The organism is Aliikangiella maris, from assembly GCF_040719265.1.
GTDB lineage: Bacteria > Pseudomonadota > Gammaproteobacteria > Enterobacterales > Kangiellaceae > Aliikangiella > Aliikangiella maris.
Genome location: NZ_JBFDAH010000029.1, coordinates 1 through 57,671, shown reverse-complemented (window position 1 = coordinate 57,671; position 57,671 = coordinate 1). Strand labels below are relative to the sequence as shown.

Genomic DNA, 57,671 nt, shown 5'->3' with positions numbered 1-57,671 from the left:
CGCCAACGTGTCTGAGATCTACAATCAGGTGTTGATGATGCTCGGTCATGAAATATTCGACCCTGAAACAAGTAGGCGTGTTTTAGTTGACCATGCATTTATAGTTGCTGGAGGAGAAATTACCAAGCAGGCGAGAAATTGGCTTGGAGGGAAATTAGACGCGTCCAAGCGAAGCCAGATACTCTTCATGGATCGTGAAGATATACTAAACCTTTACATAGCTAACGGCCTGCCGTTGCCGCAAAAGGCCCTTCCCACAACAGAAACAGACTTTGATGATGATATTCCGTTCTGACTTGGCAATGGAACATAACAAAGCGCTGTTACCGGACAATTTTTCCACCGCTTCGCGGCTCCAAAATTGCCGCAAAGCTTCGCGTTAACTTACAAGGAGTCATGAAGTAATGAGTAGAAGAATGACTGCATTAGTCATAGGAAATGCAGACTACCCAGGTCAAAAGTTGAGAAATACTACAAATGACTCTGAAGACATGTCAGGAAAACTGTCTGAATTTGGCTTTTCAGTTATCCACTTGTCCAATGCGGAAAAAAGAGAGATTGATGATTCTGTTAAATCTTTTAGGGACAATTTGAACAGCAATGACATAGGGCTTTTTTATTTCGCTGGTCACGGCATGCAAATTGATGGCGAAAATTATATAACTGCTATTGATACAGACTTTGATACTGAAATGGATGCTAAATATTCATCATATCCATTGAATAAAGTTATTGAAATAATGGAGAGGAGCAAGAATAAAACAAATATAATCATACTAGATGCTTGTCGAAACAATCCTTATGAAAGAGCATGGCATAGAGCTCCTGGTCAGCGAGGTTTGGCGCCAGTATTTGCACCTAAAGGTACAATCGTAGCTTTTGCTACTTCCCCAGGTGAGGTGGCTGGTGATGGCGCGGGGCGGAATGGATGTTACACAGAAGCTCTTCTTAAGCATATTTCCTCTCCAGATATTCCAATTGAAGAAATGTTTAAAAGAGTTCGAAACTCTCTCTCTGTCATTACAAAAAACAAGCAAACTTCATGGGAGCATACATCTTTATCAGGTGATTTCTTTTTCAATATAAGTCTCGTAAACACAATAGGAAAATACAGAAAAGAATCAATTGCTGATGAGTTGTTCCATATTAAGACTGACGTTGAGTTGCATTCAGTTATATCAAATCTAAAGTCACATGATTGGTATACACAAAATCCTGCTGCAAGAAACCTAAAAATTGAAGATGTTAATTCTTCTGATGCTGACTCAGCTTTCGTATTGGGAAGAAATATATACCAGGCTGCATGTGGCAGCGCCAATGGAGCAAGTGAGTTCATATCAGGATTTAGAGATAGAACTCAAGATATGGATGTTGAATTGAGATCCTCAGTCTTTGAAGGAATGTTATTCGAGATATTCTTCAATTCTAAAGGAGAGTTGAGAGAGAACTTTAAAACTTCGAAGTTTAATAAAGTATTTGAATACCAGCAGTACTCCGAGTTTGATGAGTCATTCAAGTTCATATCTGACATACTGGCAACATACCAAAATAGATTCCATATCATCCCTGGAAAAGATAGGGATGTATCAGTTGATGTAGAAACCAGAGAGAACGATAGTGGTGAACGTAAAGTTATTGGTGTTTATTTAGGGGGTCTTAATCTTCTGAGAGAAGATGAGGACTTCGGCTTCTATGAAGACGATGGTGAAGTGCATTATGAGGCTTTAAGAAAGTCAGCATTTGAGCGCCGCCTTTCTGAAGATATGCTTATACCAAGTTCAAAGCTAACAATTAATTTTGATTTTGAAGCTGACAGAACTTCAAAAATTCTTTTCCCTTATGGATATACGGTAGCAAAGTAAGTTAACAAGGCCAGTCAGTAGGACGCAGCGAAGCTGCGCCTCTGCTGGCAGCGTTGGTATGACTCCCTTTGTCAATTAAAACGTACAAATCCCCACCCTGTTTTTTCAAAGTGCCGCTATCTAAATGTTGGATGAATTCAATCACAGATTAAGGCCAGTAACTTTCGACGGTTCTCATGCTGGTATCCGTGGATTTTATCGCCAAGCGATTAACCTACCTTACTTATTTCGTCGTGGTGCCTGTCTTCAGTCTATGCTCGTGGGTCTAATTAATTTTCATCATCAGCCATCCTAACGCCGTCGGAGATTACACCACCTACCGTGGTTTAATCTGCAATTGAATCCAAAATTATTAATCATGCTGGTACACGAGAGAGTCGTTGTTTGGGATTAACAGGAGAAATAACAACTTCTCGTGTAATGGCCCAAATGTACGCAATCATTTCTCGAGCAATGGCGGTAATCACCACGTTGTAATGTTTACCTCGTTTCATCAATCGTTGATAACGTTTACACAATCGAAGCTGTGCCTTCCAGGCAATATCGATAATGGTTTTGCTCAAGCCTCTTAAAAAAGTGTCTGGTTTTACTTGACCATTACACTTCATAGACAAAATGCAAAGTCGCTTTAGGGTATTTTGATTGCATCTGATTAACGAATTTTACAATCGCTGGTTTAGTCGTTTTGATACGTCCAAAGTGTTCGATAGCCGATTTTCTGGAATAACCCGAATAGGCAATTTCAGTGAACTCTTTATGAGTATCCATACCAATGAAAATTATGGTATCGTTGTTCATGCTAGCCTGTTTTTATGGTGTTTAACGATTCATATATTATGGCACTGGCTGAAAAGTTAACCCACGATAGGGGGCTAGCACTGAATTTTAAAAGATTCCTATGGAGTCATTATGTCTAAGCAATACAACAAAATAACAAGGTCAAATATGAGTTGGGTTACTGAAATACTAAGCATAAATTACATAACTGTAGCGGTAGCGACAATTACAAGTTATGTCTTTGGCTTCGCTTGGTATCATTGGGCAGTTTTTGGTGAAGCTTGGGCAAATTCGTTAGGTATCACAAAGGAACAGGCTGACAATACTGAAGGCCTTGGTGGTGCCTTTGTCATCTCTTTAATTTCGGGTTTATTAAAAACATTATGTCTTGCCATGCTAATGGCAGCATTAAATATATCTGGTTTTCTAAGCGGTTTATTTTTTGGCGCAGTGATTGCGGTTATATTTATAGTTACATCATTGGGTTACTACGATGGCTTTGCTAGAGTATCTCCAAAACTAACATTAATTAACGCGGCACACAGCATCATTGAACTTACTTTAATTGGTACAATTATCGGTGCTTTATCTTGACAAGAATGACCTAACAAATTTGTCAACGTGGACTCCATTTCTGTTGTTTCTAATATGTGTTTAAATAGCAAAACCATTAATTGCATACTGGTTCACAAAATTAAATTAGTGAGAGAAGTAATACTTTGGTAGGATATATTCATCACTAAGCAGGTAATGTGATAAATACTTAGTTACCTGTGATATTTCGAATGTAGAGAAAACATTTAAATATCGAAAAGATTTGAAAAGTGAGTCAATTCTTAAAAAGGACTTAGCATCATGTTATTCGACCCATTCTACGTCAGATCGCGCAGCCGCAGGCGCTTTTTATTTGCCCCTTATTTTTTTGAAGCTAACCCGCTCGAATTTGAAATTAATACCGAATGTAAAACGCGTGATGATATTTTTATCAAGCAATTTTTATGGCGACTGACCGATGAACAAAACTTCCCGCAGCACCTCTGGCGAATCGTCGAAAAAATTGGTCATTACCACGGTTTAACCATTCAGTCCTGGTATACCGAGGATGATGTCATCGATGACTTAGTCCACCTCATCAAAATTCAAACGATTATAGTGTATAACTGTTTAATTCGAGATGAATATGAATTAGAGGGCTTCCTTGGTGATTATGGCTGGGGTGATAATCAAATCGAATACTTAGAGCGGTATCGTGCTGAAAATGGTGAGTATGATCCCAATTATTTTTGGCCATTGGAAGAATATTACAAATTGCTCGACACTAATCCCACCGCGGCAGGTATAGCCAAAAAGTTTCGTGAAAAGCATACAAGGCGGGTTGAAGCTGAGCGGCGGTTAATTGTAAATAAAGCTAAGCCTAAGGAAAAAGCAGATTATGATGCGAGTGTTGAACAATCAGGGAATATTGTTGATAATGAGCGGACGCATCGTAGTGAGTTGGGGAGAGATGTTCCAAACAAGAAAGTAAACAAATATAGCGGAGATCCTCTGAAAGATGACTTTGTTGGTCCGCTAGATTTAAATACTTTAGCTTCTAAAAATGTTCACAAAGTAACTGCACCAATAGATTTCGATGGCCATATTCTAAGTGGAGAAATAAAGCCTAATGGAAATGTAGTTGGTGGACACTCAATTGCTAGCGGAAATGTTAGAGTGATTCCTGGAACGGAAAGTTCGCCGAATGCTTTTGGTGTTTACAAAGCAAAAATTGAAGTTCCAGACCCTTCAAATCCAGGACAGTTTTTACCAAAGTCTAATAATGGCGGTTACTCGACTATGTTCCCTGACTCATGGACAGCAGATAGGATAAAAGTCGAGGTGGATACCGCATTCCATAGTAGAACCGTAAATGGTGGTAAGTGGACCGGAGTAACTCCAAGTGGCGTTACTGTTGAAGGATGGATGACACCAAAAACGACTGTATACCCAAAACTCTAGGAGTAATATATGAAATTAGAATTATATTGGGAAGAGGATGATGGGCAACTGGTTCCTCGTTGCCATTCAGATGATGTTAACAGTGATGGAATAAATTTGGTTTCTTGCTTGCTGATGGATGACGGAGGAATTCCTTATCAAGAGACTGTTCAGTGGATTGAGGAAGGTGTTGAGAAAGTTGAAGCAATTAGTAATGATTCAAATTCGTCCTTAGACTGGAGTAGAGAAGCATGGGGAGCTTCTCTAACACCAGAAGTGACAAAAGTTTATTCTTTACACGATGAAGAATATTTTTCAGAAATCTCAACTTCTGAATTTAAAGAAATTTTAACAATGTGGCGAGATTTTATTAAGTCAACTCCTGATTTAAACGATAGGAGATGCAAAGAGAGTTAAATAGTTCCAGACAAAAATTTACCACTAGGAGCGCGTGGTCCGGCGACTGCATGGGACGGATTCGATGAGGCATTAGCTGGCGGTCCCGTAAGAGATTTCACTACGGATCGTATTAAAGTGACTACCAGAGGAATCGAGGTTGTCGAGAAACATACTAGTAGGTTCGGTTTTGATGATGCAAATCAGATAATGATTGATCGACTAAAACGAATTGAAGCTGGTGAAATTGATGTAACTCCACAAGATCTCAATTTCTACTCTCATGAATTGCGTGAATATGTGAGGTATCGGAAGCTCGGTTATGAAACTGGTGTTCCAGCGAATACCGATGCAGCTACTGATTTGTGGCGTCAGACACATAGTGCAACTTTGGATGATTACAATCTGCCGCTTCAAGCAGATGAATTGCTTTACCATCCCGACGCATTAAAGGTTTTATACGGTGATTGATATGCTTACTGAAAGTCAAAAAATGTTGTTGTCTTTGATTGCTGAAAAAGAAGGTAAGCTGAACTGGTACAAGATAGGTCGAATTTATATAAATAAATTTAATACACCATCTGAACTGAGTGAAAGCTTTAAGTATTTAGAAAATGAGGCTTTGATTGAATCACGAGAGATAGAGGGTGAACCTCTATCTCGATTGTATATAACTGCAAAGGGTAAGCAGGCTTTAGCTATGTGATGTTGTTCCAAACAGTACACGGTTAGCGGGGGCTGCTACAAAAGTTCACCAAACCGAAAAGCTCTGGATTAACAACGCTAACGGACCCAGAAGTTTAGAAGATGCAATCCTATTTGCAGATGAAAGAGGTTCCTTCTTCGAAGGAATCGTCGATTATAAAAAAATTAGCAATACAGAAGTAATTGTCGAAGTTGGTAGGGGACTAAATGTTAAGTTTGTTTCCGTACCCGACAAAATATAGGGGTCAAGCATATTTTACAATATATTAAGTCTAAACTAAAAACTGAACGGGGACAGTCATCAATTAAAATGCACCGAGTTGGTGCATTTTTTCTTTGTAAGTTACAATATTTTAAAAAAATTATGAAAAATGGCTGTCCCGACTCTGTCGCACTAAATCTACACATGTGGAAATAGCGCGAATAACACTTTTTGCGCTGTCCTTGGAGTAGCCTCCGCCGCCTAACATCACCGTAGGAATAGAGTGTTGACTGAGAGCTTTAAGTGTAAGCTTTTCCCGTTCCGCAACATCATCAATACTGAGACACAGCCCACCCAATTTATCGCTCATCAAGGTATCTGTTCCAGCCACGACAAATGCCAGGCGGTAGTCATTATCCAATTTTTCCAGTGCTTCACTGTATCTCTGCAAATAAGTTTGACCGTCTGTTCCAGGTGGAAGAGGAACAGGAATATCTACGCGATCGCGTGTGTAACCAGACGTTGGATAAATACCAGCATTGTAGACATCCAAGATCGTCACATGCCTGTTTTCCATAAAGGTATAAGCATTACCATTGCCATGGTGCGCATCCGTATCGATAATCAGTATTTTGTCATTCGCTGAAAGCAAGCCGTTTTTAATCAGCTGCTGATGACAGATGCCGACATCATTGTAAATACAAAACCCTTCCATATTCTGTTGCATCGCGTGATGATATCCGCCGGATACATTCCAATAAACGCCACCATTTTTTAATGCCTGAGTTGCACCGAAGATCGTTCCGGCAACCCCCCAGCGCATCGGAGTAAGGATTTTACGATCAAGAAAAGAGAAGCCAATCAATGGAATTCGTGGCACTTCTAATGCTTGGAAAATACCGTTTTTATTCCTTACTCGATGCTGCATGATGCTTGAAAGAAATTCATCGATGATATCCATGCTTACAGCATCTGAAGGCTCAACAAATTCAACCCCCGCGTTTTTCTTCAGTCCATCATAAATAGTCTGGAATTTGGTTCCATCAAAGGGATGCAAGTAGTTCAGCAGACCGAGGTCGATATTGTAGTGTTTGCTATAAATTACTTTCATGCGGGTGCCTTGCTATGTGCTGCGAGTTCTCGTGCGTATCGTAAAATCTCGTTGGGCGTCCAGATGCCACGCCCCAATGTTCTTCCCAATCGCCCATAATCTTGAGCGCAGGGGTGAAAGCTGGGCTCCTTTTCACAGGCAACTTTTAAACACTCAGCAACCACGTGTGAACAGTTATACTTTGCTAACTGATACCTTGGCGTGTTGGACATAAGGTCAGCAATATATCGAGACAATTTTGCTTGGTTTATGTGTGGAATAACGACAGTAGTAGGTTGGCGACCACCCTCCGCCTGAATATCCTCATGGAGGGCATTCATAAACGAACCGGGATGGCTTCTTTTGATTTTCAGGTCTTTCTTTCCGGCTGCATCTTCGGGCCAGAAACTGACATAGTTCGCTCCAAACGAGAGTGAGGCATGCCCTACCATATTGCCATGTGGTGTCCAAACATGAACTTTTAACAAGGTTTGTCTCCTTTGCGATTATTATGGTTTAATGAGAATCCAGAGGGCCTGGTCAATCATGCTCACCTTTTTCAAGGCTATCGAATAAAGACTCACCATCAACTGTATTGCCAGCTTCGATATCAGTTTTGGCTTGCGCAGCTCTCGATTGCAGCAATCTTACTTTGAGCGATTCAATACTCTCATACTCATCCATTGAGATAACCACGGTAACCGGCTTGCCGTTTCTGTTAATTTGGACGGGAGCACGCTGTATCTTGAGCAGCATGTTGCCAAATTGAGTTTTGGCTTCAATTGGCAGTTAGAACATCCATTAGTTGTTACCACGCTACCGTTCGATTCGTTTAGTTTATGCGAGTCATCCTAAAATCGTCAATAGTGCAGTCTATCAATATGTATACTTTATGATAGACATGAAAAAGCCCACCAAAACTACTATTATAAGTAATCAATCAAAACCTTTAAAGAGATATGATAGAAAATGCCGCGTGTGGGATATGCTAGAGTGAGTTCGACCGGTCAAAGCCTTGAAGTGCAACTGGAAAACTGAACGGGGACAGCCATCAATTAAAATACACCGAATTGGTGCACTTTTTCTTTGTAGTTTACAATATTTTAAAAGATTTATGAAAAATGGGTGTCCCGACTCTGTTGTTGAGCTAGTATCGCTTGGGATTCTTTTGGAGATATTTTGGACGATGCCTTAAAAGATCATCCAGAAATAATTGAAAGTATAAAAAGTGAGGAGTGGATATATTCAGGAACGTATTCATTTATTGATTTACAAGCTTCAGACTTTAATTTAGCTATTAAAAAGATACGAAGCTTTATTGAAAATATTAATGCGCCAACTGAATATCAGCTTTATGGTATTGCACTTTGGAGTGACGTTTTGGAGCCTCTTTTTCCTAAAGATTTTCGTTATAACGAAAACTAATTAATGTTGTTCCAAATAATGCAATCAGTCGAGGTGAAATGCTTCGAGAGAAGTATAGTCACCTTTCATTAACCGAAAGATTAGCAAGAATCGAAATGCTCGCATGAATGAGGGCAACCATAACTCGTTATTCTAATTATTTGGGTTTGATTAAATTAATATAAAATTAGGTAAAGAAAAAATGGCAGGGTTTTAAATTATTAGGTCGGTTTATTTTGAATTTTGAGTTGGCTTTTAATGAAAATTTAAATTTCAAGCGTAGGTGGTCCTCAGCAAAAGCTGATACGAACAATGATTTAACGTATTTCATTGTTTACAATATAAATATAAATACAAATATAAATATGAAGGACAAATAATGAAATATATCTATACATTGTTGACTCTAATGTTTTTAGCTTTTTGGAGTATGGGTGAAAGTCACGCTCAAGATAATTCCGCAATACTAACAGGCCCTTATTTGGGGCAAAAAGCTCCAGGTTTAACGCCAGAGGTTTTTGCGTCTGGTGTCGTTTCAACAAAAGGCTGGGAAGTTGGTGGTGTGTTTACACCTAAGCTCAATGAATTTTATTTCATTCGAAATAACAAGAAAAGTGAAGAGCAAGAAATAGTCGTTTTTAAAAATATTAATAATCAGTGGCATGAATCAATTTTTTCACCCAGACTCGGTACGCCATTTTTTTCACCTGATGGCAATACCATGCATTTGGGGCGGCGCTATAGAGAAAGAACAGAAACTGGTTGGACAGAACTGAAAATGTTAGCGGCTCCTTTTGCCGAATTGCCAATTATGCGGCTATCAGCTTCTGCTAAAAAGACTTACTATTTTGATGAATTTAAAAGTGATTTAACGGGAGATATTCGCTATTCGCGTTTGGTGAATGGAAAATATGAAGAACCCAAATTACTCGGAAAAACAATAAATTCAGGAAGAAGCTTTCATCCGTTTATTGCGGCAGATGAATCTTATTTGATTTTTGATAGCAAAAGAGAGGGGGGATATGGCGATTCCGATCTGTATATTTGTTTTAGAAAACAAGATGGTTCATGGGGTAAGGCCATTAATTTGGGAGATAAGATAAATACTGAAAGCTGGGAAGCGCTTGCTAGCGTTACACCTGATGGAAAATATTTATTTTTTAATCGTAATATGTCGCCAGGCAGCTATGAAAATGTTGATATATTTTGGGTTGATGCGCAATTTATTGACGCATTAAGACCAAAGGAATAGTGTTGGTAATAATTTCAACAAGAACTCAGTTTACTAAAATATGATGTTTTATCGGTATTGAGTAAAACTGAAATACAATAAAAAAAGCGTACTCAAATGAGTACGCTTTAATTTGCTTAAGCCATTTAGTTAAGCGAATTACTTAAGCAATCGACGGTAACAAAAGAAAGATAGTGACCGCCCATGGCTAATAACTTATTTAAACCTGCGTCGCAAGGCAACCAAAGGTAGTAATAAGACTGATAGCCAACCAAAGCTACCGCCACCACCATCAGGTTGTTTTACTTCAAACTCAATACTTTCACTATGCGTGTTATTGCTGTTTTGATGATCATTTGCGGTCACGGTAAACTTAGCAATACCTTCTTTATTGCCAATTTGCGCTACAGAAATTTCACCCGTGGTTGGATCGATATGAACAGTAGCAAAATCTAGCAGCTGTGGTGTAATGCTGTAAGAGACCGTTTGCTCTGTTTCATCTGCGGGCACTGGAGCTGGTGTAACTGTTGCTACGCTAATAATCCCCTCGTGACCAAATTCAACACTGGTTGTGCCAGGGTTTAAACTAAATACTGGCGCATCATTTACAGGCGTCACAATAACGGTTAAGTTGGCGTTGGTTGAAGTTGCTTCACCTGCGGCAAGACTATTCCAGCTAATCACTGTTTCACCGTTAAAATTATCATTTGGAATAAATTGAAGATTATTCATCTCAGTGATTGCAATTGGGGTTAACTCAGTAATTTCGGTATCGCCTAAAACCAAGCGACCATTTTCTGGTAGTGCATGTATATTGATGGCTTCAATAACAGGGTAGCCGCCAGAAAATAAATTGAACAGGTTAGCGGTTAAACTAACTGGTGTGTCTTCTGCGGTTGTCACGCTGGTAGAAATTGCTGAAGGCAATGTAGAGAGTTCTACTTTGTATGCACTCCGTCCGTGAGTAAATGCAAAGAGTTCGCCATTTTTTATTTCTAAATGAGCAACTGCAGTATTGGCAAATCCACTACCATCAACTGACCAGTTAAGGCCGCCATCAACGGATATAAAGATCCCCATATCTGTACCGACAATCACTCGTGCAGTGTTATTGGGATCGATTACCACCGTGTTCACCGGAATATCCGGCAAGCCATTTGCTTGTCCCATTTTATCGATAGGTTGCCAGGTTAACCCACCATCGTAAGTTCGCCAAATGTGTGGTACACCAAAGGTTGAGTAAGTGGCATAAGCAATCAGGTTGTTGGACGGACTGATTGCAATATCTGAAACATAACCATCAGTTGGCTTTACTGAATACCATTGTGTGGTCGATGTGGTTTCGGTTGCCGCAGTACTAATTAAGATTAAGCCAGAATCAGTACCAGCCATAACCCGATCAGAATTTCCTGGTGCAACCGCCCATTCTGACACGATAGAGTCATCAATTGTTGGTGCACTGGCTTGCGTCCAGTTATCACCTTGATCAAAAGTTCGCCATAGACGGTTGTTACCAATCCACAAAATGTCTGGATTATTATTATCCATCATAAATGGGGTAATAAATGGAAATAAATAACCATCTTCTATACCTGCAGTAATGTTTTCCCAAGCGCCGCCATCTCGCGATCGATTTAAGGAGAGCCCTGTGGTTTCTGCAAATATTGTATTTGGCGTGCGTGTATCGATTGCTACCCAGCCGCCATCACCACCTAACAGTTCGACCCAATTTTGAGGACCAGAGGCAATAGAACCCAAGTTTGTACCATTATCCTGTGTGCCTCCAAAAAAGAAATTGCCATCAGGGGTTACCGTGCCATGATAAAACTGAGTGACCGAATAGTTATTATTCAGGCCACTCCAGGTAACGGTATTTTCAACTGGGGCGCCACAGATACCAGCAATTCCAAGAGTCGCACCATCAGTATTATCTGTTTTTTGTATACCGCCGTCGTTGCCAACGAATAATGTTTTATTGGTTTCGCCATCATAATCAGGATGGAACACAATGATATGCTGATCGGCATGTGCATAATTGGGGTTAACCGGATTATCCCACCAGCGACTCACTGCATCCCAATTAGCACCTGCATTATCTGAGCGCCATAAGTCGATGCCACCAGCCCAGACAATATCAGGATTGACCGGATCAACTTCAATAATATTGTCATACCAGCCTTGGTTGAAGAAAGAACGCGATGGACCCCATCCGCACTCAGGAAACATTCCAAAGACAGTATTTGATAATAAAAGTGTGCTGACAATGTCTGGATTTTCATTTGAGTTTTTAACTTCCCAGGTCGCACCGCCATCTGCACTGCGGTAAAGTTTATAAAAGCCAAATCGATAAGCTGATTGGTCATATTGATTGCTTGATGCCAGTGCATACACAATATTTTGATCCGATGGCGCGTAAGCCAGTGTTGTTCTGCCGAGTAACTCATCTTGAATGACGGGAGTAAATGAGTCTCCACCATTGGTGCTACGATAAACGGTCGCACCTGAAAAAGAACCACAAGCAACAAGTAGTTCGTCTGTTTCTAGGTCGGAGCGAACTTTGATATCCAGACAACCCGCTCTGTCTGATGCTTGCATAATGTTATTCCAGCTGGTTCCACCATCATCTGAGCGAAATACTCCGGCACGGGTTGCTGCATAAACTCGGTTTTCGATTGTATGGCTGGCTTCAATTTTATTGACATAATGAAACTGTGAATTGTTACCGGTACTGGTTAACTGGTTCCAAGTACTCCCGCCATCGGTAGATTTAAAAATACCATCACCCCGCAGAGCATCACCATTGAAAAAGCCTTCACCGGTTCCTGCATATATTGTATTACTATCTGTTGGTGAGAAGGTTAATGTGGTTACTGCAAGATTTAACATCATGTCATCAAGTGGCAGCCAGTTTTGTCCTGCATCGGTGGTTTTCCAAATGCCGCCTGCGACACCTGCGGCATACATGGTTGTTGGTGTATCAGGATCGATAATTAAGGCGCGGGTTCGTCCTCCAATATTACCAGGGCCAATATTTTGCCACTCTCTAATGACTCCAGGATCGGACATTTTGGCTGCAACCTGGTTTGAATCAATCAAACTTGCACCACGTAACTGATTACGGCTAGGTTTTTGTTTATTTTGTTTAAAGGAATATTGTGGCATATCTGCCATATGTACCAATGCTTGTGCATATTTTTCTGTGGGTAGTTTTTTTTCGCCAATAGGTGCTCGTTGTTTAACATAAAAGTCGCGAGCTTCCTGTGGCTTGTCAAAACGCTTTGGATGAGCTTCTTTTTTGGTTTTTTTGGCCGTTAAAAAAGCCTGCTGTTGTTGTGAAATGGGGTATTTCGAGACTTTATCTTTGTCTTGATAATAGTAAGCGCTGCCGGCGATTAATGCACCCGAAACACATACTGCAACCGCTGATAAGGGAATTTTCTTTTGCATGTAAATATACCTATGATTTAATGTTGATTTTTTATTGTTGTAATTATTGTCGTTATAAAAGTTGTTATTTTCTTAGCTTTATTTTCCTGTCATTACTTAAACTTTTTTTCGTGATTAAATCTTTTTTATTTTATGATGACTGTGATTACATTAATGGACCCTTTTGTAATATCGATTGTAGATTTGCTGTCACCTTCTATATGGATGATGATTCGTTTTAAAATAGAATGTCGCGTAATCCATAATCCAGATGTCCGTGCCTTAAACTAAAAATTTTAAAATTAGAAGTGCTAAAATTAGAAGTTCTAAAATTAGAAGTTCTAAAATTAGAAACTCTAAAACTGGACTTATCGCAACATCGCACGAAAAGTAAAATCAAACGCTGTTTGGTTTTCAGAAACTACTACCGTCTGAGGCGTAACTGAAAATGGTCCACGATATTGCACGCGATATTGACCTTGAGGGAGTTCGCTTGAAAACTGGCCATTGGTATCGCTGGTGATGGTATATTGTTTTTGAGAATTTTGGTGTATAAGTATAAAGCTTAATCCTGCAGGTTGTTTTTCCTGACAACTTTTTTTATCAAATGTTGGCATTGCGCCACAAGATTTTTCAATATTAACAGAGCCTGTCACTGTAATTAAATTCATGGTCTTACCGTTAGTGAGTGAGGGCGAGGTGTGTTTTTCAACGGTTTTATTTTCTTGTTTTACTTCATTAACGAGTTGACTTTTTTCTTTGCAGGCAGCAGTCGTGAATAGACAATAAATAATAAGCGATAGCTGAATACAGCATTTTTGTTTTGTGCTAAGCAATGTTTCACCACGGTAATTCAAGTATTAATGATCGATCGAAAGTTGTTATCTATATAAATTATTTGACATAAACTCGACAATTATAAACGCGTTTTTATATCCAGTGAATCAACTTGTTAAAATTAACGACATTTTTTTTAACGAATGAATTAAAAGGTCATTTTGTTGATGTGAAGTTTTATAATTGGGTTATTAATGGTTTAGTCAATAAAAGTCAAAACGGGTTAAGCAAACCAATCAATTATATCCTTTCTTTAATCACTCATATTACCTGCAGTATTTTTAATCAGATAATGATTACAGAGAATAATTGGATTTAATTCAAACTTAATTTGAAATTTAAAATTAACATCTGCTCAATCCTGTTGTACAAGATAGAGTTGCTCTTTTAAATAGAGTACCTGTTCTTCCCAATACTTTGTGGTATTAAACCAACCAAAATTATGTTGAAAGCTGGGATCATGCCAGCGCTGTGCAAGCCATGCGCTGTAGTGCAGCATGCGTAATGCTCGCAGAGGTTCAATCAGCTTGAATTCACGATCATCGAATTCTCTGAAATCTTCATAGCCTTCTAATATTGCATTCCATTGTGAAGCATCTTGTGCATCGTTAATTAACATCCACAAGTCTTGAACGGCTGGTCCCATTCGACTGTCATCAAAATCAACAAAGTGTGGGCCATTATCGGTCCAAAGCACATTGCTGGGGTGGCAGTCGCCATGTAATCTGAGCAGTCTTTGTGGTGTATAACGACTGAATTTTATTTCGCAATATTCTAAGATTTGTTGCGTTGTGGTTTGATATGCTTGTTGAATATGAGTGGGTATAAAGTCAGCGGCTAACAAATAGTTTACCGCATCATGTCCGAAACTTTGCAGGGTTAGAGTCGGACGATATTTAAAGTCTGTGGCTTCGCCCATTAAGTGAATTCGGCCGATAAAACGACCAAGCCATACAAGTGTCTCTTTATCGTCCAGGTTTGGGGTGCGACCGCCTTTATTAGGATAAATCGCAAACCGATAGTTGGCATGGGAAAAAAGTGTTTGTTGGTTAATCGTTAGTGGTGCGACAACTGGAATCTCATTGGCTTCAAGTTCTTGGGTAAATTGATGTTCTTCAATTATTTGCGCATCACTCCAACGATTAGGACGATAAAACTTAACCACGAAACGTTGTTCATCATAATCACGAAATTGATAAACACGATTTTCATAACTATTTAAGGCGAGCAGCGCAGCCTGGGGCGCTAGTCCGACAGATTCTAAGGCATCTAAAACATGATCGGGGGTTAGTTGATAAAAATCTTGTAGTTGCTCAGGGTTCATCGTATTCATCTTGTTGATTTTTTATTGGTGGCTAGTTTAATTGAATTTTACTCCACTCGCGCTTTATCCAGAGTTTAGCAAACCAAAAGGTTTGAAATAAACGATACAGTCCTTGTGTTAGCCAAATTGCAGTTAAGCCCATGCCCAGGTACGGACCAATAATCCAGGCAAGCGGCAGAAAAATAAGCCACTGACAAATAATGCCAACCATCATTGTGGTTTTGGTTGCACCAGCTCCCTGCAATGAAGACATCAATACCAGATTGACCGCATCAATAATGATCGCGATGGCAACAATTTGCAGTGGTTTGGTGGCCAGCGCTATGACATCTGGTTCGTGGAAAAAGGCGCTGAGCAAAATTTCTGGAATAAACAGCATGGGAATACTGATTAAAGATATTCCCGCCGCTGCAATTTTAGCGGTATCCCAGGCCCATTGATAAGCATCTTCAATCTCTTTTCTACCAAGCGCCTGACCAACCAGCGTGGCTGAACTCATGCCAAACCCAATTGATGGCAGAATGGCGACCAGTGTTAAAGTGGTCAAAATATTGGCTGCGGCTAGCTCTTTGGTACCAATTTGACCGACAATCCAAAAAAGCGTGGTAAAGCCCAAGGCAAAGAAAAGTTGCTGTAGAGATGAAGGGAAAGAGATTTTAATCACCTGCAATAATGTCTGCCGAGTTGGCAGGTGTAATCCAAATCCGTATTGTTGGGTGTAGCGCATTGTCAAATAAAAATACATCAATGTGCCGCCAAACATCGATAGCATTGTACCAAGACCCGCGCCTTGAGTCCCTAAAGCAGGAAATCCCCAATTGCCAAAAATTAGCAGATAGTTCAATAATATATTGAGGCTATGCATAATAATGAGCGTTTTAAAATAAAAGCGGGTGAGTTTTATTGCACTGAGATAGCCGCGAAAACTAAAATTCATGCCGACAGCAACAATGCCAAATAACCTGGCATCGAGATAAACACTGCCATGCTTAATGACCTCGGGATCTTGGTTAACTAAAGTAATTAACGACTCACTGAAATAAATCAGAACAGCGCTTAACGGAATACCTGCAACTAAAATAGTGAGTAACGCGCCATTGAGCGGATTGGCTGCGATTTCATGTCGGCCTTCACCGATGCGACGTGCAACCATGGCTTGAACACCTGCCGCCATTCCCATAAACAACGATGCTGCGACAAAATTGATAAAACTGGCTAGACCCACCGCAGCCAATTGATTTGACCCTAGCTGACCTACCATGATGCCATCGACCAGATTGAGAATATTTTGCGACATCATGCCGCCAATAATGGGTAAGGCTATTTGAAAGATCTGCGCTGAGCGTTCGCGTGGAACCAATGAAACCTCAAATTTTGTTGCATTGTTTAGTGGGGCAACAGTGTATCACTTTAAATTTCAAAGGCGAGCGCGATTTGTTATTGAAAGTGTTACCTTATGTTGTGATCGCGCGCGCAACGCACCAAACATCGACTTTTTTAACACCTGCGGTTATTAAACACTGACTCAGTGTTTCGACTGTTGCGCCAGTGGTCATCACATCATCAACAATGGCAACATGTTCAGGTAGTTTGCTTAACTCGTGCTCATTGACTGCAAAAGCCTGTTGGAGATTACCTTTTCGTTCATCGGCAGGAAGACTCGATTGTGGCAAAGTATTTTTAATCCGCAGAACACTGTTAGATAACAGCTTGATTGGTTGAGATGTGGTTTTCAATTTATATCTGTTAGAGAAAAGTGCGGCTAATCGTTTTTTGAGGTTATGCTGGCTACTTTGGCAATCAAGGTTGGTGCATTGATAGTCGTATTGAAAGTGTTTGACTAATTGTTTGGCAATTAACTGCGACTGATTAAACCCGCGCTGTTTTAACCTGATTGGGTGAAGCGGGACCGGAATTATTGCACGAGGTAAAGATTTTTCCTGATAAAAACTGACGATTTTAGAGAGTAAGGGCTGACTAAGCAAAGCGACAAATTCCAGGCGCTGATTAAACTTTAGCTGACTGATTAATTGTTTAATTGGCTTATCGTATAAATAGCCAGCAATAGCGCTGGCGAAAGATGGCGCCTTTTTTAGACAAGCTCCGCAAATCAAGCGATTATGTGAGGAATGGTCGACGGATTGGTGCGCCAGAGGCAAGGCACAGCTTTCACAAGCCTGCAGCAAGCGTGGAAGCTTAGTGACGCAATGATCACACAATATTAGCTGATTGATTGGACGGGCATTAATAGGCTGGAGCAAGGCATCTTGTGAGTAGGAGGTCTGAACAGCTGGTATTTGACCGGTGTTGATTTGCAAAGACTTGTTTTGTAAAGGTGCGGTTTGCAAAGGCGCGGACAGTAATGTGTTGAATTGTAAAGAGTTAGGATGCAAAAGCTGGGCTGGTATTGTGCCCGATTGCCGCGCAGCATGGCATAAATAACAGACCCCCAGTGCACTCAACCGATGGGATAAAATCGATCCACTAAAACAGCGTAGATTGTGTAGAATTTCAGGCAAATACTTTGATGGGCTAAAAAACATGCTAATGTTAACTTTTAATCCTTGTTAAACTTGACAATAAGTCCTAAGTCCCTAATATAGTGACGCTTTTAGTAATGCATTAAATTACCGATTAACCAAAACAGATTAATCGAAACAGTTTAACCAAAACATTTTAACCATAGCTTTGATTCTGGCATTAACCGGCTTAGGTAGCAAAATAACGCCAGCATTGACCAAAAGTAGTGAGATATTATGCATCAATCAGACACTTTGTCGAGCCTTATTGCTCCTGCGCCTGTTCGCCATGACTGGCAGGTTTCTGAAATTCAGGCGTTATACAATTTACCCATGAACGACTTGTTATTTAAAGCGCAGGCAGTTCATCGTCAGAATTTTGAACCGAACAAGGTTCAGGCTTCAACTTTAATGAGTATTAAAACTGGGGCTTGTCCTGAAGATTGTGCTTATTGTCCACAAAGTGGTCACTATAATACTGGGCTTTCCAAAGAACAATTGGTTGCGCTGGATGAAGTCATAAAAGCAGCACGAAATGCCAAGCGCTCAGGGGCAACCCGTTTTTGTATGGGCGCGGCATGGCGCAGTCCCAGAGGAAAAGACTTTCCGGTTGTGTTAGAAATGGTTAAAGCCGTCAAAGAAATGGGACTCGAGACTTGTGTGACATTAGGCATGCTCAACGATGATCAGGCTCAACAGCTTAAAACTGCCGGGCTGGATTATTATAATCATAACCTCGATACATCGGCTGAATACTATTCACAGATCATTACCACACGAACTTTTCAAGACCGACTTGAAACTCTGACACGTGTACGAGATGCCGGTATCAATGTCTGTGCAGGGGGAATTTTAGGTATGGGAGAGACACTGCGAGACCGGTTAAGTCTGATTAAAGAGTTAGCTAACTTGCCTGAGCATCCACAAAGTGTTCCGATTAATCAGTTAATCGCAGTTAAAGGAACGCCACTTGAAGATGCCGAAAGCCTCGATCCGTTTGAGTTCATACGAATGATTGCTGTCGCGCGCATTGTGATGCCAAAATCTTATGTGCGTTTATCGGCTGGGCGCGAAAGTATGTCTGATGAAATGCAGGCAATGTGCTTTTTTGCTGGGGCTAACTCTATTTTTTATGGTGATAAATTACTGACAACTGACAATCCGGATATGAATCACGATCTCGAATTGTTTAAGCGTCTTGGAATTGAACCTGAAGGTGGTACATCAGAGCAAAATCCTTGCCCACGTAAGTTGGCAGAAGAGCAGGAATTGCTGGCGCAGGCACAAAATGCCGTACAAGGTGAGAGTAGTAAGCTTTTTTACAATGCTGCTAGCTAATGCTGACCTGCTAACCGTTGAATACAATTGACTTAACTGTTTTAGCATCGCTGGCTGATGAAGTTTTTAAATTTGTCTCAATCTTTAGCTGAGCGTGATAGTTTAGGCGAAACACGTCAGCGCGAAGTTTTGCAGTCTGCTCAAGGGCGCAAGATTTCTTTGGGTGGACAAACTTATGTTAACTTCGCTAGCAATGATTACTTAGGATTGGCTGCGCTCGAATCCACTCAATCTTCGGTACTTGAACTACTTCCAAGTACCGGGGTCGGAAGTGGCGCATCGCATATGATTTGTGGCCATCATCAATTACACGAACTTTTCGAACATCAACTCGCTGGTTTTCTGCAAAGGCAAGCCGCTTTAACCTTTACTTGTGGGTATATGGCAAATCTGGCGGTGTTGCAGGCATTGGCGCGAAAGGGAGATTTATTGATTAGCGATAAGCTAAACCATGCTTCCTTAATTGATGGTGCACAATTAAGTCAAGCTGACAGTAAGCGCTATCCTCACTGTGACTTAACCGCCTTGGAAAATCGCCTCAAGCGTTCCTCGCAAAATACCTTTGTGGTTACTGACAGCGTTTTCAGTATGGATGGTGATATTGCACCATTAACGGAAATCGCTGAATTATGCGATAAATATAACGCACTGTTAATTGTCGATGATGCTCACGGCTTCGGGGTGCTTGGTACTAATGGACAAGGCTGCTGTGAGCATTTTCAGCTTAATCAACAACAAGTTCCGGTTTTAATGAGTACTTTTGGTAAGGCATTGGGTGGATTTGGTGCGGCAGTTTCAGGTGAAAAAATACTGATAGATTACTTAATCCAGTTTGCGCGTAGTTACATTTATACGACTGCACTGCCACCGATGATTGCTGCTGTGAATTTACACCATCTACAAGTGTTAATGAACGGACCTGAGCGGGTTAATAAACTACGCCAAAATATCGCTTACTTTCAGCAGCTTTGCCTACAGCAAAAAATTCCATTATTAGCCTCAAGTACTGCGATTCAACCTGTCGTAGTTGGCGATAACCAGACCGTTCTTCGATTAGGTGAGCGGTTAAGAGCTTATGGCGTTTTGGTTGGTACAATTCGGCCACCTACGGTTCCGCCAAATAGTGCGAGAATTCGAATTACATTAACCTCTGAGCATCTGAAAAGTGATATTGAACAATTGGTCAATGCGCTTGATAAGTGCCTACAGCAAAATGATCAGAATTAAAAACGATGAAATTAAAACCTTATGTTGAAGTAACTGGCAATGGCCCTGCTTTGGTATTAATCCACGGTTGGGGATTGCACGGTGGCATCTGGGAAACCGTTGTAGCATCTTTTGCTAACAATTTCACAGTCTATAATCTCGACTTACCGGGGTTTGGGCGTAGTCCGGTGCATAATGCCGATTATACTTTGGATTATCTGGTGGCGGCAGTCGCATCTGTGGTGCCTGATGACGCTTATGTTTTGGGGTGGTCGTTAGGTGGGCTGGTTGCAACTTCCTTGGCTTTAACACAGCCACAGAAGGTTAAAAAGTTGATTACAGTTGCTTCTAATCCCGCATTTGTTGCCGACGAAAACTGGCAATATGCCATGCAGGCTCAGATTTTGCAGTCATTCATTGATTATTTGCAAGACGATTACCAAGGCACTTTGATCCGTTTTTTAGGGATTCAAACGATGGGGAGTGCCACGCAAAAAGAAGATATCAAGCGTTTGAAAGAAACCGTTTTTCTGCACGGCCAACCTTCGGCTAAAGCGCTAAAAGGTGGGCTGAAAATACTTCAATCGATTAATCTGGTTAAACAGCTGCCGCAATTAAGTCAACCTTTGCTGCGTTTATATGGTCGACTCGACTCGTTGGTGCCAGTTAAAGTTGCCGCACAAATTGATGAATTATTGCCTGCCAGTCAGTCAATTATTTATCGCAAGTCAGCGCATGCGCCATTTTTATCAGCAAATGATGAATTCATTGAAGATGTTACCTCTTTTTTGTTGGGGAGCCAGGTTGGAGACCAACATGCTGTTGATAACTTGGGCGATAATTTGGTCAATCTTGCAGCGAATAGGGCAACTGGAGATTTTCATTCATGACATTGCAAAAATCACTGATTGCACAATCTTTTAGTCAGGCGGCAAGTAGTTATGACGCCGCCGCTTTTTTACAGCAAGAAGTTGCGGTCAGAGTTTTTGAGCGACTTGAGTTGATGCGTATTCGTCCTGAGCATATTCTCGATGCTGGCTGTGGCACCGGATTTTGTACCCGTCACTTGCGGGATCAATTTAAGCGAGCCAAAGTTTGTGGCATTGATTTGGCTCCAGGCATGATAGCTCAGGCTGCAACTCAACAACGCCTGTTCCGCAAAATTGACTACCAAGTCGCCGATATCGATCTGTTACCTTTTGCTGATAACACCTTCGACTTGGTGTTTTCCAGCCTTGCAATACAGTGGTCGTTGGATCTGAATCAAACTTTTCGAGAATTAAATCGAGTACTTAAACCGGGGGGATTATTGATTTTTTCGACACTTGGCCCCGATACTTTAATGGAACTTAAGCAAAGCTGGCAGGCTGTTGATGAATACGTTCACGTGAATCAGTTTATCGATATGCATGATGTGGGCGATGTTGTTTTTAACCAGCATTTTGAAAATGTTGTGATGGATCGTGATGTTATTACCTTGACCTATAAAACTTTGTTGGGATTGATGCGGGATTTAAAAGCTATTGGTGCACATAATATTGATAGTGAGCGACCTAAAGGACTCATGGGTAAAAATAAATTCAAGCAGTTAGAACAAGCCTATGACGCTTACCGAACAGCTGATGGCATTTTACCTGCAACTTACGAAGTGGTTTATGGACATGCTTGGAAAAAACAAGGGATTAAAAAGGACTACCATACGCAAGAAGTTAATATTTCGGACGTCAAAATACATAAAGCGTAACTGAGATGAGGTTGTAGCGTGCAGCAAAAAATTTTTATTACCGGAACTGATACCGAAGTAGGTAAAACTTTTTTTACCGTTGCGCTAATTCGTGCTTTACGTAATGCAAAGCAAACCGTCATGGCATTTAAACCGGTTGCCGCAGGATGCCAACAACAAGATGGACAACTAAAAAATGAAGATGCATTGGCGATTATCGATGAGTTAATGCAAGGCCAGGCCGAGTCACTGGCTTATTCTACGGTTAATCCTATTGCACTCGAGCCGCCAATTGCACCGCATATTGCTGCCGAATTGATTAATCAACAACTGTCTGTGGATTATCTGCAACAACACTGCCCATTATCCCGATTCGCACAACAATTTATTTTGGTAGAAGGTGCGGGTGGATGGCTTGTTCCTTTGAATCAGCGGCAAACGCTAGCGGATTATGCACAAGCTGAAAAGCTCGATATTATATTAGTGGTGGGTTTAAAACTGGGCTGTATAAACCATGCCATGCTGACCTATGAGAATATACGAGCGCGTGGATTAAATGTTATTGGTTGGGTGGCAAATCATATTGATCCACAGATGGATAATCAGGCTGAAAATATTCAAACACTGAAAAATCAACTTAATTGTCCATTGATTGCTGAGATTCCTTATTTTGATCAGGTAAATCCCATTGGTGAAGCGAGTAAATGTGTTAGAATTGAACATATTTTGTCGAGCTGAAGTGGTTTATTTGCTTACCTTAGGGCACTACTATTTAATCTCGACATTTCCCGCAGTATTTAACATTTTCGTGAGAGCCAATGATTAAAGTCGGCCAGTTTAATTTTTTAAAAATTGCCAGTCAGTCAGCGCGCGGTGGATTGCTCGAAGCCGGCGAACTGGGCCAAATATTTTTACCCGCCAAACAGTTGCCTGCACAAAGTAAGGTCGGTGATCGCCTATCGGTGTTTTTATATCGTAACAGTCATGATGAAATTGTGGCAACCACGCAAAAGCCAAAAGTTGAAATTGGGGGGATTGCCTGTTTGAAGGTGACCTCGGTAACCAAAGTTGGGGCGTTTGTCGACTGGGGATTGCCAAAAGAGCTGTTGATTCCTTTTGGTGAACAAACACAACGCCTAAAAATTGGTGATACCCCAATCGTTTTTGTGTATCTGGATAATTCAGATCGGCTGTGTGCTTCGACCAAACTTAATAAAAAGCTGGTAGCTGAAACTCAAGGGTTAAAATCAGGCGATGCGGTTAATTTAATTGTGGGTGACAAAAGCGATCTGGGTTATAAAATGGTTGTTAATCAAAAGTTTTGGGGGCTTTTACATTTTAGTGATGTAGTACAGCCTTTACAGTTTGGTCAGATACTACGTGGCTATATCAAAAATCTGCGTCCTGATCGTCGAGTTGATATAAGTTTGGTGCCGATGGGGCTGCCAGCCAATAGCGATTCGCTCTCGCAAAAAATTATGCAAAAGCTGAGTTCAGAAGGTGGCTATATGGCGATTGGCGATAAAACGCCGCCGGAGCAAATTTATCAATTATTTGGTGTTAGTAAAAAACGTTTTAAATCGGAACTGGGTAAACTATTCAAGCAACGCCGAATTATTATAGAAACTAGCGGAATTCGTCTTACAGGTAAAAAGCCAGATTCAGTGAAAAAATAAAAGCGTTACAATATAAACGGAGCCGTAAAAATGTCATCTAAACTGACACAATTGATTACAACAATCAGCTTTGGTTTATTGTTATTTTTTAGTACCTTTTCGCAAGCCGATGTCGTTCGTTCTGAGGACAATTATTTTGAAATTCAATTGGAAACATTGGTGAATGCGCCTATTGACCAGCTTGATAAAACCTTGTTAGCGATTCATTCCTGGTGGCAAGCCGATCATACCTATTCTGGTGAAAGCCGCAATTTGTATTTAGATATAAAACAGCAGCATTGCTTTTGTGAAACTTTACCTGATGACGGAATAGTCAGGCACATGCAGGTTGTGTTTTATCAACGCCAGAAAAAATTAAGATTATCTGGTGGACTTGGCCCGTTACAAGCATTAGCAGTTAATGGCGTTTTGGAATTTTCAATCAAAGCTGATACTAAAACAAAATCGCATTTATTGGTGACTTATCGAGTCAGTGGAACAGGGGCAAAACTGACCAACTGGGCTAATCCGGTTAATCAGGTGATTTCCGCGCAAGTGAATGCACTAAAACAACAGGCAGAAAAATAATGACACAATCTTTTAAACATCATTGGCAAAAGCAGTTTAGACTGCTTTTTTTATTGGCTACAGTTTCATTTACACAGGCTTGGGCTGCACCAGAAATTGCACCTGAACGACATCGTGGTGAAGGGCCGTTTGAGCGATTGATTATTCGTGGTGGCATTCTCATTAATGGTGAAGGTGCACCACCTCGTGGCCCGGTAGATATTGTGATTGAAAATAATCGCATTGCGCAAATTAAAAGTGTTGGTAATCCTGGGGTACCAATTAAAGGTAATCGGCCAGAAGCCGGTCCCAACGATAAAGAAATTGATGCCCATGGACATTATATTTTACCGGGGTTTGTCGATATGCATGGGCATATTGGACAAAGCTACCAAGTGACTACCGCTGAATATACCTTTAAGCTTTGGTTGGCTCACGGTATTACTTCTGTGAGAGAGGCGGGAAGCTTTACTGGAACTGACTATGTATTAAATCACGCGAAAAAAAGCCAATTAAACACCATCGCTGCTCCACGAATTTTTCCTTATTTTGGTTTTGGCATGGGCAATGATGAACCAATTACTACGCCAGATGAGGCAAAACGCTGGGTGAAAAAAATTGCCAAGCGAGGCGCTAAAGGTATCAAATTTTTTGGCTTAAAGCCGGAAATCTTTCAAGCAGCGGTGAGTGAAGCAAAAAAGCGTGGATTAAAAACCATGATGCATCATGCCCAATTAGACGTTGCCCATTTGAATGTCATTGATAGTGCACGTATTGGGTTGACCTCAATGGAGCATTGGTATGGTTTACCAGAGGCGATGTTTGAAAATCGTATTATTCAGGATTATCCCACAGATTATAATTACAATAACGAACAACATCGTTTTGCCGAAGCGGGTAAATTGTGGCAACAAGCAGCGGCCCCAGGTAGTGAAAAATGGAGTCAGGTGCGTGATGAATTAATTCAATTAGACTTCACCTTAAATCCGACTTTAACCATTTATGAAGCCAGTCGTGATTTAATGCGTGAACGTAATGCTGATTGGCATAAAGAATATACATTACCCGGGTTATGGGACTTTTTTCAGGCGAGTCGATATGCACATGGTTCATACTGGTTTGATTGGACAACCCAAGATGAAATTAACTGGAAAAAGAATTATCAACGTTGGATGGCATTTTTAAATGATTATAAAAATCATGGGGGCCGGGTAACCACAGGCAGTGATTCGGGGTACATTTATAAAACTTATGGCTTTGGTTATATTCGCGAGCTTGAACTGTTACAAGAAGCGGGTTTTCATCCGTTAGAGGTGATTAAGTCTGCCACTATCAATGGCGCTGAAGCACTGGGATTGGCCGATGAAATTGGTTCGATTAATATTGGCAAGCTGGCCGACTTGGTTATTGTTAAGGAAAATCCACTGCACAACTTTAAAACATTATACGGTACAGGGCATGTCAAATTGGATGACAATAACAAGCCTGTAACCGTGGGTGGTGTTAAATATACGATTAAAGATGGTATTATTTTTGATGCACGCCAGTTACTGGAAGATGTTAAACGAATTGTAAAAGCAGAAAAGGAAAAAAAGAACAATGGCTAAGCCGGGCAAAACTGGATTAGCGCGTATTATCGATGCGACAGGCTATTCTTTGCAGGGACTCAAAGCTGCTTGGCAAAATGAAGCAGCATTTCGTCAGGAAATCTGGCTGGCGGTGGTGGGTGTGCCGCTGGCATATTTATTAGCCGACAATAAATTCGAGTTTCTCTGGTTGATTTTACCTTTATTTCTTATCATTTTAGCCGAGTTAACTAACTCGGCAATTGAAGCAGCCGTTGATCGAATTGGCGATGAACACCATGAATTAGCCGGACGTGCAAAAGATATTGGTTCGGCGCTGGTGTTTATTTGTTTAGTTTTACTGGCAATTGTCTGGTTGATTATCCTCAGTTAGGCTATTTGGGGGGGCGTTTTTCCCCCTTTTTAAAAGATAATACACAATAAAATATTGAATCATTCCAAGGTGTAAATATTTGCCTTAATTCCATTTGCAAAATGTTGTAGCTTCAATATTTTTTTATTAAGTACAATTAATTGTAATCAGGAGAGTATTCTTGAAAAAGTGGATGATTTGGTCTTTACTGACGACCCTTGTTGCTTGTGATAACCAACAGCGAACGAGCGAGAATGAACTGGCGCAACACATGCCAGACAAAGTTCAGCCGACAAACAGGTCAGATAATAGCCACAATAGCCAATTAACTGGCATTAAACTGATTGAAGAAGTCAAAGCCTCACCAGGCAAAATTGTAATTCCCTATAAAAAATACATACTCGATAACGGGCTCACTTTGATTCTGCACGAAGATGATTCTGATCCATTAGTCCATGTGGATGTTACCTATCATGTGGGCTCTGCGCGTGAAGAACCGGGTAAATCTGGATTTGCCCATTTTTTTGAGCATATGATGTTTCAAGGCTCAGAAAACGTTGCCGACGAACAGCATTTTAAACTCGTTACCGAAGCAGGTGGTACCATGAATGGTACAACGAATGCTGATAGAACGAATTACTTTCAAACAGTACCAGCTAATCAACTCGAAAAAATGTTGTGGCTTGAAGCCGATCGCATGGGATTTTTGGTCAAAGCCGTTACTCAGGAAAAATTTGAAATTCAACGTGAGACCGTTAAAAACGAGCGAGGTCAGCGTATTGATAATCGTCCTTATGGTCGACTTTATGAAACTGTGAGTGAAGCACTTTATCCCGCGGGACATCCTTATTCCTGGCCAGTTATTGGTTATTTGGAAGATCTAAACCGGGTCGATGTGAATGACTTAAAAGCTTTTTTCCTGCGTTGGTATGGACCAAATAATGCAACTCTAACCATTGGTGGAAAAATTGATGTTGATGAAACATTAGCGCAAGTGGTTAAATATTTCGGCAGTATTCCGCGCGGTCCAGAAGTAACTATGCCGGAGAAAGATGCGATTGTGTTAAAGCAAGATCGTTATGTTTCAATAGAAGATAATGTTCACCTGCCGCTTATTTATATGAGTTATCCTACGGTATATGTGCGTCATGAAGATGAAGCCGCACTGGATTTACTGGCTTCAATTTTAGGGGAAGGTAAAACTTCGCTACTTTATAAAAACTTAATTAAAAATCAGCTAGTGGTGAATGCATCGGTTAATCACCCTTGTGCCGAACTTGCATGTACATTTAATTTATATGCGTTGCCACATCCTGCTTCGGGCAAGTCTTTAGCTGATGTAGAAAAAATTATACGACAGACGCTTGTTGAGTTTGAAGAACGAGGCGTGACAGATGACGATTTGATTCGGGCAAAAGCACAAGCTGAGTCTCGCTATATGTTTGGTTTACAAAGTGTCTCGGGCAAAGTCAGTCAATTAGCTGCCAATCAGACTTTTACTGGTAATCCTAATTATATTGAAAAAGATATTGAGCGTTATACCTCGATTACGCGAGAAGATGTGATGAGAGTTTATGCACAATATATCAAAGGAAAGTCTGCGGTTATTTTAAGCATTGTGCCGAATGGCAAAGCCAATATGATTGCCGCAAAAGATAATTATAAAATGCCTGAGCGCATTTTAACTCCGCCAAAACAGGTGTCAGCTGATGAATTGCAACTCAGACAAGCTAAGGATTCTCTTGACCGTTCAAAAATTCCGGCTGCTGCGAAAAGTCTATCGGTAAGTATCCCTGAAATTTGGCGTGATTCATTACCCAATGGTATTAAAATTTTAGGCACACAAAGTACTGAAACACCTACAACCGCTTTATTATTTAAAGTGCCTGCTGGACATTTATTTGCAGCAAAAGAAAAAGCTGGTATTGCTGATTTGTTGGCTAAAATGCTTAATGAATCAACCGCGCAGCGTGATGGCGAATCGATGAGTAATGAGTTACGTAAATTAGGTAGCGATATTACGATTACTAATGGTGATCATTATTTATCTATCAGTGTCAATACGCTGACTAAAAATTTAGCCGCAACTTTAGCGTTACTCGAGGAAAAAATATTACAGCCCGCCTTTAACGAAGCAGATTTTAGTCGAGTAAAAAATAATGCCGTTCAAGATATAAAAAATAGCAAAAAAGAACCCGGCTATTTAGCAAATCGTGCTTTTCGCCAGTTGCTTCATGAAGATAATATTGCCGCATTACCCAATAATGGTACTGAGGAAACGATTACTGCAATTTCATTAAATGATGTAAAAGCCTTTTATGAAAAGCATTTTAAACCGGCAGATAGTCAATTGATTGCAGTGTCTGATTTACCACAACCTAAAATCATGCAAATGTTTACTCAGTTTAAAAACTGGAAAGGCGAAAGCCCTCAGCTTACGCTTAATTTACCAGAGCCAAAAGTTAAAACTGGTACAATTTATCTTGTACATAAAGATAATTCTGCGCAGTCGGCTATTCGTATTGGTAAGCGAGCAATCAAATATGATACAACAGGAGAGTTTTATCGCTCATACTTAATGAATTATCCATTAGGTGGTGCTTTTAACAGTCGAATTAATTTAAATTTGCGTGAAGATAAAGGGTATACCTATGGGGCTGGTTCCGTCTTTAGTGGAACAAAGCTGGCTGGACAATTTACCGCCAGCGCTGAAGTTCGTGCTGATGTAACCGATAAGTCAATTACTGAATTTATGAAGGAAATTCAGCAATACTATCAAGCTGGAGCAACAGAGGCAGAAATGGCATTTATGCGTAAAGCTGTTAATCAGCGGGATGCGCTTAAGTATGAAACGCCTAGCGCTAAACTTAAATTTTTAGCACGTATATTAGAATATGGTTTGCAACCTGATTTTGTTAAACAGCGCAGTGAAATAGTTGACACTATCACGCTTGAGGAAATTAACAAACTTGCCCAAAAGCATTTGAATTTTGATGAAATGGTTATTGTTGTTGTTGGTGATGCCAAGCAATTAAAAACACAACTTAAACCACTTGGCTTACCAATTGTCGATTATCAAATATAAGCCGTTAAGTCGCATAGCATGAAAAGAAAAAAGGCCGTTTGATTCGGCCTTTTTTAATGATGTTTTATTGATTGTTTTTCCTTCGTGACCACCAGGCGGCAACGATTGAACCAATTACGCAATGAAATAAGCTGGATACGGCGCTGGGTATTGCAGTGGCAGGATTGGCAAAGTTACTTCGTGCTAAATAAGCACCTAACCCAGAATTTTGCATGCCGACTTCAATAGAAATTGCTCGCGCATCCTGCGCAGATCCAGTTACCCAGTATCCCGCCCAAAATGCAATAGAAAAACCCAGTGCATGCAAGGTAAATACGGCGGCAATTAAGTTGACGGCTGAAGCAATTATTTGATCGCGTCCTGCACCAATAATACTGGCAACAATTAATACAATTACAATGACAGCAACCAAGGGAGAAAACACTCTTAAGCGACTGGTTAATACGGGGGTAAAACGACTCATTAATAAACCCAGGCAGATGGGCAAAATGACAACCTTTAAAGTGCCCAAAAATAATCCCATTGTATTGACCTCAACTTTTGAGCCAACCAGCCAGGTTGTCAGTAAGGGAGTCATAATTACTGCAAGCAGTGTTGAAACCGCTGTCATAGCAACTGAAAGTGCGACATTGGCTTTTGCCAGATAGCAAATAACATTTGAGGCCGTTCCCCCTGGGCAACAGGCAACCAGAATTAAGCCAACCATCAATTCGGTTGGTAAGTTAAAGAAGTTGGCAATTAACCAGCCAAGCAATGGCATGATGGTATACTGCAAAGCGACCCCAACCAGTGACCCTTTTGGTGAGCGAGCAATTTCTGCAAAGTCATCGAACTTTAAGGTTAACCCCATCGATAGCATAATAATACCCAGTCCCCAAGTGATTAAACTGCCACTAAACCAGGTAAACCAGGAAGGTTCAATCAGTGCTAGACCACTTGCCAGTATGGTCCAAATAGGAAATGCCTGAACTAATTTTTGCATGTTATTCTCTTCTTATTTTCAGGGGGATGTCACGCATCGTAAAATAGCGCTTAATGCTACACGAGTGAAAAAGTGGGTCAATGAACTTTTATTAATATTGTAGATTTGCCCATATTGGTCTGTTTAAAGCAAACTGTGGCATAGGATTGGCCATAGCGTTGATGATAAAATGATAGGCAATAATCCTCCGATGTTTCTAATTCAAGAGACGTCTAAAATTCTCATTAAATATTTAAAGGAATGAATTGATGTTAAACAAAATCAATAACTGGATTGATAATCTTAATCGGACATATAGCGAACAAAAAATAAGCTGTCGACAATTTTTACAACCTTTTGCTGCATTTTACTCTGAAGCATTTTTAGATAATGCTAGTTATGTTGTTGTCGATAAAATTCCCAAGCCAGAGTTTCCTGAACTCAGTGAAATGGGGTTAGGTGATTTTATTGATATGCCTGCTTCAGCAATTACTTATAAGGACACTTACTATATCCTTGTTCAATCAGCTGAATCGATGCGTATTCATTTTCATGAACTGGTACATGTAGCGCAATGGCAGCTATTGGGGGCTCAGGGATTTATTAGTCGATATATTCAAGAAATTCAGCAGTTTGGTTATGCACAAGCGCCATTAGAAAAAATGGCTTATGCACTTGATGGGCACTTTGCCCAAGGCGGGGAAAGTATAGTTGTGCCTAACTATGTCGCTAAACAGCTATCATTTTAAGCCGCTATAACGGTAGCGTGATAGGAAAAACTGGCTGAAATTACTATGTTTGTGCAAAGCGGATGAATTGATTCGCCTGATTTATATAGCAATTGATTATTAACTCTTTGATTATTATAAAAATAGTAAAATAATACTCAATTTGCTTAATTTTTGTGCTTTACTGCCGATATGCTGAGCATAGTTATACTTTGATGGTTATTCACGAAGGTTGATTAGCCATTTAATTCACCTATTAATTGAGGTCTTTATGGAAATCGGCAATATTCTTAATATCGGCGTACAAGGCTTTCAAGATGCAACTAATCGTGCGGCTGAAGCCGCACAACAAATAGCCTCTCAATCGGTCGAAAACTCAACTGAAGAAAGTGTGCAAACAGAAGATTTGACAACCTCTTTAATTGAATTACAACGTGCCGAAAATGATGCCAGGGCTAATGTTAAAGTGGTCGAAACCGCGTCTGACTTAGTTGGAACATTGCTGGATGTGAAAGCGTAGACAAATGATATTTTGCCCCTTTTGACTATTGTTAAATTCTGGATTCGCTAAATGCTCATCGTCTCTGCGCCAATTGTGCTACCGGTTACTACAGCTAATATACCTACTGAAGCTGTAGCAGCCGAAGCCGCGCAAAAACCGCCAATTCCAGAGGCCACCTCTGCAACTGAAAATACCAATTTAAAAAACGGTACCGACTCGAATGAGCAAAAGAATGCGATTACCGATAATCGTTCAACTAAAGGAAAAGAGTCGCGTCAAGAAGAGAATACTGAACAACAAGAGCAACAAGGTAATAATTCGCAAGAGCAGCGCCAGCAAGCTTTAGAGACTCAGCAAATTGACAAGCTCAAGCGCCGAGATCGCGAAGTCCGGGCACATGAAGCTGCGCATGCCAATGCCGGTGGGCAATATGCTGGTGCGCCACAATTATCCTTTAAAATTGGCCCCGATGGTAAACGTTATGCCGTTGCTGGCGAAGTTAGCATTAATACCAGTAAAGTTGCAGATAATCCCCAGGCTACAATTGACAAAATGGCGCAGGTTAGACGGGCGGCACTAGCGCCCGCATCCCCTTCGGCGCAAGATTTCAAAGTTGCAGCCATTGCTAGTCAAATCGCAAATCAGGCCCTGACTGAGCTTAATTTAGAGCAAAGAGAAGCACAGGCACAACAAGTTAGTGGAGATGAGTCGGTGCAATCTCAAGATGATGAAGAAAGTCAAACGCAGACTCAACGCCTGCAAAGTGACCGAAAATCAACCTCACCCGAAACTCCTGTGGCCAATAGGCTTCAATTAAAGCTTTCATTGAATCAAAAGATTGAGTCCTCTGGGGCTTATACCGATGTCAATATCAATCGACAATTGTCTATTGACGCTTAGTGTTTTCCTTCGACTAAAATTTTTTACTAAACCGATTCCCATGTGCGCTGAGATTGCGTAAACTTGCGGGCTATTTGTGAAATTTCGTAAAAATCGTGATACATGTCGAATCAGCCAACCAGACCTTTTTTAAAGTGGGCTGGTGGAAAATACAGGTTATTAGAAAAACTGACGCCTCATTTAGCGGGTAAGAAGCTCATTGAGCCTTTTGTCGGCTCGGGGGCGGTGTTTCTTAATCTTAATTTTGAGCGATATCTATTAGGTGATATTAATCCCGACTTAATTAATCTATATCAATGTTTAAAAAAAGAACGAGGACAATTTATTCGCTATGCCCGTTCATTTTTTATCCCGGAAAATAATTCCCAAGCAGCTTATCTGGCATTTCGTAGTGAATTTAATGGTGATGTAAAAGGTCGTCGCAGAGCGGCACTTTTTATTTATTTAAACCGACATGGTTATAACGGTCTTTGTCGCTATAATCAGTCTGGCGGTTTTAATGTGCCATTTGGTCGTTATGCTAAGCCTTACTTTCCAGAAAAAGAAATGCAGCATTTTATTAAAATGGCAAAAAATGCGATGTTTGTTTGTGGTGATTATGCGGCATTAATGAATCGTGCAAGACAAGGTGACATCGTATATTGTGATCCGCCTTATGTACCATTATCGGTAACTGCCAGTTTTACCAGTTATTCCAAGCATACCTTTTGTTTAAATACGCAGGCTAATCTTGCGGCAAAATCGGCGCATCTTGCTAATCGCGGGGTGAAAGTGGTTATTTCAAACCACGATAATGAATTTACCCGCTTTATTTATCGTGATGCAAAAATTGAATCTTTTAAAGTGCAGCGCTTTATTAGCTGTGCTGGACATAATAGGACTTCTGCGCGCGAGTTAATTGCGGTTTATGAATAATCGTGTGAATAAAATTTTGATTTTGTGATTAATGTAAGCTGACTTCATTACAACATCAACAATTTTAAGTCCTTTAAAAACCTAACTGAGTTCTTTTTTAATGTTTCTGCCATAGAACTCAAATACATTAATGAAAAGGTACTCATAATTGATAGGGGAAACGTGAAAAAACATAGGGATAGTTCGCTCTGCAGAAAATCGTACCCTGTTTATTTATGTTTCTGGATGATGGCGTATAATCATGTCAATTACTAACAAGAGAATATAGTGAAGTGAAAAAATTCGATTTAACAGACTACTTAAGTTGTTTTGAAAATGAAGCGCTAGCTAAACAACTGGAAGCCCCTTTTTTATTTTAGGTTTTATAACCGGTGTTTGTTCTTCCCCAGAGTTAATTTACCCTAGTGACTGGATTCCAATGCTTGCCGTCGATGAAGACGCAGAGATTAATTACGATACTGATGAGCAATGTGAACAATTTATGGCGTCGCTAATGTGTTGGTCAAATTATTGTAATGATTGCTTTAACAAAGAAAAAGCTTTTAATTTATTTCAACCAGACAGTTTTGATACGGTTAATGGCGCTTCAAAAGAATTAAAGGATTTTGCATTGGGCTATCTTAATGCCTATGAATGGTTGCATGAATTATGGGAGCAGGCAATAGAAGACGATAGTGAAAATGATCTTGTCGTTGGTTTTGTTAATTTAATGATGATTCAAACTGCTAGTTGGCCAAAGGTTTTGCAAGAGAGTGAGCAGAGTGATATTCCAAATATTTTAGGTGAATTATTAAGTTGTAAGCAAAGTGTTAGTGATATATTACAAGGAGCGATATTAGATGCCGGAAGTATCGGACATAAAATTAGCCAGCAAAACGCTTTATCCAGTTTGCCTGTTGAACAAGTGATCAACCAGAATAAAAATGTTGGTCGGAATGATCCTTGCCCATGTGGAAGTGGAAAGAAATTTAAAAAATGTTGCTTACATTAATCTGACAGGCTTAAATGTAACATCTCATTGACCATCGTGCTTACCTCACAAGACTGTGTCGTCGGGTATATTTATGAATAAACGATTTATTTTGACAAAATATTTTTACATTGCTTATTCATTTTACTCGATTGGTTGCCAGACTTAACTTTTTTGATAAGGGATTATCAATAGATGGCATAACATCATAAAAATAACGTATTTTGTACCATCGAGCTGCAATGAATAAAATGGCTAAATTTAGCAAGAAAAAATAAATTAAAGCAACGTTGCTACCCTGATAACTATTTTGATAGTTAAAAGGTGGCACGTTATCTAAGTCTTGTGGCTGAAAGGGTTTGTCTAAAAATAAGTAAGGAAACCAGAAATTTTGTAGTTGCTGATGCCACTGTATAATTTGTTGACGATAATGAATATAAGATCGAGAACTTGTACTGGCGATTGTTTCGAGTTCATTTTGAATTGTTAACGTTGGTGATAACCATAACCAAATTGACTGGGTATTGAGTTGTTGTTCATGATAAGTATTGGCTAACTGACTAACCTTGTTATCACTTTCTTTTTGCATGGCATAATACCAATCCCAGTCGCCTGGTTTGATGGTTCGTGATTGATTTTTCCATTGTGGGTGTTTAGCAATAAACTGATTAAAATCTGATTGCTGATCATTATCCCAACTGTCATTCATTAATTGACGCTGTGTCATCAACAACTCAATTCCCGTATTGACCGATTGACTCTCTAGTTTTTGTAAATAGTAAATACCTGGGATAACAAAAACACTGATTAACCAAAAACTGATAAACAGCAATAAACTTTGTACCGCATTTTTATTTAATACGATGACAATACCAGAAACTAAAAACCAAAATAACTGATACAAAAATAAAATACCAAAAATATAAATACTCGTTTGATTCAATGGAATGCTTAAAGAAATACTGGCAATTACTAATGTTAATGAATTAAATAACAAGATGAGTAGAAAGCGTGCACTCAATCGATACAGAATAAATCGCGCACGGCTTTCAGTGACAGATGATATTAATGGCCATCTTTCGAGCCTACGTTCGTCAGCTATACAAGTGACTGATATTAGGCCGATTACCAAAGGCATTAAATATAACCAAATAAAACTAGCGTCTAACCGACCAATACTTAGGTGGGTTTTATTGGTGACGGGATTTCCGTAAATTTGACTATGTATCGATAAAATTCTAATTCGCTGTTGGGTAAGTTGTTCTTTTCGCTCACCATGAAATAGCGCAGACCAGAGTGAGGGTGTGAATACTGCTGGTTCAAAAATATAATAGGCAGCCATGCCTGGACTGAGTGAATCTTTATTTTTCCAGGCTGATTTGTTTTCTGTAAAATAGCTGGCAGACTGTTCAATTTGTTTTATTTCGTGTTGATATCGATTAATGCCAAAGCTAGTCGCTAATAGCAAGATAATAAAATAAGAGATTAATAAAATAAGAAAAGCGCTATTTTTTAAAATTAGTCTCAATTCGAACAGTATGCGACTCATGGTAAATACCATTGTTTTTTAAAATAAATTATGCCAGATAGCAGTACCGCAACCCAAAAGCAAAGTATTAGCCATGAAATAGATGCCTGGTTGACTCTTTCATTGAGTGTTGGATGCTGGTAGTTAAATAAACCCATTTGCTGCCAGAAGGATTGACTGGCTTTTTGTGTGCTATTGTTTTCATAGTCAATATGATGTGTTTGTATCTCATTTAAACTTTGAATAAGCTGGTAGCGAAATGCTTCGGCCGCCAGTTCAAAGTGATGATTGGAAATGCGATCATTAATTGTCAAAATTTGCGATAACTGATGGATGGCTATACCCGGTGATAAAAAGCCAAACCATGCGCTTACTTGTTGTTGCTGCTGATATTGATCTGTAATAGCTTGAAAATGAGTTTTGTAAATTTCACTTTGAATACGTTCTCCCTCAGCCATTACTAATCCTTTCCAATTAACGGGTAATTCGGCAATACTTTTAACCCCATATTTTTTTAAAACTTGCGATTTAAAATCGGTAAAGTAAGGATCATCTGGGTTATGTGAGTCACCAATGGCTTTGACTGCTTTTTCTAGTGCAATGTGGAGATTAAGGCGATCGGGCGTTTGATAAATATTTTCACTTAATTCAACACTGAGTTTGGGAATTAGCACAACCGTAAACAACCAGGTTAATAGTAGCCCTGCTAAACTGGTTGTGCTGGATTGGACTCGATAAGATAAGATGAATATCAGCATAATCCAAAAAGCGCTATATAACCCATATACGATTAATAGCATAAATAATTCAATGACAACCGTGAGTGAAAGGGTGTTATTAAAAATTAGGAAAAACAATGTAACTGTTGCAATAATTGCCAGTAATAGTATTGTGTAAATTATAAATAGTAGCGACTTTCCAACAAACAACTGCCAGATGGTAGCGCCCATACTTAGTAACCACTTTAGTCGCTCGGACTCTCTTTCATGACTAAAACTGCCATAGCCAATAATAATTAAAATTAATGGCCAAAGTATAATCATTAGAGTGGACACTGAAGGGTATCCTAGCTTCATGATTGTTGGACTGAGCAACGTATTTCGAATTGCACTACTGTTTTGTCGATGAGCTTCCAAAAATAGATAGTTGCCAACATAGGGACTGATGCCGGCATCAATAAAACTTAATGGCGCAGTTGGACGCAAAACAACATGGCCGTAATGTGCCACTCGGTGAGGGTGTCTGTCTGGTTGATTTCGCCAAAAATTATCGGCTTTTTCTTGCCAAATCTGTTGACTCTGAATGAGAGCTTGTTGTTGATTCCAATGAATAAACATGGCCAATAATAGTAAGCTTATCATTAAAGTCAGCAAAATGATTTGTAACTTACTTTGTCGATGTGTTGTCCATTCGTGAGACAGTATATTAAAGATCATTATTTAAATAGTGCTCTGAAAATAGTATTGTTCTAGTTTTTCAAGGGTCAGATCATTATTAGTAATATTTTGAACCAGCTTTCCTGCTTGGAGAATGCCTATTTCATCAGCGAGTAAACAAGCACACTGTAAATCGTGCGTTATCATAACGATAGTTGCACCTTGTGCTTTTAGACGTTGTATCAATTGGACAAATTCATAAGTGGCACTTGGGTCAAGGCCACTGGTTGGTTCGTCAAGTAGTAATAATTTGGCATCTTTCAAGCGGGCTAAGGCAAGTCCTGCTTTTTGTCTCATTCCTTTAGAAAATGCTCGAGTTGATTTATTATGAGCTTGCTCGGCTAAACCACACTCTATTAATGCTTTTTTGATAGTGGCTTCATCGATTGTTAATCCGCTTAACTGAGTCAGGTATTTGAGATTTTCGATAGCCGTTAATTCGGAATAAAGATTAATATTTTCTGGGAGATAAAAAATCGACTTTTGTATCACTCTTCGATCTTTCCATAAATCAATGCTATTGAATTCTGCATATCCACTATCAGGCTCAATAAATCCCAGTAACATATTTAAAGTGGTGGTTTTGCCCGCACCATTACCACCAAGCAAACAATATACTTGGCTTGTTTCAACCCGAAAACTGAGCTGTTTAACGGCATTTTTATGACCAAATGATTTACTTAACTGGTTTACTTTTAGCATGAAGAAGCAGTCTCAAGTTTTTATAAGACAAGATAAAATCAGTATTTTTAGTGAAAATCTCAAAATCTAATAATACCAAAATCAATAATTTATGATATAACGTATCATATTGTGTTGCTTATACATATGTCAAGCGGCTGGTTAGTAAAATCGTTTTTATAAGTTGTTCTTTAACAGATAGTTCTAGCTTCAGTCATTTATAATTGTTTAGTATAAAATCGACTAAAGGGCTCTCGTTGATAACTACCAAATGGGTTGCTCTCAACAAATCCATTTTTTAAGTAAAGACTAACCGCCGGATCAAAAGCCGCATGAGTTCCCGTTTCGAGACTGACTGATTGATAAGTACGCTTTGTTGCTTCGGCTAGAATATGTTGCAGGATTGATGCACCAACACCACAGCGTAGAAAATTAGGGTTGGTTTTCATTGATTTTATTTCACCTGCTTTTGGTGAAAGTTGCTTAAGTGCGCCGCAACCAATTAACTGATTTTGGTAGCGTGCTCCCCAAAAAGTAATATCGGCGGAATGCATCGCTGCTTTATCCAGTGCATGAATACTTTCTGGTGGTGAATACTGTTGCATCTCGTTTAAATGAGCTTGAAGTAACTCAATAATCTTGCCATCGGAAAGATCATCTTGCGCAATTACAAAGTTAATTTTCAATTTGATCACATGTTTCATCTGAACATAACAATGGCTGATATTAGCGAGTTAATAATTTGAGAGCAATAGAAAAATTATTGTAGTCATGAAGTATCGTATTCACCCGTTAAATTGTATTTATCTGATTTATCATTTTAAATGACTCTTTCAATAAACCAGCCGCCACCAGCTATGGCAATCAGAACAGATAGAATCATCAGAATATTCTTACCATTTTTAAAGTGAAGTAATTGCATTATAGGCCAGTAAAGTACCAAGATGATCATCAATTGGCCAATTTCAACCCCCATATTAAACAAAAATAAGCGACCTGTAATTGGGTAGCCCGAAGCATATTCGGTAAGTTGGTAGCTGAGTCCGACGCCATGAATTAAACCAAAAATAAAAATTAAAAATGGGTGAGAGCGCTGTAAAGCTGTTTCAGTTTTTGCACGTAAGATATACAGATTTTCAAAGCCAATAATTAATACGGTGAGGGCGATTAGTGGTTCAGTAATCGTCGGAGAAATTTTGAGTATGCCCATATACGATAATGCTAAAGTTATCGAGTGAGCCAATGTAAATAAGGTAATGCAACTAATTAGCTGGCGCCATTTCATTGCAACCAAAAGAAGGGCAATAACAAAAAGTATATGGTCGAGTCCTAGCAGAATATGCTGCATTCCCATAATAATAAATCCGGGCTCTAACCAGCGCCAGTTTGCAGTAAAAGCGTTATCTATTTTAGTTGGTTTTTTTTGTGCTGTTGTTATTAGTGATGTATCTGGATTATATGATTGGTTCAGATCTTTATTAATAAATGTGGGGCTTAATTTTTTATCCCATTGTGTCAATAATTTTGTAACGGGTATATCAAGTGAGTTTTTATCAAAAGTAAATCGCGTTCTCATTTCTTCACCGGCCATAAAAACACGGGCATAATTTTGATGACCTCGCGACTGATTAATAAAGAGATAATAGTTAATTTGGATATTGTCAATACCTTGAGGACATTGATAAGTAATTTTGTATTGATATGCCTGCACTTGTGTGAGCTGGAAGGATTGAATATTTAAACGGTGACAATTTCGTCTGTTGGCACTGACAGACCAACCTTGACTGATAATTGCTTGATAGTTCTCTGGTGCAAGGATGATGTTTTTAGTATCTTTTGTGAATGAATTTTGTGGAAGCTCTAATATATTGTCACGGGGTAGTGTATAAGTGACCTGAATGCCTGGTTTGGCAATTTGAATTGCTGTGTCAGTGTAACCACTTAAATGGGCATCGGCGGTTGTGCTATATGTACTGAGTAAAATGGTAAATATTACTGAATAAAAAAAAGAAAGTTGATATTTGTTTTGATAGGTTGTCATAAAAAATGGCTATTTAGTAAAAAACATTGAAGAACTGTGATTGAGTTTGCTTTTAAATCGACTTGAAATGAAGTGATAAAGTGAGTTTATTGTTCACTTTATCACTTGGCTTGTTTCTTGATTTTTATTGAACAAACCATTGTCGGAAAAACCATATTAGCCAGTTTTTCCAGTGCCTTTGTTGATGGTAAATTTCAAACCACAGTTGAATGTCGCGGTGATTGACACAACCGCTTTCATCCAAATCGGCACGTTCGTTGTATCTTTTATTTCCGCTACATTGGTTTATACTTTTTCTTAACAAACCAAGATCTTTTATAGTAACTTTGCCATCACTATCGATGTCACCAGCTACTGGTGGTGAGGTGACACTAAAATCTACATGGGTGGTTAATTCTTCCTCAGTGTCATTAACAACAATAACCGCATAATAGCTTCCTTCAAGCAAATCGCCAATTTCCAATGAACCTGACGTATTTTCAATATCTGTGCGTTTGATTAAATTTTTTGAGACGCTACCTGTTTGGTAAATTCTTAATGACTCACTGGTATCGCCAACAAGGTTTTTCTAATCAAAACGAATGGTTTCATTGCTGAAAATAGCACTGCTACTGGCAATTAACTCGGGGAGAGGATTGACCGTAAACTCAATTCGGCCTGTCGCTTCGTCATAACCATCATTTAAAAATACGGCAGCATAATATTGGCCTTCAGGTAATTCATTAAAAGTTGCTGTACCTGAACGGCTGGTAATATATTGCCATTGAGTTGATACACTAGAACCTGGCACATGCTCGTGTTGATAAATGCCAATCCAATCTTTGCTATTGCCAGCAGTATTTGCCCAACTTAGATTGATTGTTTGTCCAACTAAATACCGAGATTTATCCGCTGTTAATGTTAGTAGGTCAGTTACACTAAACTCTATGCGAGAGGTGGCTTCGGTATAACCGTCATTAAGTAATACAACCGCATAGTAGTTACCAACAGCCAAAGTGGCAATTTGAAACTGGGTAGAGTTGAATTGTTCACTAATGGTAGCGGTGTTTTGTGTTGTTTGAAAAGCACTGCTGATAAAGGTATATGGAAGCGTAATTGCTTGCTCTATCGTATTGGTTATACTCGGACGCTCCGGTGCGCCGCCGTCAAGCTGACGCTCAAAGGTATCGATTAAGCGACGGTCGTAATGCATGACTTGCTCATTATTTTTATAAATAATAGGATGTGCTTCGGCATAACTGTCTACTTTCATACTGTTTAAATGAACAAACAACACGCGCTCGGATTGGTAAGCATAATAAGTTTCATCGGCGGCAGGTGCGATACCCTGATAGGCGGTGCCATCATAAATGAAATGGGCACGATAGTTTTTTAACTCACCATCACTATAGTATTCATGATTTCCTACAGTTGTCATAATTGGTAAGTTGAGTGAGAGGAGCGCTGATTGGGCAAAGTGAAGATTTTCATAATGATCCAGCGTACCTACATCGACCTGGTCACCATCATTTAAAATCAGGTTAATACTTTCTTCAATATGACTGCCATAAAGTGATTCAACTTTTTGTTTGGCTGCGGTAACTAATTTTAAGTAGCGATCTTCACCACGGATTTGGTGATCGCCTAGTACTAGAATGCGTAAATGACCGCTGTTTTCTCCCGCTGCCGGTTGTGTTTTAAAGCGATGAATGGCTGAGGTTTCACTACCGGTTTTTGTGCGGTAGTAATACAAGGTGTTCGCTTTTAAACCGGTTAATTGAACACTATGATATTGATAATCTGTCGCTAAACTTTGATTATTTCCGGTGGTGCTTTGTTGTAGCGAGTCGGCTGATAATCCGTACTCGACAGTACTTTCACTACCACTTGTTGTTTTCCAAGAAACCCAGATTGAATGAGCCGTTGGCGTTTGGAGATAAGGGGGATTTCGGCATAAGCGTTAAATGCGAATAGTGCTATCAACCCCCAAATATATTTTAAATATCGGTGTGAAATTGATTGTATTGCTCGCATAGAAAAATCCTGAAACTGATCGTTAAAGTGTGTTGGCAAAATAATGGTGGTGTTATCAATGCGTGAATATAGTGTTTGAAAATGAAAGTTAAGTAACTTATTTGATTATGAAATTTTTAATGAAATGTGAGAGTTTGGGAGTGTTGGAGTTCTTACAATTTTAAGTTCTGATAGAGTTGTCAATCACCATATAATAATGAGGTAAATATCATTTTTTACTTGAGTAGTATTAGGAATAAATTCATTGGTATTTTTTTAAAATCATTAGTGTTATTGCTTAAAGTTCTTGAACGTATGTGAGATTTAGCCAAGATTTTTAATTAAAGCGATAAAAAAACCCGATTAGGTCATTAATCGGGTATCAAGGGTGTTGAAGGTTAATATAAATTTGTTGTTGTTTCACCAGTATTTTACTGGTAAAAGCGACGTGCCAAAAAATGTTTATAAAAATAAGCCGGCAAATAATGACTAATAAAAGTATTGTGCAGTTAACTGCACGTGATCTTCTCTTCTAAATCCATAAAAAGGATCGGCTTGATCGTCTGATTCAAACAAACGCATGTCTAGCGAAATTTTTAGACTGTTACCAAATCGTTTACTGGCTTCAAGTAAGACACTCGTCGATTCAAAGTCAAGGTCGTAGCTAAAACCAAATAAGAGTTCGGTGGAGTCAACATCATTTAATGCCAGTCGACTTCCAAAGAACAGATCGTTTTGAAAAGTGGATTGACTTTGCTCACCGCGATCATCCCAACCATATTCAACCAACCAGCCTAAATCAGCATTGCTATCTAAAATACCGTATTGAGTATATTCAAGACCACCTTGAGCTGCCCAGAAGTCTTCTATATCGTTACTGTTATGGATCGTCTCTAATTTCCATAGCATGTCACCAATGATCGCTTGGAGTTCGAATCCCACTTGAGTGATCTGCTGATAGTAAGGAATTAGTTCCAGCTCAGGTAATATTGCTTCATTGGGTAACAGGATTGGATTACGACTGGTACCATCAAATACTGATAAACCTACTTCAAAGTCTCCAATACTACGTGTCCAGCGAGCAGCAAAGTCGACATGCTTTTCTTTATCGCTGGATTGATAAAGTGGATCATCACTATTAATAAAAGGAATGCCGGGGCGGCCTTCTTCGCCCGCAAAGGTTCTTTCTCTAAAATAGGGCAAAATAAATAGGTCGAGTATTCCCCAGTCTTTGACTAAAGATAAGTTTAGCATTGGCTGACCGAGTTTATCTTCATTATCCACATCTTCAACCGAATCGCTTTGATTGATGACATCGACCAGATGCTGAAACTCGGTAACACCCCAAAAAACACGGCGAATACCAATACGAGTTTCCCATTCATCACTCACATGAACCCAACTCAGCTCTCGAATATCACCATGTGTTCGTTCATCATCATGTTGGTCAATACGTACCGATGGAAAAAATTCGAGAGTATCATTCCCGTCATTCCAGCTCCAAAAAAACTCTGGTGCTAATGCTAGTGAAAAGTCAGTGTCATGCTGTGTAGGGTAGAGTGCATCTTCCAGAAAAAAGCGACCTTGCAACTCTACGTTGCCACGCATTTCAAATTCATCGGCTTGTACATTAGCGGTGCCGCCCAATGAATTGAGCAGCATCGAGCAGATAAAAATTGAGAAAATTTTTTTCATTATTATCTCGCTCGTTTCAGGGCATTTTTATTAAAGTCTTTTTCATCAAGTCCAATTTGGAATTCGTAGTTTTTCCATGTCAATACTGTGCTTTTGCCTGATTGGTGGTTCACCATGTTCAGGTTTGATGCACGCCAATATTTGTTCAAATACTGTTTATACTCAGAAAAATCAAGGGTCTTTAGTAATGAGTCTTTACGATCATAAAAGTCCATTTTAATTGGACGGTATTCTGCTTTATCTATCCAAACAACTCGTCTTTTATAGCCAGAATATTTATCAACTGGATATTGTTCAACGATGTAGCAATCCATATCATTAATTTTTTCATCGCCAATATATTTATATTTGTACTTTTCAATTTCAAAAGATGTCAGATCTTCAAATGAAAACTCACTGCCCATAAATGAACCTGACTTATTGCGTGAAGAAATTCGTTTTACTCGTTTTAACGCGGGTAAATATAGCCATTGCTCGTCGTTAGCCGTTGGGTGTGAAAAACTTAAGAATGCGGTGCCTTTTACATCGTTAGGTGACTCAAAAACGGTTAAGCTTTTGTCGCCATCATTTTCTTGTTCCATTGATTTAATTTTCATAAAACGTTGTGAGGTTTCGCCGTGTTGGTTTTTTAATAACATTTCCAGTTCTGCCTGACTGTCTTTCCAACCGATATCTCTTTTCTTTGACTCCTTGGAAATTTCAAGACCACGATTTTCCGCTTCTCCTGCCTGTAATGTTGAAAAGGTCAGTATTGTCAGAATTGATAACATACTTGCTTTCAAAAAATTCATTCTTGTCTCCAAAACAATTTTAAATGATTAAATTTGTTGGGCGATAAATTGTAATTATCGCCACTTGATATTCGACAACTATTTAATTCGACGACTATTTAGTTGATGCGGGATTTAACTGAGGTGTTTCATCTTTACTCAGTGTATTATTTGCCGATTCTTTTTCCTGTTTGTTTGATGATTTTAGTAACATCAATAACGGTGGCAGGAAGATAAAATCAATAATTAACGCAATTAAAATGGTAATTGCGGTCAGTAATCCCATTTCTGCATTGACTTTAAAGCTTGATGTTGCCATAACAAAAAAGCCAGCAATCAACACCATGGTTGTGATCCATAATGCCTTACCAACACTGGCAAAACTGTAGCGTACGGCATCTTCAGAGCTTAGGTTTTTCTCACGTCTGGCTCGAATATACTTGCTTAAAAAATGTACCGTGTCATCAACAATAATGCCTAATGTTACACCCATTACCACTGAAAGACCGAGACCGACTTCACCAACAAGCATACCCCATAAACCAAAGCCAACTGCGGCAGGTGTTAAGTTGGGTAGCAGGCTGATTAAGCCAAACTTGAACGAGCGTAGCGCAATACCTATTAATATCGAGATTAAAATCAGTGCCAGTGATGATCCTTTTATCATGCTCACAATATTGGTAGAACCTATATGCGCAAACATTAATGATGGACTGGCTAAGGTCAGTTCATAGGGACTGTTTTGTTGTTCAAAGTGTTCAGTAATTTTCTGTTCCATTGCCAAAATTTCATTCGATGTTAAATTTTGAAAGGTCACCAGTAGTCGCGTCGATGATTTGTCGACATTGAGCTGATTATTAACATCAAGACCTTGAGGTAATGACAGTTCGTAAAGTAATAAATACTGTGCGGCCAATTCTTGCTGTTCGGGTAATTTATACCAAGCCGGATCGTCGCCATGCATGTTACGATTTAAGCGTTTTAAAGTATCGGTAATGGTATTGACATGATCCGTTTTTTCCAATGTACGAAGCCAGTCAGTAAAATCAGAAACGAACTTGATAAATTCGGGGTCATTAATTCCGCTGCTGCGTTTTGAGTTAAATGATAATTCCATTGTTGTCATGCCTGACATATGAGCTTGCATAAAGTCCGTGGCTTGTCTAAATGGTACGGTGTGATCGAAGTATTTGACAAAGTCATCATTCAATTCGTTTTTGGGAACGAACGCGGTAAAAATAATAATGACAATACTGCTGACAGGTAGTAACCATTTTCTATTGTTAACAACATAATCCCCCAGTTTGTCCATCATGTCACGTTTATGCTGCGCTGTTGCTTTAACTTTTACGGGAAGGATTACCAGAATGGCTGGAAAAATTGTGACTGAAAATACAAAGGCGAGCATGACACCGATCGCAACCATGTTACCGAGATCGCCAAATGGTGGGGCATCGGAGAAGTTCATGGTTAAAAAGCCAATTGCGGTGGTTAAACTTGTCAGAAAAACTGGCTGCATATTAACGCGCAGACTATCTTTTAAAGCTGGAATTTTCTCCATGCCATGTCGCATATTGTAGTAAAAGGTTGATAATATATGAACACAGTCTGCAACTGCCAAGGTGAGAATAACAATTGGTGATCCGGCTGATGGCCCTGTCAGATAACCATGCATCCAACCCCAAATGCCCATAGTGCCAATAATACTTAACAGGATAACGACTAGTGTGCCTATTGTTCCACTGATGGTACGTAATAAAATACCAACAGTTAAAATTACAACCAACAACATAATTGGAATTTTAACGGAGCTGTCAGTTTTTGAAGCTTCAGGGAAACTGGTATTCATCATAATGACGCCAGAAAGCATAAAGTCAATGTCTGGGTAACGTTGTGCAAATTCATCTCGGATTGCACGCACCGAAGCCGCAACTCTTGGTGTTTCAGCTGACATGTCAGTGCCAGGAAGGCGTATGGTTACATTGACGACTGCTACATCGGCTTTTTCTGAAATCAGTTTTTTCACCAGTAACGGTTCGCTAAGAGAGACGCGTTTGGCTCTTGCAATAGATTCGGCATCGAGCATGTCTGCTTCGAGTACCAAATCTTCAATCATTAAGTCATCGCCTTCTGCATAGCTATATTGAAAGTTAGTAATGGAGTCAACTCGAGAGCTATAAGTAATTTGCCATGACTCATTGGTTAATTCCCAAATTGCAGTCAAGGCGTCTTTAGTAAATATTTGTCCATCTTTTGGGGCAACAATAATTGCCACATTATCACTTTTACTGTAAATCTTTTGTAGGTTTAAAAAATCATTGAGCTGTTTATTATCGGGTTGAAAAAAAACTTTATAGTCACTTTTAAACGGCATACCGTTTTTAACCAGACCAAAAACTGCCAGTGCGACGAGAATCAGTGTGGAAATAATGACAAGCCAACGACGATGGGTAATAAAATCTGAGAATTTCTCCATGGTGAGTTCCCAAAGTTAGTTAAAAATAAATGGCGTACCCTTGTCTTCAAGGGCTTTTATCTCTGGTTGAAAAATATCCTCTGCAATTTTTTTGATAGTTTTATGGTAATCCCAGTCAGTTGATAAAGGACGCCAGTTAAAACCATCTAAAATTAAGCGAGTATTTGTAAAAGACTCTCTTTCGAGAATCATAGGCTGCAATTTAATTGAATTTCCTTTGCTCATTATTAGTGCTAAAGAGCCCCAGGTTGAAGACCATAGGGCGAAAGTAACTTGTTCAAATGTCATCTCTGCAGGAATATCAAAGTCGCCAGATTCAATGGCTTTTCCAATTTCTACATTCATTAAACCCATAAGCTCAGCCTCGCATTGCTGATGTATTGCATTATTTTCATCAGAACTGCGTGCTGCTACGCTGGGCGAATGGGCTGACAGTACTGCAAATAACAGAGAGGGGTGCAGTTTAGCCCAAATAATATACGAAACGATTACAGCAACCATTTTTTCTCTGCTACTGCCATCAAATTTAAGTGCGCGTATAAATAGCGCTTTGATTTCCTGCATACAAGTGTTGCAAATCGCGAGCAACAGATCTTCTTTGCTGAGGAAATGCTTATAAATTGTTCCTTTTGAATACGGTGATGCCGCAACGAGTTTATCGATGGTGAGCGTTGTCAGACATTGGTTTTCGACTAATGTACGGGCAATCTCTATAAGTTCTTGCTCACGTTGTAATAGCTGGTTTCTACTGATCGTTCTTGGGCTCATGGAATCACTCTTTTTTGAAGTTGGTCAATCATTAGCAATAAGTGACGAATCGTCATGTGACGGTTCGTCATTATATTGAACTGCTTGTTGAGATCAACCTTAATTTGCCAGAAATGTTAATTATCAATAATTCAAGAGACGTATAAATAAATTGTATAGTTCAGCGATTGAAAATTATGTTATGAGTCGAAATTAAAATTCCATTGAGTGATATTTTATAAATACGGTTTGCGATTATTAGATTTTATGATTATAAATCAAAGAGATAGATAATAGGTATGGAGCGAGTATTAGAGTGAGTTAGTTAATGACGAAATGGGCAAAGTGTCTGCTCAAATAGCTCACTTGCGTATTTTTCATGATTAAAATAAATCAATATTTGAACTGGCCTGATTGTTGGCTGAATGTTTTTTGATTCTTTTGGCATCGTCCCAAACGGCTTCATTAAAGCTGAAGTTGTCGAGTAGTGACTTTAATTTGGTCGCCAGTTTATGCATGTCTTCAGAAGTAAGTTCCTGTTCACGGGTATTTCCCAGTACATCTGCGTTCAGTTGCACAATAGATTGAATTTCTTCTTGTGCATGAGACGATATTTCTCGTTGATTGTTCGAAGCAACGATGATTTTTTCAATCAGATCATTGATATGATAAATAGAAGCGATTGCTGCTTCTAGTCGTTGTGAATATTCTTCAGAGAGCTTTAAGGTCTCATGAAATGCACTCACGCCTTGCTCAATGGATTCACTGACAGAACCCGTGCCATCTTGAATACGTAATACCATGTCACGCACCTCCTGGGTTGAGGCGTTGGTTTTTTCAGCCAATGTTCTCACTTCATCTGCAACCACCGCAAAGCCTCTTCCCTGATCTCCGGCGCGAGCAGCTTCAATTGCAGCGTTTAAAGCAAGCAGGTTGGTTTGATCGGCAATAGAGGTAATGACATCGATAATATTATTAATCTGACTACTGTCTTTTTGTAATTGCTCAATTTGTGCACTTGCCTGAGAGAGTTTTTGAGTGAGCTGTTTAATACTGTCACTATTTCTTTTGGCACCATCAAAGGCAACTTTAGCCGTGCTATTGGTATCACTGATTTTTTCAGAAATGATATTTAAGTCGGTATGCAAGTTAGCCGCTGCTTGATAAATTTCGGCAAATGCTTCATTGAGTTTATTACCAAGCTGTTCCTGCATGAGATTTTTTTGCTGCATGGCATTATGCGTATCGTTAAGATCATTCGCCATCGGTGTTAACCGAGCGGTAGAAGCATAAATCTGCGTTAACAAAGCATCAATTTCTTCACGCTGGTGATTGAAAACTTGAAAAATAGGTTCAAATATGGAGGCTTTTTTTATGTCGAAGCGAAGTTTGATATTAACTCGATTGCTTTGACTAATTTGTTGAATATGTAGAAATAAATGTTCAAGTCCTTGAAATATCTGATATTTTATTTGTATCAGACTCACGCCAATAATCACAATGATTAGTGTCAAAATACCGGTAATTTGTGTCAAGGTAAATTGACTGATATTAATAAGGATAATAAAGCCAATGATTAAAACCACCAGGCTCGGAGCCATGATGGTGAAATACAGTCGGCGCATCGAGATATTTTTAATTTTATCCAGTGAATTCTGATATTGTTGATCGAATTTCTTATTGCTCATTGAGTTGCTGCCAGTCTGCGAATGAAAGTGCTAAAACTTGTTGCTTTGCAAATGTATAATGAACAACTATAGGCTATTTTAAAATGACTCATACAGATTTGTGCAAACTTTTGGAATAAAATTTGTCGTTGTAATTGCCAAATCAACTTAGGTTAATCTGTCGTTAAAAGGAAACTAGCCAATGAAAAAACGATTGCCCAGCGCGTATTTTTACTGAGGATAATCACCATTATATAATAATCGGTAAAGCCAAATATTGGGTTCGAATAACTTAGGCTTATACATCGCTTGAGGTCGATAATTAAAAAAATAATCCGGATGTAACATTAACATGCAAAAAGCAATACAAATTAATCCACAACTTGAGGTTGAAAATGCGGCAAAGCAATTAGCTGAAAAGGGTCGTGTGCAGATTACTGATTTTTTTACTGCTGAATCAGCACAATATTTATATCAACTGCTGCAAAAACATCAGCATTGGTATTTTGCCTACAATGAAAATGGTCAATATTTCGAAAGCCCATTGGCTGACATTCAAGCCTTGAACCCGCAACAACGACAGCTGTTTATGAATAATATTTACGCAAGGGCGCGTAATCAATTTCAATATGCATTCATTCAGTATTATATTACTCAGGCTATCGAGTTAGGTGAACAAATTGATCATCCAATGCACCAAATGCACTATTTTATGAATAGCGAACCCTTGTTGGATTTTATGCGCAAGTTAACCGGTGAGTTTGCGATTAAAAAAGCGGATAGTTATGCATCATGTTATTCTCCGGGGCATTTTTTAACCGAGCATGATGATCGCCATCACCAGCATGACCGAGTTGCTGCTTATGTGTTTAGTATGAATCCTAACTGGAATAAAAACTGGGGTGGGCAATTGGCGTTTTTTGATGAAGACGGTAATATCGAACAAGCTTATAATCCGAGCTTTAATACATTGAACCTTTTCTTAATTCCAACTCAACACGCCGTATTACCTGTCGCACCCTATGCCGGAGCGAGCCGTTTGAGTTATCTTGGCTGGTTACACCGATAAATTATTGTAACCTTAAGCTGAGTCGATAAGTTTGATGGAAAATTAATCGATAGTTGGTTAAAATTATCGATTAATTTTACTGTATTTATTATGATTTTCTAAAAAATTGTGTGATTTAGTGGTAAAATCAATCTCTTATTTGTGTCAAAAACAATAAGAGAAAAGATAATAATAACTCGTGTAAAACATTGTATCAGGTTGATATTGGTATTTGATTATTGATATTAATCGCGGAATAGGCTTAATTAAGATGGTATTAAACGAAGTAGATTTACGTCAGGTAAGGAGAATTGGCGATCACTTTAAGAAAATTTTACGAGAAGTGTTTGAGCATATTCCTCGTTCAGCCCACTCGATTGCCGGCATGTCCAGGTGGACCGGAATCAATAAATCCACTTGTCAAAGATTGGTTCAGGCGCTCACAAAAACCCAGGATGGGATTGATGTCATTGTCACGCTACCCGGTACCAGCGGGTTAAACCAATTTTATAATCGATTTAAATCATTGCTCAAAGATGAGGCCTGTCTGGAGGATTTTCATCAATTAATTACCGAGTATCAAAATCTTATCTTTAATTATGCCAGTAGCCAGTCAGAGCTAAAGCGACGATTGTTATTTTCTCGTGCGCACAGCACAACCTCTAAAGATACTTATACTGAAAAATTACGTAAAAATGCATTTGAATTAAATAAAGAAATCAGTGGCGAAGAAGTTGATCTTTATTTAGGCATCAATATTTCAAGAGTCAATAAACGTAGTCCAACATATCTTGATGAAATTATTGTTGCCAATCGAATTGGTGTCCAATTAACCAAGCATGCTCGTCCTTTCGTTCAGCCATTCAGTGGTAGCTTTCGCGAAATGGAATTGAAAGATCCGCAATTATTTTCTGAAAAAGATGCGGCCAATGTTAAAGCAAGCCAAAGTGGTAGTTTTATATTTTCTGATTTTTCAACACCTCAAATTGAAAAGTGTTTTACTGGTGTTGGCGGCCTAAGAAACAACTTTTTAATTTTTAATCATACTTTAGAGCCAGTTAACTGTAACAAGTTTGATATTACGATCACTAACCTTGATATTAAGTCTCAATCAAATCCCATGCGTAAAGGACACAAGGTGATTTGTCAAAACATTATGCAGCGTAGTCCTGCGCGCCGTTTAGTGTTGCTGTCGTTGATTGAGCGCGAACTTGACAAGTACAGATCAATTCAGGCTGGCTGTTATCCAATTAGTTTAAAAGCGATGGAAATCGGTCACTCCCCCGAGGATTTATGGAGCGAGCGATTTGCAGACACGCCCGAAATAAAACTGTTTAATCCTACCGAGGAACTGCTCAGTAGTAAGTCTGGTATTTCCCACATTGACGATTTGTTAGCGCAAACCTTTTTGTTAATTGGTGATGATCCCAATAATTATGTTGGTTATTATCTTGATGTTGAGTACCCGCTGTGGCAAACATCACATCGGTTTTATTACGAATTTAACTAGATTATTAGGCATTTGATTCAATTGTCAGGCGGTCAAATTTAAAGTGAACAATTTAAAATGATAAAACTGTTAAGCTGTGACAACCCGCTAATTGTTCATCATTTTAAAAATATATTGATACATAATCAAATTGATTGCTTTGTAAAAAATGATCAAATATACAGCATTGGCGGCGAGGTTCCGGTTGGCATTTTTTGGCCAGAACTATGGATATACGATGCTGATTTACTAGAAAAGGCTGAGTCAATCTTGCAAGTTAACTCGACTCAGTCAACTTGTGTTCCTCAGTCTGAATCACAAGAACCTTGTTCAACTGCCGAGCAATGGTTATGTGCATCTTGTGGTGAGTCTAATGACGATAACTTTTTTGCCTGTTGGCATTGCTCTCAACTAAAATAAATTTAACTTAATTCAAAATAGCTAAAACAAATGCCATATAGTAAATACATGCTAATTGAGTTTAAGGATTAGCCAGAATTTCGATGGTTGCATTTGACACTTTATTATTGGCATAAAGATCAATAAACCATTTTCCTGCTTTGGGGCGTCTAAATACACAATGCTCGTTGCTGTCATTTTTAAATGGATGACAGGCATAATCAGTGACTTTCCCTGTTGAATCATGTCTGACATGCAAATCGATATCACCTTCTTTACCTGAAATACTGATAGCTAAATTGGCATAACCTGACTGCAAATCGTAAGAATAGCGTTTCCATTGATTACTGGCCAAAGTGATATTGGGTTGGGTCACTTTGATCGGTTTAATGTAGTTGATGACTGTTTGCGTATATTCGGCTATCAGTTCTACATCTTCGAATTGTTCAAAAGCCTGTAACTGAATAAAGTAAACACCACCAAATTTATCCAGGCGACAAGATTCATTGTTACCATTTTTTTGTGGATGACAATCGTTTTTATCAACTGTTGGGATCTGATTAAAACCTACCAGCAAGTCGACATCGCCACGACCCGATTGTGTTGCGATATGAACATCATTGGCATTTTCTGGCACATAAAACGAGTAAACTTTACTTTCGCCCCGATTCAATCTTAACTTTTGTTGCTTTTCACCGTTTTGTAGTTGTTCAATTTTTTGACTGACAGGAATGGGCGTGATAGCACAGCTGGTTGGGTGATTAATGCAGTGAGCGCTATTCGGACGCTCTATAATCTGTGTCGCATGATTCAGTGACTCGACACTAAAATAATTAATTGAAGCATCATTTAATTGATAAGGATTAAATTGAAATGGCCGAAAATCAAAAGCTTTTTTAGTGGCCGATTGAAGTTGTAATGGTTCGCTAATACTCAGGTCTGCAATATATCTAAACTGAAATAGGGGGTTTAAATAATTTAATTGAATCGATTGCGCAGCAATATTGACTGGAAAAGTGACTGAACCTAAAGTTGCTAAAAATAAAAAATAAATTAACGTTTTCACTGAATAAAACCCCGAAAAGCAGTACTTCATTGTACTAACCGGCTATTTTCTCTAGTAACGATTAACTGGCATTAGACTGTTAATCTATGTATAAAAAATGCTATGTATAAAAAATGCTAGGGCTCATGAGATATTATATAAAATGTTATATATTTGAGATGCTAGTATTGTTTTGCCAAGTATTTGTTTACTAAACTGACCTGTGGCGAAAGACTATTGTAAATTGATGGGCGATGCAAACCTATTAGTCAAAAATCCTCGAGAAAACATGCGTGAATAATTACCGAAAATATTCAATATATTTTTTGATTAAATGTATCGGCTGTTCTTTTTAGCGGTCAGCTTGATGGTTAATTTATTGTTAAGCATTGATCTCTGAATAAAAGAAAATATTTAATTAAAGTAGATTAATGAAGTCTAATGAAGTCTAATGAAAAGTTTTATTGATTGTACGATAACTATTCGCCATGTTAGCACAGAGATGAAAAAATTATTCGACTGCTCTTTGCAATGTAGTTAACAAAAAAGAAGGCAAGCTATTTGCCTTCTTTTTCTAACAAGTTGAGAGTTAATCTTATTCTCTAACTCTATTGTCGTTGAACAATGATTGTTCTAAACCATCCTTGGCCGTCATCTTAAGTATGCTGCTAGGGCGTACCTTTAACATTTAAGGTGACATTTGAAGCAGAAGAATAGCCATATAAGTCGATATACCAGGTTCCGCTTTGTGGATTGTTAAATGTGCAGGTCTCATTATTACCGCTTTTATACGGACGACAATCATAGCTGCTTGATGTTGATTGCGAGCCATGACGCACATACAAGTCGGCATCACCACTGCCACCTGAAATTGTTACCTCAAGTTGCGAATAACCTGCACCCAGTTGCTGGGTATATCGAGTCCATTGTCCTTGTGAGACAGAAATGCCTGTCTGCGTTTCATCAATAGGCTCGTTACCTGGAGGTGGGGGTGGGGGTGGCGTTGTTCCACCGTCATTATAACTGGCGGTAATGCTAACGCCCGAAAATGCTTGATAGGCTTTCAGACGAACATAATAGATTCCACCAGATTGACTACCAGTGCAAGACTCGGTATTACCGCTTTTATAAGGACGACAATCATAAGTGGCATCGGTTGGTTCTGAACCAAAACGCGTATACAGATCTGCATCACCTGTGCCACCGCTCATATCAAAGCGAATGTCAGTTGCGCCACTGGGAACGTTAAAAGTGTACACTAAAGCATCACCGGTTGCTGCACTCAGATTGGTTTGCGCAACGCCGTTTTGCAGTTCGTTTTTACCACCAGGAGGTGGAGGCGGCGGAGGTGGAGGCGTGGTGCTACCGGTGTAACTCCCTTTTAAGGTCACCCCAGAGAAATTGCTATAAGCTTTTAATCGCACATAATAGCGACCACCAGCTTGATTTAAGCTACAAGATTCTGCATTACCGCTTTTATAAGGACGACAATCATAAGTGGCATCGGTTGGTGCAGAGCCAAAGCGAACATATAAATCAGCATCACCGGTACCGCCACTCATTTCGACTTTAATATCAGTTGCGCCAGCGGGAACATCAAAAGTGTAATTCAATTCATTGCCTGAGTTAGCACTTAAATTTGTTTTGGCAACCCCATTTTGCAGTTCGCTGCTACCACCGGGTGGTGGTGGAGGCGGTGGTGGTGGTGGTGTTCCATCGGTACTGCCTTTAGCCAGTTCGGCCACATAAGCGGCTGATAGTCGAGCAAACTTAATGGAGTGAGAAACACTGTAAGAGGTATCGTTAGCAGTGTGAATATTGGGGTTTGAATTATTGATGCGTGCTTCAGCGGGGAAGGATGCGGCAAATCCTTCATTGTTCCAAGAAGCATGGTCAGAGCAAGCATAACCACATTGTGAGGTTTCATGGGTGACACCAGATTGATAAGTATCAACCAGTTGTCCCATAAATTGGTTTTGTGCATTATTGGTATAATCGCTGACAAAAACGATATCAGCACTTTGATTGCCTTTATAACCACTCATGTCAAACTGAGCGACACCAATGACATTTTTCCCACTGGATTTATAACTTTGAGCAATGGCTTTTGAACCGCGCAGACCGACTTCCTCAGCGGCATAACCCATAATTTTAACGGTACGCTCAGGTTTAAAACCACTGGCAACTATCGCGCGTAATGTTTCAGTCAGAACGGCAATACCTGAAGCATTATCATCAGCGCCTGGTGCACGTCCGGTTGAAGCATTGGATTGGTTAATAGAATCTAAATGTCCACCGACGACCACAATTTCATTGGGATTGGTGGTACCGGTAATGGTGGCAATAACCGAAGGTTGATTCCAGCTATGAGCATAAGTTTCAACGCTGATATCTGAGCGACCATTACTGATGGATTGCCATTTATCTTTAATCCAGTTAGCCGCATCAACACCGGACTGTTGGGTGTAGTAACGGTTATGATAATTTTTCAGGGTATTAACGGTACTGGTTAAATTGGTGGTCGATAACTGATTGACTAATGCATTAACCGCTGCACTGTTATTAATAGTGTAATTAACGGCAACACTGGGCATAATTTGCGAGGGTGCGGTGGCAAATAAGTGAGCTTCGGTAAAAGTATCGTGAAAAATAAAACCGCCACAACGATGGAATTCGTCATGCATGAGTTTGCTGAGTTGTGGGATTTTAGATTCGGCCATTTGTACCACAGCGACATTGCCATGACTGGCATTACGAATGTTGGCACGTTTAAAATCAAATTGTGTGGTGTATTTTTGAGTAATTAAGTCGTAGGCATCAGTCCCAATAGAGACCCAGACTTGTTTTTCATCGTCATCAATTTGACTGGTGAGTCCGGATTGGGATTGCGTAAAAGCAGGGGGTAGAAAAGTCATACCGCCTAACGCCAACAAGGTCATAATATTCTTATTCATGTGTTACCTCTTGGTACGTATTTATCATTTTGTTTTAAATTTATTTCAATCACTATTTGATAAAACAGTTTCAGAAATAATTTCAAAAGTTATTTGATAATTATTTTGAAAGTTATATGGTTTGTTATATTTACATTGAAATTTTGTACTGAAAATAAAATTGTCATGTTTAAAGCAACAGAGGAGAGAATGCTCCTCTGTTAAATCCTTAATTGAAAATTAAGGGTTGGCTTGTAAATTTAAAGTAATTCCTGAAGCCGATGAGTAACCATATAAATCAATATACCAAGTACCTGCTGCTGGATTATTGAAAGTACAAGTCTCATTGTTACCACTTTTGTATGGACGGCAGTCATAGCTTGAACTTGTTGATTGCGCACCATGACGAACATACATGTCCGCATCACCAAATCCACCAGAAATGCTCACTGTCATTGTAGAATAACCCGCTGGTAATTCTTGAGTGTAACGAGTCCACTGACCTTGGTTAACTGAAACGTTATTGACGGTTTCATTAATTGGGTCATTACCTGTTGGTGGCGGTGGTGGTGGCGGTGTAGAACCACTGTCGTAACTACCTGTTAAACTAACACCAGAGAATGCACTGTAAGCTTTTAAGCGTACATAGTAAGTACCATTAGTTTGACTTAAAGTACAAGACTCTGCGTTACCACTTTTGTATGGACGGCAGTCGTAGCTTGAATCAGTTGGTGCAGAACCAAATTTCACATAAAGGTCTGCATCACCTGCACCACCACTCATGCTTACTTGAATGTTAGATGCGTTTGATGGAACTGCAAAAGTGTACAGCAACTCTTCGCCAGCGCCTGCACTTAAACCCGTTACTGGTACACCATTAACTAGCTCATCTTTACCGCCTGGAGGAGGAGGAGGAGGTGGTGGTGGAGTTGAGCCACCAACATAACTTGCTTTAATGCTAACACCAGAGAATGTACTGTAAGCTTTTAAGCGTACATAGTATGTACCACCAGTTTGGCTACCCGTACAAGACTCTGCGTTACCACTCTTGTATGGACGACAATCGTAGCTTGAATCAGTTGGTGCAGAACCAAACTTCACATATAAGTCTGCATCACCTGTGCCGCCACTCATATCAAATTTGATATCTGTTGCGCCTGATGGAACCTCGAAAGTAAACAATAGTTCTTGACCTGAGCTTGCTCCTAATCCGGTTTTAGCAACGCCATTTTGTAGTTGATCACTACCGCCAGGAGGTGGAGGTGGGGGAGGAGGATTACCGGTTGGACAGCTACCAACACCCACTGCACACCATGCAGTTTCAACGGCATTTTTTTCAGCCGCGCCGTATAGATCATTAGCTGCATTAGCGGTAGCTGTACGAGCACCCGAGAACTGTGTGTTTTGGTTCATGTAAGTGGTTAATGCACGATAGAAAATCTTTTCCGCTTTCGCCATGCCAATGCCAGGCACTTGTGCATTGGATTTA

Annotated in this window: 54 protein-coding genes and 1 pseudogene (1 of these 55 running past the window's edge); 27 read left to right on the top strand and 28 right to left on the bottom strand. The window is 39.4% G+C overall.

Features of this window, described 5'->3' with window-relative positions:
- Both ABVT42_RS19080 and ABVT42_RS19075 read left to right on the top strand, forming a co-directional pair.
- Window positions 1–295 carry the end of a hypothetical protein gene (locus ABVT42_RS19080; protein WP_353898006.1) on the top strand. It extends 686 nt beyond the left edge of the window, so the window shows 295 of its 981 coding nt (coding positions 687–981); its start codon lies off the left edge, out of view; it ends in the stop codon at window positions 293–295.
- A 109-nt stretch (window positions 296–404) separates the two neighbouring features.
- A complete protein-coding gene (locus tag ABVT42_RS19075) occupies window positions 405–1,862 on the top strand; it encodes a caspase family protein (protein WP_353898005.1) in 1,458 nt (485 codons plus the stop codon).
- A gap of 1 nt (window position 1,863) precedes the next feature.
- On the opposite strand, the gene ABVT42_RS19070 is transcribed toward ABVT42_RS19075, so the two are convergent.
- The 3 genes and pseudogenes from ABVT42_RS19070 to ABVT42_RS19060 all read right to left on the bottom strand — a co-directional run bounded on the left by ABVT42_RS19070 (window position 1,864) and on the right by ABVT42_RS19060 (window position 2,660).
- The gene (locus ABVT42_RS19070; RefSeq protein WP_353898004.1) at window positions 1,864–2,007 is read right to left on the bottom strand and encodes a hypothetical protein; all 144 of its coding nucleotides are present in this window, start codon (window positions 2,005–2,007) and stop codon (window positions 1,864–1,866) included.
- Window positions 2,008–2,218: 211 nt separating this feature from the next.
- Window positions 2,219–2,431: pseudogene (locus ABVT42_RS19065) on the bottom strand (IS110 family transposase); the annotation flags it as partial.
- 28 nt (window positions 2,432–2,459) lie between these two features.
- Window positions 2,460–2,660: a hypothetical protein gene (locus ABVT42_RS19060; protein WP_367024251.1), complete on the bottom strand. Its 201-nt coding sequence runs from the start codon at window positions 2,658–2,660 to the stop codon at window positions 2,460–2,462.
- A gap of 111 nt (window positions 2,661–2,771) precedes the next feature.
- Between ABVT42_RS19060 and ABVT42_RS19055 the strand changes: the two genes are divergently transcribed.
- The 5 genes from ABVT42_RS19055 (at window position 2,772) to ABVT42_RS19035 (ending at window position 5,715) form a co-directional block, all read left to right on the top strand.
- Complete coding sequence (locus tag ABVT42_RS19055; protein WP_353898002.1) at window positions 2,772–3,233, top strand: DUF1761 domain-containing protein; 462 nt, start codon at window positions 2,772–2,774, stop codon at window positions 3,231–3,233.
- A gap of 261 nt (window positions 3,234–3,494) precedes the next feature.
- A complete protein-coding gene (locus ABVT42_RS19050) occupies window positions 3,495–4,634 on the top strand; it encodes an EndoU domain-containing protein (protein WP_367024249.1) in 1,140 nt (379 codons plus the stop codon).
- Window positions 4,635–4,643: 9 nt separating this feature from the next.
- The gene (locus tag ABVT42_RS19045; RefSeq protein ID WP_353897506.1) at window positions 4,644–5,030 is read left to right on the top strand and encodes a hypothetical protein; all 387 of its coding nucleotides are present in this window, start codon (window positions 4,644–4,646) and stop codon (window positions 5,028–5,030) included.
- Window positions 5,031–5,219: 189 nt separating this feature from the next.
- Complete coding sequence (locus ABVT42_RS19040; protein WP_367024247.1) at window positions 5,220–5,480, top strand: hypothetical protein; 261 nt, start codon at window positions 5,220–5,222, stop codon at window positions 5,478–5,480.
- A gap of 1 nt (window position 5,481) precedes the next feature.
- Complete coding sequence (locus ABVT42_RS19035; RefSeq protein ID WP_353897504.1) at window positions 5,482–5,715, top strand: hypothetical protein; 234 nt, start codon at window positions 5,482–5,484, stop codon at window positions 5,713–5,715.
- A gap of 361 nt (window positions 5,716–6,076) precedes the next feature.
- Here ABVT42_RS19035 and ABVT42_RS19030 read toward each other — a convergent pair whose 3' ends face one another.
- From ABVT42_RS19030 to ABVT42_RS19020, 3 genes are all read right to left on the bottom strand, one after another.
- On the bottom strand, window positions 6,077–7,027 hold the full coding sequence (locus ABVT42_RS19030) for a histone deacetylase family protein (RefSeq protein WP_353897503.1): 951 nt from the start codon (window positions 7,025–7,027) through the stop codon (window positions 6,077–6,079).
- Window positions 7,024–7,347, bottom strand: coding sequence for a hypothetical protein (locus ABVT42_RS19025; RefSeq protein WP_353897502.1), 324 nt, complete (start codon window positions 7,345–7,347; stop codon window positions 7,024–7,026). Before ABVT42_RS19025 ends, ABVT42_RS19030 begins: the two co-directional genes overlap by 4 nt.
- Before the next feature lie 199 nt (window positions 7,348–7,546).
- Window positions 7,547–7,762, bottom strand: coding sequence for a type II toxin-antitoxin system prevent-host-death family antitoxin (locus ABVT42_RS19020; protein ID WP_353897501.1), 216 nt, complete (start codon window positions 7,760–7,762; stop codon window positions 7,547–7,549).
- 423 nt (window positions 7,763–8,185) lie between these two features.
- On the opposite strand from ABVT42_RS19020, the gene ABVT42_RS19015 reads away from it, so the two are divergent.
- Window positions 8,186–8,431, top strand: a complete 246-nt coding sequence (locus ABVT42_RS19015; RefSeq protein WP_353897500.1) for a hypothetical protein — start codon at window positions 8,186–8,188, stop codon at window positions 8,429–8,431.
- A 358-nt stretch (window positions 8,432–8,789) separates the two neighbouring features.
- Window positions 8,790–9,662, top strand: coding sequence for a TolB-like translocation protein (locus ABVT42_RS19010; protein WP_353897499.1), 873 nt, complete (start codon window positions 8,790–8,792; stop codon window positions 9,660–9,662).
- A 195-nt stretch (window positions 9,663–9,857) separates the two neighbouring features.
- Here the strand turns inward: ABVT42_RS19010 and ABVT42_RS19005 are convergent, their stop codons facing one another.
- From ABVT42_RS19005 to ABVT42_RS18985, 5 genes are all read right to left on the bottom strand, one after another.
- On the bottom strand, window positions 9,858–13,088 hold the full coding sequence (locus ABVT42_RS19005) for a GlyGly-CTERM sorting domain-containing protein (RefSeq protein WP_353897498.1): 3,231 nt from the start codon (window positions 13,086–13,088) through the stop codon (window positions 9,858–9,860).
- A gap of 347 nt (window positions 13,089–13,435) precedes the next feature.
- Window positions 13,436–13,903: a carboxypeptidase-like regulatory domain-containing protein gene (locus ABVT42_RS19000; protein ID WP_353897497.1), complete on the bottom strand. Its 468-nt coding sequence runs from the start codon at window positions 13,901–13,903 to the stop codon at window positions 13,436–13,438.
- Window positions 13,904–14,259: 356 nt separating this feature from the next.
- Window positions 14,260–15,228, bottom strand: a complete 969-nt coding sequence (locus tag ABVT42_RS18995) for a serine/threonine protein kinase (protein WP_353897496.1) — start codon at window positions 15,226–15,228, stop codon at window positions 14,260–14,262.
- 31 nt (window positions 15,229–15,259) lie between these two features.
- Window positions 15,260–16,588, bottom strand: a complete 1,329-nt coding sequence (locus tag ABVT42_RS18990) for an MATE family efflux transporter (RefSeq protein WP_353897495.1) — start codon at window positions 16,586–16,588, stop codon at window positions 15,260–15,262.
- A gap of 94 nt (window positions 16,589–16,682) precedes the next feature.
- A complete protein-coding gene (locus ABVT42_RS18985; RefSeq protein WP_353897494.1) occupies window positions 16,683–17,771 on the bottom strand; it encodes a ComF family protein in 1,089 nt (362 codons plus the stop codon).
- A 213-nt stretch (window positions 17,772–17,984) separates the two neighbouring features.
- On the opposite strand from ABVT42_RS18985, the gene bioB reads away from it, so the two are divergent.
- The 10 genes from bioB to ABVT42_RS18935 all read left to right on the top strand — a co-directional run bounded on the left by bioB (window position 17,985) and on the right by ABVT42_RS18935 (window position 29,259).
- On the top strand, window positions 17,985–19,085 hold the full coding sequence (gene bioB / locus ABVT42_RS18980; protein WP_353897493.1) for a biotin synthase BioB: 1,101 nt from the start codon (window positions 17,985–17,987) through the stop codon (window positions 19,083–19,085).
- A gap of 57 nt (window positions 19,086–19,142) precedes the next feature.
- Complete coding sequence (bioF, locus tag ABVT42_RS18975) at window positions 19,143–20,312, top strand: 8-amino-7-oxononanoate synthase (RefSeq protein WP_353897492.1); 1,170 nt, start codon at window positions 19,143–19,145, stop codon at window positions 20,310–20,312.
- Window positions 20,313–20,317: 5 nt separating this feature from the next.
- Window positions 20,318–21,181: a pimeloyl-ACP methyl ester esterase BioH gene (bioH, locus tag ABVT42_RS18970; RefSeq protein ID WP_353897491.1), complete on the top strand. Its 864-nt coding sequence runs from the start codon at window positions 20,318–20,320 to the stop codon at window positions 21,179–21,181.
- Window positions 21,178–22,035, top strand: a complete 858-nt coding sequence (gene bioC / locus ABVT42_RS18965) for a malonyl-ACP O-methyltransferase BioC (protein ID WP_353897490.1) — start codon at window positions 21,178–21,180, stop codon at window positions 22,033–22,035. The genes bioH and bioC overlap by 4 nt, the downstream gene beginning before the upstream one ends.
- A gap of 18 nt (window positions 22,036–22,053) precedes the next feature.
- Window positions 22,054–22,752 (top strand): dethiobiotin synthase, encoded by a 699-nt coding sequence (gene bioD / locus ABVT42_RS18960; protein WP_353897489.1) that lies wholly within the window; start codon window positions 22,054–22,056, stop codon window positions 22,750–22,752.
- Window positions 22,753–22,832: 80 nt separating this feature from the next.
- Complete coding sequence (locus ABVT42_RS18955; protein ID WP_353897488.1) at window positions 22,833–23,690, top strand: CvfB family protein; 858 nt, start codon at window positions 22,833–22,835, stop codon at window positions 23,688–23,690.
- Window positions 23,691–23,720: 30 nt separating this feature from the next.
- Window positions 23,721–24,257 (top strand): hypothetical protein, encoded by a 537-nt coding sequence (locus ABVT42_RS18950; RefSeq protein ID WP_353897487.1) that lies wholly within the window; start codon window positions 23,721–23,723, stop codon window positions 24,255–24,257.
- Entirely contained in the window at window positions 24,257–25,843 is a 1,587-nt protein-coding gene (locus ABVT42_RS18945; protein WP_353897486.1) for an amidohydrolase family protein, read from the top strand. The genes ABVT42_RS18950 and ABVT42_RS18945 overlap by 1 nt, the downstream gene beginning before the upstream one ends.
- Window positions 25,836–26,195, top strand: coding sequence for a diacylglycerol kinase (locus ABVT42_RS18940; RefSeq protein ID WP_353897485.1), 360 nt, complete (start codon window positions 25,836–25,838; stop codon window positions 26,193–26,195). Before ABVT42_RS18945 ends, ABVT42_RS18940 begins: the two co-directional genes overlap by 8 nt.
- Window positions 26,196–26,355: 160 nt before the next feature.
- A complete protein-coding gene (locus ABVT42_RS18935) occupies window positions 26,356–29,259 on the top strand; it encodes a M16 family metallopeptidase (RefSeq protein WP_353897484.1) in 2,904 nt (967 codons plus the stop codon).
- Between the two features lie 64 nt (window positions 29,260–29,323).
- Here ABVT42_RS18935 and ABVT42_RS18930 read toward each other — a convergent pair whose 3' ends face one another.
- Window positions 29,324–30,241 carry a bile acid:sodium symporter family protein gene (locus ABVT42_RS18930; protein WP_353897483.1) on the bottom strand — a complete coding sequence of 306 codons (918 nt, stop codon included), beginning with the start codon at window positions 30,239–30,241 and terminating at the stop codon, window positions 29,324–29,326.
- A gap of 248 nt (window positions 30,242–30,489) precedes the next feature.
- On the opposite strand from ABVT42_RS18930, the gene ABVT42_RS18925 reads away from it, so the two are divergent.
- The 5 genes from ABVT42_RS18925 to ABVT42_RS22465 all read left to right on the top strand — a co-directional run bounded on the left by ABVT42_RS18925 (window position 30,490) and on the right by ABVT42_RS22465 (window position 34,256).
- Window positions 30,490–30,969, top strand: a complete 480-nt coding sequence (locus tag ABVT42_RS18925) for a hypothetical protein (RefSeq protein WP_353897482.1) — start codon at window positions 30,490–30,492, stop codon at window positions 30,967–30,969.
- 250 nt (window positions 30,970–31,219) lie between these two features.
- A complete protein-coding gene (locus ABVT42_RS18920; protein ID WP_353897481.1) occupies window positions 31,220–31,468 on the top strand; it encodes a hypothetical protein in 249 nt (82 codons plus the stop codon).
- A gap of 51 nt (window positions 31,469–31,519) precedes the next feature.
- The gene (locus ABVT42_RS18915) at window positions 31,520–32,350 is read left to right on the top strand and encodes a putative metalloprotease CJM1_0395 family protein (RefSeq protein ID WP_353897480.1); all 831 of its coding nucleotides are present in this window, start codon (window positions 31,520–31,522) and stop codon (window positions 32,348–32,350) included.
- Between the two features lie 102 nt (window positions 32,351–32,452).
- Window positions 32,453–33,265: a Dam family site-specific DNA-(adenine-N6)-methyltransferase gene (locus ABVT42_RS18910; protein ID WP_353897479.1), complete on the top strand. Its 813-nt coding sequence runs from the start codon at window positions 32,453–32,455 to the stop codon at window positions 33,263–33,265.
- Window positions 33,266–33,617: 352 nt separating this feature from the next.
- Window positions 33,618–34,256 (top strand): UPF0149 family protein, encoded by a 639-nt coding sequence (locus ABVT42_RS22465; protein WP_353897510.1) that lies wholly within the window; start codon window positions 33,618–33,620, stop codon window positions 34,254–34,256.
- 118 nt (window positions 34,257–34,374) lie between these two features.
- Here the strand turns inward: ABVT42_RS22465 and ABVT42_RS18900 are convergent, their stop codons facing one another.
- The 13 genes from ABVT42_RS18900 to ABVT42_RS18840 form a co-directional block, all read right to left on the bottom strand.
- Window positions 34,375–35,784, bottom strand: a complete 1,410-nt coding sequence (locus ABVT42_RS18900) for a DUF3526 domain-containing protein (protein ID WP_353897478.1) — start codon at window positions 35,782–35,784, stop codon at window positions 34,375–34,377.
- Window positions 35,781–37,199, bottom strand: coding sequence for a DUF3526 domain-containing protein (locus ABVT42_RS18895; protein WP_353897477.1), 1,419 nt, complete (start codon window positions 37,197–37,199; stop codon window positions 35,781–35,783). The genes ABVT42_RS18900 and ABVT42_RS18895 overlap by 4 nt, the downstream gene beginning before the upstream one ends.
- A 3-nt stretch (window positions 37,200–37,202) precedes the next feature.
- Complete coding sequence (locus tag ABVT42_RS18890; protein ID WP_353897476.1) at window positions 37,203–37,901, bottom strand: ABC transporter ATP-binding protein; 699 nt, start codon at window positions 37,899–37,901, stop codon at window positions 37,203–37,205.
- A 197-nt stretch (window positions 37,902–38,098) separates the two neighbouring features.
- The gene (locus tag ABVT42_RS18885) at window positions 38,099–38,566 is read right to left on the bottom strand and encodes a GNAT family N-acetyltransferase (protein ID WP_353897475.1); all 468 of its coding nucleotides are present in this window, start codon (window positions 38,564–38,566) and stop codon (window positions 38,099–38,101) included.
- Between the two features lie 134 nt (window positions 38,567–38,700).
- Entirely contained in the window at window positions 38,701–39,921 is a 1,221-nt protein-coding gene (locus tag ABVT42_RS18880; protein ID WP_353897474.1) for a HupE/UreJ family protein, read from the bottom strand.
- A 124-nt stretch (window positions 39,922–40,045) separates the two neighbouring features.
- Window positions 40,046–40,384, bottom strand: a complete 339-nt coding sequence (locus ABVT42_RS18875; protein WP_367024239.1) for a dockerin type I domain-containing protein — start codon at window positions 40,382–40,384, stop codon at window positions 40,046–40,048.
- A 105-nt stretch (window positions 40,385–40,489) separates the two neighbouring features.
- Window positions 40,490–41,812 carry a purple acid phosphatase family protein gene (locus ABVT42_RS18870; protein ID WP_353897509.1) on the bottom strand — a complete coding sequence of 441 codons (1,323 nt, stop codon included), beginning with the start codon at window positions 41,810–41,812 and terminating at the stop codon, window positions 40,490–40,492.
- Window positions 41,707–41,934 (bottom strand): hypothetical protein, encoded by a 228-nt coding sequence (locus ABVT42_RS18865; RefSeq protein ID WP_353897472.1) that lies wholly within the window; start codon window positions 41,932–41,934, stop codon window positions 41,707–41,709. The genes ABVT42_RS18870 and ABVT42_RS18865 overlap by 106 nt, the downstream gene beginning before the upstream one ends.
- A 468-nt stretch (window positions 41,935–42,402) precedes the next feature.
- Window positions 42,403–43,608, bottom strand: a complete 1,206-nt coding sequence (locus tag ABVT42_RS18860) for a hypothetical protein (protein ID WP_353897471.1) — start codon at window positions 43,606–43,608, stop codon at window positions 42,403–42,405.
- Between the two features lie 2 nt (window positions 43,609–43,610).
- Entirely contained in the window at window positions 43,611–44,399 is a 789-nt protein-coding gene (locus tag ABVT42_RS18855) for an outer membrane lipoprotein-sorting protein (RefSeq protein WP_353897470.1), read from the bottom strand.
- Between the two features lie 94 nt (window positions 44,400–44,493).
- The gene (locus tag ABVT42_RS18850; RefSeq protein ID WP_353897469.1) at window positions 44,494–46,854 is read right to left on the bottom strand and encodes an efflux RND transporter permease subunit; all 2,361 of its coding nucleotides are present in this window, start codon (window positions 46,852–46,854) and stop codon (window positions 44,494–44,496) included.
- A gap of 15 nt (window positions 46,855–46,869) precedes the next feature.
- A complete protein-coding gene (locus tag ABVT42_RS18845) occupies window positions 46,870–47,622 on the bottom strand; it encodes a TetR/AcrR family transcriptional regulator (RefSeq protein WP_367024237.1) in 753 nt (250 codons plus the stop codon).
- 362 nt (window positions 47,623–47,984) lie between these two features.
- The gene (locus ABVT42_RS18840) at window positions 47,985–49,289 is read right to left on the bottom strand and encodes a methyl-accepting chemotaxis protein (RefSeq protein ID WP_353897467.1); all 1,305 of its coding nucleotides are present in this window, start codon (window positions 49,287–49,289) and stop codon (window positions 47,985–47,987) included.
- 331 nt (window positions 49,290–49,620) lie between these two features.
- Between ABVT42_RS18840 and ABVT42_RS18835 the strand changes: the two genes are divergently transcribed.
- From ABVT42_RS18835 to ABVT42_RS18825, 3 genes are all read left to right on the top strand, one after another.
- The gene (locus tag ABVT42_RS18835; protein ID WP_353897466.1) at window positions 49,621–50,337 is read left to right on the top strand and encodes a 2OG-Fe(II) oxygenase; all 717 of its coding nucleotides are present in this window, start codon (window positions 49,621–49,623) and stop codon (window positions 50,335–50,337) included.
- 250 nt (window positions 50,338–50,587) lie between these two features.
- Window positions 50,588–51,826 (top strand): hypothetical protein, encoded by a 1,239-nt coding sequence (locus ABVT42_RS18830; RefSeq protein ID WP_353897465.1) that lies wholly within the window; start codon window positions 50,588–50,590, stop codon window positions 51,824–51,826.
- A gap of 57 nt (window positions 51,827–51,883) precedes the next feature.
- Complete coding sequence (locus tag ABVT42_RS18825) at window positions 51,884–52,225, top strand: putative signal transducing protein (RefSeq protein ID WP_353897464.1); 342 nt, start codon at window positions 51,884–51,886, stop codon at window positions 52,223–52,225.
- 61 nt (window positions 52,226–52,286) lie between these two features.
- Here ABVT42_RS18825 and ABVT42_RS18820 read toward each other — a convergent pair whose 3' ends face one another.
- The 3 genes from ABVT42_RS18820 to ABVT42_RS18810 all read right to left on the bottom strand — a co-directional run.
- Complete coding sequence (locus tag ABVT42_RS18820; RefSeq protein ID WP_353897463.1) at window positions 52,287–53,270, bottom strand: PPC domain-containing protein; 984 nt, start codon at window positions 53,268–53,270, stop codon at window positions 52,287–52,289.
- 647 nt (window positions 53,271–53,917) lie between these two features.
- A complete protein-coding gene (locus ABVT42_RS18815) occupies window positions 53,918–56,203 on the bottom strand; it encodes a M20/M25/M40 family metallo-hydrolase (RefSeq protein ID WP_367024235.1) in 2,286 nt (761 codons plus the stop codon).
- Window positions 56,204–56,422: 219 nt separating this feature from the next.
- Window positions 56,423–57,671: pre-peptidase C-terminal domain-containing protein (locus ABVT42_RS18810; RefSeq protein WP_367024233.1), on the bottom strand; the 1,249-nt coding region annotated here is incomplete at its 5' end.

Coding starts and splice junctions, on each gene's coding strand:
- ABVT42_RS19075 (WP_353898005.1), top strand. CDS start 405: ATGAGTAGAAGAATGACTGCATTAGTCATAGGAAATGCAGACTACCCA.
- ABVT42_RS19060 (WP_367024251.1), bottom strand. CDS start 2,660: ATGAACAACGATACCATAATTTTCATTGGTATGGATACTCATAAAGAG.
- ABVT42_RS19055 (WP_353898002.1), top strand. CDS start 2,772: ATGTCTAAGCAATACAACAAAATAACAAGGTCAAATATGAGTTGGGTT.
- ABVT42_RS19050 (WP_367024249.1), top strand. CDS start 3,495: ATGTTATTCGACCCATTCTACGTCAGATCGCGCAGCCGCAGGCGCTTT.
- ABVT42_RS19045 (WP_353897506.1), top strand. CDS start 4,644: ATGAAATTAGAATTATATTGGGAAGAGGATGATGGGCAACTGGTTCCT.
- ABVT42_RS19040 (WP_367024247.1), top strand. CDS start 5,220: ATGATTGATCGACTAAAACGAATTGAAGCTGGTGAAATTGATGTAACT.
- ABVT42_RS19035 (WP_353897504.1), top strand. CDS start 5,482: ATGCTTACTGAAAGTCAAAAAATGTTGTTGTCTTTGATTGCTGAAAAA.
- ABVT42_RS19030 (WP_353897503.1), bottom strand. CDS start 7,027: ATGAAAGTAATTTATAGCAAACACTACAATATCGACCTCGGTCTGCTG.
- ABVT42_RS19025 (WP_353897502.1), bottom strand. CDS start 7,347: ATGAATGCCCTCCATGAGGATATTCAGGCGGAGGGTGGTCGCCAACCT.
- ABVT42_RS19020 (WP_353897501.1), bottom strand. CDS start 7,762: ATGCTGCTCAAGATACAGCGTGCTCCCGTCCAAATTAACAGAAACGGC.
- ABVT42_RS19010 (WP_353897499.1), top strand. CDS start 8,790: ATGAAATATATCTATACATTGTTGACTCTAATGTTTTTAGCTTTTTGG.
- ABVT42_RS19005 (WP_353897498.1), bottom strand. CDS start 13,088: ATGCAAAAGAAAATTCCCTTATCAGCGGTTGCAGTATGTGTTTCGGGT.
- ABVT42_RS18995 (WP_353897496.1), bottom strand. CDS start 15,228: ATGAACCCTGAGCAACTACAAGATTTTTATCAACTAACCCCCGATCAT.
- ABVT42_RS18985 (WP_353897494.1), bottom strand. CDS start 17,771: ATGTTTTTTAGCCCATCAAAGTATTTGCCTGAAATTCTACACAATCTA.
- bioB (WP_353897493.1), top strand. CDS start 17,985: ATGCATCAATCAGACACTTTGTCGAGCCTTATTGCTCCTGCGCCTGTT.
- bioF (WP_353897492.1), top strand. CDS start 19,143: ATGAAGTTTTTAAATTTGTCTCAATCTTTAGCTGAGCGTGATAGTTTA.
- bioH (WP_353897491.1), top strand. CDS start 20,318: ATGAAATTAAAACCTTATGTTGAAGTAACTGGCAATGGCCCTGCTTTG.
- bioC (WP_353897490.1), top strand. CDS start 21,178: ATGACATTGCAAAAATCACTGATTGCACAATCTTTTAGTCAGGCGGCA.
- ABVT42_RS18955 (WP_353897488.1), top strand. CDS start 22,833: ATGATTAAAGTCGGCCAGTTTAATTTTTTAAAAATTGCCAGTCAGTCA.
- ABVT42_RS18950 (WP_353897487.1), top strand. CDS start 23,721: ATGTCATCTAAACTGACACAATTGATTACAACAATCAGCTTTGGTTTA.
- ABVT42_RS18945 (WP_353897486.1), top strand. CDS start 24,257: ATGACACAATCTTTTAAACATCATTGGCAAAAGCAGTTTAGACTGCTT.
- ABVT42_RS18940 (WP_353897485.1), top strand. CDS start 25,836: ATGGCTAAGCCGGGCAAAACTGGATTAGCGCGTATTATCGATGCGACA.
- ABVT42_RS18930 (WP_353897483.1), bottom strand. CDS start 30,241: ATGCAAAAATTAGTTCAGGCATTTCCTATTTGGACCATACTGGCAAGT.
- ABVT42_RS18925 (WP_353897482.1), top strand. CDS start 30,490: ATGTTAAACAAAATCAATAACTGGATTGATAATCTTAATCGGACATAT.
- ABVT42_RS18920 (WP_353897481.1), top strand. CDS start 31,220: ATGGAAATCGGCAATATTCTTAATATCGGCGTACAAGGCTTTCAAGAT.
- ABVT42_RS18915 (WP_353897480.1), top strand. CDS start 31,520: ATGCTCATCGTCTCTGCGCCAATTGTGCTACCGGTTACTACAGCTAAT.
- ABVT42_RS18910 (WP_353897479.1), top strand. CDS start 32,453: ATGTCGAATCAGCCAACCAGACCTTTTTTAAAGTGGGCTGGTGGAAAA.
- ABVT42_RS18900 (WP_353897478.1), bottom strand. CDS start 35,784: ATGAGTCGCATACTGTTCGAATTGAGACTAATTTTAAAAAATAGCGCT.
- ABVT42_RS18895 (WP_353897477.1), bottom strand. CDS start 37,199: ATGATCTTTAATATACTGTCTCACGAATGGACAACACATCGACAAAGT.
- ABVT42_RS18890 (WP_353897476.1), bottom strand. CDS start 37,901: ATGCTAAAAGTAAACCAGTTAAGTAAATCATTTGGTCATAAAAATGCC.
- ABVT42_RS18880 (WP_353897474.1), bottom strand. CDS start 39,921: ATGACAACCTATCAAAACAAATATCAACTTTCTTTTTTTTATTCAGTA.
- ABVT42_RS18865 (WP_353897472.1), bottom strand. CDS start 41,934: ATGCGAGCAATACAATCAATTTCACACCGATATTTAAAATATATTTGG.
- ABVT42_RS18860 (WP_353897471.1), bottom strand. CDS start 43,608: ATGAAAAAAATTTTCTCAATTTTTATCTGCTCGATGCTGCTCAATTCA.
- ABVT42_RS18855 (WP_353897470.1), bottom strand. CDS start 44,399: ATGAATTTTTTGAAAGCAAGTATGTTATCAATTCTGACAATACTGACC.
- ABVT42_RS18850 (WP_353897469.1), bottom strand. CDS start 46,854: ATGGAGAAATTCTCAGATTTTATTACCCATCGTCGTTGGCTTGTCATT.
- ABVT42_RS18845 (WP_367024237.1), bottom strand. CDS start 47,622: ATGAGCCCAAGAACGATCAGTAGAAACCAGCTATTACAACGTGAGCAA.
- ABVT42_RS18840 (WP_353897467.1), bottom strand. CDS start 49,289: ATGAGCAATAAGAAATTCGATCAACAATATCAGAATTCACTGGATAAA.
- ABVT42_RS18835 (WP_353897466.1), top strand. CDS start 49,621: ATGCAAAAAGCAATACAAATTAATCCACAACTTGAGGTTGAAAATGCG.
- ABVT42_RS18830 (WP_353897465.1), top strand. CDS start 50,588: ATGGTATTAAACGAAGTAGATTTACGTCAGGTAAGGAGAATTGGCGAT.
- ABVT42_RS18825 (WP_353897464.1), top strand. CDS start 51,884: ATGATAAAACTGTTAAGCTGTGACAACCCGCTAATTGTTCATCATTTT.
- ABVT42_RS18815 (WP_367024235.1), bottom strand. CDS start 56,203: ATGAATAAGAATATTATGACCTTGTTGGCGTTAGGCGGTATGACTTTT.